At 44.8% G+C, this 57,671-nt stretch carries 50 protein-coding genes, 6 tRNA genes and 4 pseudogenes (2 of these 60 cut by a window edge); 15 read left to right on the forward strand and 45 right to left on the reverse strand.

What is annotated here, in order from left to right:
- A protein-coding gene (tamA, locus tag AR383_RS02775) for an autotransporter assembly complex protein TamA (protein WP_055731751.1) crosses the window boundary here: on the reverse strand, positions 1–440 show its beginning. Its footprint begins 1,255 nt before the window's first position; the window shows 440 of its 1,695 coding nt (coding positions 1–440); it begins with the start codon at positions 438–440; its stop codon lies beyond the left edge, outside the window.
- 119 nt (positions 441–559) lie between these two features.
- On the opposite strand from tamA, the gene mobB reads away from it, so the two are divergent.
- Positions 560–1,075, forward strand: coding sequence for a molybdopterin-guanine dinucleotide biosynthesis protein B (mobB, locus tag AR383_RS02780; protein ID WP_055731752.1), 516 nt, complete (start codon positions 560–562; stop codon positions 1,073–1,075).
- Positions 1,076–1,135: 60 nt separating this feature from the next.
- Positions 1,136–3,277, forward strand: coding sequence for an FAD-dependent oxidoreductase (locus AR383_RS02785; RefSeq protein WP_055731753.1), 2,142 nt, complete (start codon positions 1,136–1,138; stop codon positions 3,275–3,277).
- A gap of 42 nt (positions 3,278–3,319) precedes the next feature.
- On the opposite strand, the gene AR383_RS02790 is transcribed toward AR383_RS02785, so the two are convergent.
- From AR383_RS02790 to bioB, 14 genes are all read right to left on the reverse strand, one after another.
- A complete protein-coding gene (locus tag AR383_RS02790; RefSeq protein WP_157051629.1) occupies positions 3,320–4,459 on the reverse strand; it encodes a hypothetical protein in 1,140 nt (379 codons plus the stop codon).
- Positions 4,460–4,482: 23 nt separating this feature from the next.
- Positions 4,483–6,261, reverse strand: a complete 1,779-nt coding sequence (locus AR383_RS02795) for a P-loop domain-containing protein (RefSeq protein ID WP_055731755.1) — start codon at positions 6,259–6,261, stop codon at positions 4,483–4,485.
- A gap of 513 nt (positions 6,262–6,774) precedes the next feature.
- Positions 6,775–7,134: a group I truncated hemoglobin gene (locus AR383_RS02800; protein WP_055731756.1), complete on the reverse strand. Its 360-nt coding sequence runs from the start codon at positions 7,132–7,134 to the stop codon at positions 6,775–6,777.
- A gap of 206 nt (positions 7,135–7,340) precedes the next feature.
- Positions 7,341–7,823, reverse strand: a complete 483-nt coding sequence (locus AR383_RS02805) for a GNAT family N-acetyltransferase (protein ID WP_055731757.1) — start codon at positions 7,821–7,823, stop codon at positions 7,341–7,343.
- A 55-nt stretch (positions 7,824–7,878) separates the two neighbouring features.
- Positions 7,879–8,244 carry a hypothetical protein gene (locus tag AR383_RS02810; RefSeq protein WP_055731758.1) on the reverse strand — a complete coding sequence of 122 codons (366 nt, stop codon included), beginning with the start codon at positions 8,242–8,244 and terminating at the stop codon, positions 7,879–7,881.
- A gap of 72 nt (positions 8,245–8,316) precedes the next feature.
- Positions 8,317–9,345, reverse strand: a complete 1,029-nt coding sequence (locus tag AR383_RS02815) for a hypothetical protein (protein WP_055731759.1) — start codon at positions 9,343–9,345, stop codon at positions 8,317–8,319.
- 48 nt (positions 9,346–9,393) lie between these two features.
- A complete protein-coding gene (locus tag AR383_RS02820; RefSeq protein WP_055731760.1) occupies positions 9,394–9,975 on the reverse strand; it encodes a DJ-1/PfpI family protein in 582 nt (193 codons plus the stop codon).
- Positions 9,976–10,115: 140 nt separating this feature from the next.
- Positions 10,116–12,602, reverse strand: a complete 2,487-nt coding sequence (locus AR383_RS02825) for a putative bifunctional diguanylate cyclase/phosphodiesterase (RefSeq protein WP_055731761.1) — start codon at positions 12,600–12,602, stop codon at positions 10,116–10,118.
- Positions 12,595–13,572, reverse strand: a complete 978-nt coding sequence (locus AR383_RS02830; RefSeq protein ID WP_055731762.1) for an ABC transporter substrate-binding protein — start codon at positions 13,570–13,572, stop codon at positions 12,595–12,597. The genes AR383_RS02825 and AR383_RS02830 overlap by 8 nt, the downstream gene beginning before the upstream one ends.
- Before the next feature lie 199 nt (positions 13,573–13,771).
- Positions 13,772–14,644, reverse strand: a complete 873-nt coding sequence (gene htpX / locus AR383_RS02835; RefSeq protein WP_055731763.1) for a protease HtpX — start codon at positions 14,642–14,644, stop codon at positions 13,772–13,774.
- A 93-nt stretch (positions 14,645–14,737) separates the two neighbouring features.
- Positions 14,738–15,424: a dethiobiotin synthase gene (gene bioD, locus AR383_RS02840; RefSeq protein WP_055731764.1), complete on the reverse strand. Its 687-nt coding sequence runs from the start codon at positions 15,422–15,424 to the stop codon at positions 14,738–14,740.
- Complete coding sequence (bioC, locus tag AR383_RS02845; RefSeq protein ID WP_055731765.1) at positions 15,417–16,193, reverse strand: malonyl-ACP O-methyltransferase BioC; 777 nt, start codon at positions 16,191–16,193, stop codon at positions 15,417–15,419. The genes bioD and bioC overlap by 8 nt, the downstream gene beginning before the upstream one ends.
- Positions 16,183–17,355 (reverse strand): 8-amino-7-oxononanoate synthase, encoded by a 1,173-nt coding sequence (gene bioF / locus AR383_RS02850; RefSeq protein ID WP_055731766.1) that lies wholly within the window; start codon positions 17,353–17,355, stop codon positions 16,183–16,185. The genes bioC and bioF overlap by 11 nt, the downstream gene beginning before the upstream one ends.
- Positions 17,355–18,407 (reverse strand): biotin synthase BioB, encoded by a 1,053-nt coding sequence (bioB, locus tag AR383_RS02855; RefSeq protein WP_055731767.1) that lies wholly within the window; start codon positions 18,405–18,407, stop codon positions 17,355–17,357. Before bioB ends, bioF begins: the two co-directional genes overlap by 1 nt.
- Before the next feature lie 97 nt (positions 18,408–18,504).
- Between bioB and bioA the strand changes: the two genes are divergently transcribed.
- Positions 18,505–19,776, forward strand: a complete 1,272-nt coding sequence (gene bioA / locus AR383_RS02860) for an adenosylmethionine--8-amino-7-oxononanoate transaminase (RefSeq protein WP_055731768.1) — start codon at positions 18,505–18,507, stop codon at positions 19,774–19,776.
- Between the two features lies 1 nt (position 19,777).
- Here the strand turns inward: bioA and AR383_RS02865 are convergent, their stop codons facing one another.
- A complete protein-coding gene (locus AR383_RS02865) occupies positions 19,778–20,140 on the reverse strand; it encodes a hypothetical protein (protein WP_055731769.1) in 363 nt (120 codons plus the stop codon).
- Positions 20,141–20,293: 153 nt separating this feature from the next.
- On the opposite strand from AR383_RS02865, the gene asnS reads away from it, so the two are divergent.
- Both asnS and AR383_RS02875 read left to right on the forward strand, forming a co-directional pair.
- Positions 20,294–21,694, forward strand: coding sequence for an asparagine--tRNA ligase (gene asnS, locus AR383_RS02870; RefSeq protein WP_055731770.1), 1,401 nt, complete (start codon positions 20,294–20,296; stop codon positions 21,692–21,694).
- A 190-nt stretch (positions 21,695–21,884) separates the two neighbouring features.
- Positions 21,885–22,565, forward strand: coding sequence for a DUF3334 family protein (locus AR383_RS02875; RefSeq protein WP_055731771.1), 681 nt, complete (start codon positions 21,885–21,887; stop codon positions 22,563–22,565).
- Here AR383_RS02875 and AR383_RS02880 read toward each other — a convergent pair.
- Positions 22,562–23,170, reverse strand: coding sequence for a DsbA family protein (locus AR383_RS02880; protein ID WP_055731772.1), 609 nt, complete (start codon positions 23,168–23,170; stop codon positions 22,562–22,564). The two genes, AR383_RS02875 and AR383_RS02880, sit on opposite strands and share 4 nt — an antisense overlap.
- Positions 23,171–23,176: 6 nt before the next feature.
- A complete protein-coding gene (locus AR383_RS02885; RefSeq protein ID WP_055731773.1) occupies positions 23,177–23,716 on the reverse strand; it encodes an NAD(P)H nitroreductase in 540 nt (179 codons plus the stop codon).
- Positions 23,717–23,804: 88 nt separating this feature from the next.
- On the opposite strand from AR383_RS02885, the gene AR383_RS21460 reads away from it, so the two are divergent.
- Complete coding sequence (locus AR383_RS21460; protein WP_157051630.1) at positions 23,805–23,954, forward strand: hypothetical protein; 150 nt, start codon at positions 23,805–23,807, stop codon at positions 23,952–23,954.
- Here AR383_RS21460 and AR383_RS02890 read toward each other — a convergent pair.
- A pseudogene (locus AR383_RS02890) lies at positions 23,937–25,954 on the reverse strand (oxidoreductase). The gene AR383_RS21460 and the pseudogene AR383_RS02890 overlap by 18 nt on opposite strands.
- Before the next feature lie 156 nt (positions 25,955–26,110).
- Between AR383_RS02890 and sppA the strand changes: the two are divergent.
- Positions 26,111–27,937: a signal peptide peptidase SppA gene (gene sppA / locus AR383_RS02895; RefSeq protein ID WP_055731774.1), complete on the forward strand. Its 1,827-nt coding sequence runs from the start codon at positions 26,111–26,113 to the stop codon at positions 27,935–27,937.
- 79 nt (positions 27,938–28,016) lie between these two features.
- Positions 28,017–29,027 (forward strand): asparaginase, encoded by a 1,011-nt coding sequence (gene ansA / locus AR383_RS02900; protein ID WP_055731775.1) that lies wholly within the window; start codon positions 28,017–28,019, stop codon positions 29,025–29,027.
- Here ansA and AR383_RS02905 read toward each other — a convergent pair.
- Positions 29,024–29,308: a YeaC family protein gene (locus AR383_RS02905; RefSeq protein WP_055731776.1), complete on the reverse strand. Its 285-nt coding sequence runs from the start codon at positions 29,306–29,308 to the stop codon at positions 29,024–29,026. The genes ansA and AR383_RS02905 overlap by 4 nt on opposite strands.
- A 169-nt stretch (positions 29,309–29,477) precedes the next feature.
- On the opposite strand from AR383_RS02905, the gene AR383_RS02910 reads away from it, so the two are divergent.
- Positions 29,478–30,305: a DUF2989 domain-containing protein gene (locus AR383_RS02910; protein ID WP_055731777.1), complete on the forward strand. Its 828-nt coding sequence runs from the start codon at positions 29,478–29,480 to the stop codon at positions 30,303–30,305.
- Here AR383_RS02910 and msrB read toward each other — a convergent pair.
- From msrB to malQ, 4 genes are all read right to left on the reverse strand, one after another.
- Entirely contained in the window at positions 30,302–30,700 is a 399-nt protein-coding gene (msrB, locus tag AR383_RS02915) for a peptide-methionine (R)-S-oxide reductase MsrB (protein ID WP_198150231.1), read from the reverse strand. The two genes, AR383_RS02910 and msrB, sit on opposite strands and share 4 nt — an antisense overlap.
- 5 nt (positions 30,701–30,705) lie before the next feature.
- Positions 30,706–32,805 (reverse strand): glycogen debranching protein GlgX, encoded by a 2,100-nt coding sequence (gene glgX / locus AR383_RS02920; protein WP_055731779.1) that lies wholly within the window; start codon positions 32,803–32,805, stop codon positions 30,706–30,708.
- A 46-nt stretch (positions 32,806–32,851) separates the two neighbouring features.
- A complete protein-coding gene (glgB, locus tag AR383_RS02925) occupies positions 32,852–35,062 on the reverse strand; it encodes a 1,4-alpha-glucan branching protein GlgB (RefSeq protein ID WP_055731780.1) in 2,211 nt (736 codons plus the stop codon).
- 168 nt (positions 35,063–35,230) lie between these two features.
- A complete protein-coding gene (gene malQ / locus AR383_RS02930) occupies positions 35,231–37,429 on the reverse strand; it encodes a 4-alpha-glucanotransferase (RefSeq protein WP_055731781.1) in 2,199 nt (732 codons plus the stop codon).
- A gap of 318 nt (positions 37,430–37,747) precedes the next feature.
- Here malQ and gap point away from each other — a divergent pair, with 318 nt between their 5' ends.
- The 3 genes from gap to AR383_RS02945 all read left to right on the forward strand — a co-directional run bounded on the left by gap (position 37,748) and on the right by AR383_RS02945 (position 40,913).
- Complete coding sequence (gap, locus tag AR383_RS02935) at positions 37,748–38,743, forward strand: type I glyceraldehyde-3-phosphate dehydrogenase (protein ID WP_055731782.1); 996 nt, start codon at positions 37,748–37,750, stop codon at positions 38,741–38,743.
- Between the two features lie 64 nt (positions 38,744–38,807).
- On the forward strand, positions 38,808–39,659 hold the full coding sequence (locus tag AR383_RS02940; protein ID WP_055731783.1) for a D-hexose-6-phosphate mutarotase: 852 nt from the start codon (positions 38,808–38,810) through the stop codon (positions 39,657–39,659).
- Between the two features lie 327 nt (positions 39,660–39,986).
- Complete coding sequence (locus AR383_RS02945; RefSeq protein WP_055731784.1) at positions 39,987–40,913, forward strand: AraC family transcriptional regulator; 927 nt, start codon at positions 39,987–39,989, stop codon at positions 40,911–40,913.
- Positions 40,914–41,001: 88 nt separating this feature from the next.
- On the opposite strand, the gene AR383_RS02950 is transcribed toward AR383_RS02945, so the two are convergent.
- From AR383_RS02950 to ruvA, 18 genes and pseudogenes are all read right to left on the reverse strand, one after another.
- Positions 41,002–42,048, reverse strand: a complete 1,047-nt coding sequence (locus tag AR383_RS02950; RefSeq protein ID WP_055731785.1) for an NAD(P)-dependent alcohol dehydrogenase — start codon at positions 42,046–42,048, stop codon at positions 41,002–41,004.
- A gap of 371 nt (positions 42,049–42,419) precedes the next feature.
- Complete coding sequence (locus tag AR383_RS02955; protein WP_055731786.1) at positions 42,420–43,469, reverse strand: GMP reductase; 1,050 nt, start codon at positions 43,467–43,469, stop codon at positions 42,420–42,422.
- 142 nt (positions 43,470–43,611) lie between these two features.
- Positions 43,612–44,670, reverse strand: a complete 1,059-nt coding sequence (gene nadA / locus AR383_RS02960) for a quinolinate synthase NadA (protein ID WP_055731787.1) — start codon at positions 44,668–44,670, stop codon at positions 43,612–43,614.
- A 108-nt stretch (positions 44,671–44,778) separates the two neighbouring features.
- Positions 44,779–44,854 (reverse strand) — tRNA-Lys (locus AR383_RS02965).
- A 20-nt stretch (positions 44,855–44,874) separates the two neighbouring features.
- A tRNA-Lys gene (locus AR383_RS02970) sits at positions 44,875–44,950 on the reverse strand.
- A 32-nt stretch (positions 44,951–44,982) separates the two neighbouring features.
- Positions 44,983–45,058 (reverse strand) — tRNA-Lys (locus tag AR383_RS02975).
- Positions 45,059–45,075: 17 nt separating this feature from the next.
- Positions 45,076–45,151: transfer RNA gene (locus AR383_RS02980), tRNA-Lys, on the reverse strand.
- 19 nt (positions 45,152–45,170) lie between these two features.
- Positions 45,171–45,246: transfer RNA gene (locus AR383_RS02985), tRNA-Lys, on the reverse strand.
- Positions 45,247–45,274: 28 nt separating this feature from the next.
- Positions 45,275–45,350 (reverse strand) — tRNA-Lys (locus AR383_RS02990).
- 194 nt (positions 45,351–45,544) lie between these two features.
- Positions 45,545–46,318, reverse strand: a complete 774-nt coding sequence (gene ybgF / locus AR383_RS02995; RefSeq protein ID WP_055731788.1) for a tol-pal system protein YbgF — start codon at positions 46,316–46,318, stop codon at positions 45,545–45,547.
- Between the two features lie 25 nt (positions 46,319–46,343).
- Positions 46,344–46,901, reverse strand: a complete 558-nt coding sequence (gene pal, locus AR383_RS03000; protein WP_055731789.1) for a peptidoglycan-associated lipoprotein Pal — start codon at positions 46,899–46,901, stop codon at positions 46,344–46,346.
- A 31-nt stretch (positions 46,902–46,932) separates the two neighbouring features.
- Positions 46,933–48,286: pseudogene (tolB, locus tag AR383_RS03005) on the reverse strand (Tol-Pal system beta propeller repeat protein TolB).
- Between the two features lie 8 nt (positions 48,287–48,294).
- The gene (gene tolA, locus AR383_RS03010; RefSeq protein WP_055731790.1) at positions 48,295–49,290 is read right to left on the reverse strand and encodes a cell envelope integrity protein TolA; all 996 of its coding nucleotides are present in this window, start codon (positions 49,288–49,290) and stop codon (positions 48,295–48,297) included.
- Positions 49,291–49,303: 13 nt separating this feature from the next.
- The gene (gene tolR / locus AR383_RS03015; protein ID WP_055731791.1) at positions 49,304–49,741 is read right to left on the reverse strand and encodes a protein TolR; all 438 of its coding nucleotides are present in this window, start codon (positions 49,739–49,741) and stop codon (positions 49,304–49,306) included.
- 8 nt (positions 49,742–49,749) lie between these two features.
- The gene (gene tolQ, locus AR383_RS03020; protein ID WP_055731792.1) at positions 49,750–50,436 is read right to left on the reverse strand and encodes a protein TolQ; all 687 of its coding nucleotides are present in this window, start codon (positions 50,434–50,436) and stop codon (positions 49,750–49,752) included.
- Entirely contained in the window at positions 50,426–50,824 is a 399-nt protein-coding gene (gene ybgC, locus AR383_RS03025) for a tol-pal system-associated acyl-CoA thioesterase (RefSeq protein WP_055731793.1), read from the reverse strand. Before ybgC ends, tolQ begins: the two co-directional genes overlap by 11 nt.
- A gap of 173 nt (positions 50,825–50,997) precedes the next feature.
- Positions 50,998–52,005 (reverse strand): Holliday junction branch migration DNA helicase RuvB, encoded by a 1,008-nt coding sequence (gene ruvB, locus AR383_RS03030; RefSeq protein ID WP_055731794.1) that lies wholly within the window; start codon positions 52,003–52,005, stop codon positions 50,998–51,000.
- 15 nt (positions 52,006–52,020) lie between these two features.
- Complete coding sequence (gene ruvA, locus AR383_RS03035; RefSeq protein ID WP_055731795.1) at positions 52,021–52,641, reverse strand: Holliday junction branch migration protein RuvA; 621 nt, start codon at positions 52,639–52,641, stop codon at positions 52,021–52,023.
- A gap of 202 nt (positions 52,642–52,843) precedes the next feature.
- Between ruvA and rssA the strand changes: the two are divergent.
- The 3 genes and pseudogenes from rssA to AR383_RS03050 all read left to right on the forward strand — a co-directional run bounded on the left by rssA (position 52,844) and on the right by AR383_RS03050 (position 55,970).
- A pseudogene (rssA, locus tag AR383_RS03040) lies at positions 52,844–53,769 on the forward strand (patatin-like phospholipase RssA).
- Between the two features lie 176 nt (positions 53,770–53,945).
- The gene (locus AR383_RS03045; protein ID WP_055731796.1) at positions 53,946–54,887 is read left to right on the forward strand and encodes a YeiH family protein; all 942 of its coding nucleotides are present in this window, start codon (positions 53,946–53,948) and stop codon (positions 54,885–54,887) included.
- A 633-nt stretch (positions 54,888–55,520) separates the two neighbouring features.
- Positions 55,521–55,970 (forward strand): hypothetical protein, encoded by a 450-nt coding sequence (locus tag AR383_RS03050; protein ID WP_055731797.1) that lies wholly within the window; start codon positions 55,521–55,523, stop codon positions 55,968–55,970.
- A gap of 174 nt (positions 55,971–56,144) precedes the next feature.
- Here the strand turns inward: AR383_RS03050 and AR383_RS22625 are convergent.
- From AR383_RS22625 to AR383_RS03065, 3 genes and pseudogenes are all read right to left on the reverse strand, one after another.
- Positions 56,145–56,731, reverse strand: a pseudogene (locus AR383_RS22625) (lipase family protein).
- Positions 56,732–57,045: 314 nt separating this feature from the next.
- Positions 57,046–57,612 carry a hypothetical protein gene (locus AR383_RS03060; RefSeq protein WP_055731798.1) on the reverse strand — a complete coding sequence of 189 codons (567 nt, stop codon included), beginning with the start codon at positions 57,610–57,612 and terminating at the stop codon, positions 57,046–57,048.
- Positions 57,613–57,614: 2 nt separating this feature from the next.
- A protein-coding gene (locus AR383_RS03065) for an alpha/beta fold hydrolase (protein WP_055731799.1) crosses the window boundary here: on the reverse strand, positions 57,615–57,671 show its end. Its footprint extends 753 nt past the window's final position; only the last 57 of its 810 coding nucleotides appear in the window; the start codon falls outside the window, past its right edge; its stop codon occupies positions 57,615–57,617.

A 57,671-nucleotide genomic window follows, 5' to 3' on the forward strand; every position in this document is an offset into this window, starting at 1 on the left:
CGTGAAGCCAAATTATTGAATTCTGATTTGAGCTTGTCGTAAGCCACATGGCTAAATACCGCCCCTTCTGCCAAACCACTTTTATTTACAGCGCTAGTAAAACGGCTATCTTGGGTAGCCTCTCCGTTAAACTGAAAGTTAAACTGGCTAATGGTGAGCGGTCGCCCTTGATCAACCGATACCAGAAAACGTCCTTTTTCCTGTTCGGTGATCTGTATTTTACTTTGGTAATAACCTACAGCACGCAGCGCCAAGTTAGCTTGCTCTAAGCTGGCACTGATTATACGGCGACGACTGGTATGCTCGGGAAAGTTTTGCGCTTCGAGATACACCTTCACATTGTCTTCTGCTTCAGCGGTCAAGCCTTGGTAAGAAAAATCGATTGCTGCCACAGTTGTAGTAAACAGAGCGAGCAATATCGGCCAACAGCGCAAAAACAATCCACTAATCCTTAAGGTATTTCTCTTTTAACGCTAAGTTTAAAGCTTTTTTTACAGTTTAAAACCCATTATGCCGTTAAGCTTAAGTAAATGAGAATATTAGCTTTAGGAAAGCGTCAATGAGACAAACTTGGCCTAAACCAGTAATCGGTTTTGCTGGCTTTAGCGGTAGCGGAAAAACCACCTTAATTAGCCAATTATTGCCCCTGTTAAGCCAACAAGGTTTGGCAGTGAGTGTGCTTAAACATAGCCACCATCAGCTTGAACTGGATAAACCGGGTAAAGATAGCCAGCGCTTTGTTCGCGCAGGTGCCAGCGAAGTGGTATTGGCTTGCCCCAATCGGCGCTATCACTTTAGCCAACAGGATGATCACGACCAGCTTAATCAACAGCTAGATTGGCTCAACTGGCAGCAATGTGACTTAGTCTTGGTAGAAGGCTACCGCCACAGCAACATGGCAAAAATTGAAGTTCACCGCCCGACACTAGGCAAACCTTTACTCTACTCCGAGGATAACAACATTATCGCTATTGCCAGCGACCAGAACATTGATTGCTCGATACCCTATTTGAACTTAAACCAAACCGCGCAGGTGGCCGAATTTATTTTAAGTTATATTCGTGCTAGTAATTAGCGAAATAAAATCATGCTGTTAACGGTCTAGCTAACTAAGTCTTGTACTAAGAGAACCACTATGTCACTGCGCAAACTCGCTCTTTTTGTTCTTATCATCCTCGCCATAGCCGCTTTCTGGTGGTTTGATCTTAACCAATGGCTTAGCTTCGATACGATAAAGCAGCATCAGCAAGCACTACTAGATCACGTTGATCAACGACCACTGCTGGCCGCACTGTTATTTTTTATCATTTATATCGTGGCAACAGCCCTGTCGATCCCCGGCGCAGCCTTGCTGACGCTATTGGCCGGTGCCTTATTTGGCGTGGCTCAGGGTGTACTGATTGTGTCCTTCGCCAGTACTATCGGCGCAAGTCTTGCCTTTATTGCCGCCCGCTATTTATTTCGCTCTAGCATCGAAACACGCTATGCCAACAAACTACACAAGATCAATCAAGGCATAAACCAAGATGGCGCTTTTTACTTATTCAGCCTGAGGTTAATTCCTATCTTTCCATTTTTTCTGATCAACTTAGTGATGGCACTCACCCAATTACGCTTAAAAACCTACTATTGGGTTAGCCAAGTGGGCATGCTGCCCGCCACTATTGTTTACGTGAATGCTGGCACCGAGTTGGCTAAACTCAACAGCCTATCGGGGATCTTATCTCCCTCCTTAATCATTGCCTTTAGTTTATTGGCGCTGCTTCCCTACTTCAGCAAGGGGTTTATTAATCGGCTTAAGCGACAACGCGTCTACGCGGGCTTTAGTAAACCCAAGCAGTTCGATAACAACTTAACCGTGATTGGTGCCGGCGCTGGTGGCTTGGTTAGCGCCTACATAGCCGCCACGGTTAAAGCCAAAGTGAGCTTGATTGAAAAACACCGCATGGGTGGTGACTGCTTAAATACCGGTTGTGTGCCCTCTAAGGCCTTAATTCGCTGTGCCAAGTTTGCTTATCAAGCTAAACACGCAGACGAATTTGGTTATCAGGCAAGTGCCCAACTGCCCGACTTCGGCGAAGTGATGGCAAGAGTAAAACAAGTGATCGCAGAGATTGAACCGCATGACTCGGTAGAGCGTTATCAACAACTTGGGGTTGAGTGTATTCAAGGCGAAGCCTACATTCATAGCCCTTGGGAAATCGAAGTGAACGGCCAGCGCATTACCAGCCAAAACATTGTAATAGCCACCGGCGCTCGCCCTGCGGTGCCACCCATTCCCGGCTTGACCGAAATAGATTACTTAACCTCTGACACTCTATGGCAATTAGAGCAGCGCCCAGAACAGCTTTTAGTATTAGGCGGCGGCCCTATTGGCTGTGAACTTAGCCAGAGTTTTTCCCGCTTAGGCTCGCGCGTCACAATGGTGGAAATGGCCGAGCACTTGTTGGTAAGAGAAGATGATGAAGTGAGCCAGTTAATCGAACAGCAATTTCGCCTAGAAGGCATAGAGCTATTTCTAGGCTGGAAGGCTCAGGCCTTTGAGCGCGAAGATGGACGAAGCAAGGTCATTCTTGACAAAGATGGCCAGCAGCACACTCTGTATTTTGACAAGCTTATTTTAGCACTGGGCCGCGTGGCCAATACCCAAGGCTTTGGCTTGGAACAACTAGGCATAGAAAACAATGACAACGGCACCATTGCGGTAAATGCCCATTTGCAAACCAAATACCCCAATATTTTCGCCGTGGGCGATGTGGCCGGCCCCTACCAGTTTACCCATGTTGCCGCCCACCAAGCTTGGTATGCGGCAGTAAATGCGCTATTTGGCGCAGTAAAAAAGTTTAAAGCCGACTATCGAGTGATCCCCGCCGCCACCTATACCCACCCCGAGGTTGCCCGAGTCGGCTTAAACGAACAGCTAGCTAAAGCTCAGGGAATCGATTATGAAGTCAGCCGTTACCAGCTAGCGGAGTTAGACCGCGCCATCACCGATGGAGCCAAGCAAGGTTTTATCAAGGTTCTCACCGTGCCCGGCAAAGACAAAATACTCGGTGCGACCATTGTCGGCGAACAGGCAGGTGAAATGCTGGCTGAATTTAGCCTAGCCATGAAACACAACCTAGGTTTAAACAAGATCCTCGGCACTATTCACGCCTATCCCACCATGATGGAAGCCAACAAATATGTGGCGGGAGAATGGAAAAGAAACCACGCTCCACAAAAAGTGCTTCACTATTTAAGCCAGTATTTTCGCTGGAGCCGCGGCGCTAGTTAGTGTGAGTGTATCTGCTGATACACACCTGAGGGCCTTGATTTGTTACGTTAATTCTTCAACCAACATTTGGAATTCGCTTGACGGACTACCTTGCTCGATATAGTCAATTACTGTTTTGTAGTTTTCACAAATTCTATATTGCTTCATTGTAGGTTTTTTAGGATCTTTGTAGTTTTTGATAACACCTTTATCTAAAAGCTGTCGCAACAACTTAACAGCAGACAGTTTTTTTCTGACCTCTTCCTGCTTTCGCGGATAGAAATTTCCCCGCTGATAGAAGAGTTTAAAAACTTTTTCTAATTCTGATTTTATAGCTTCTTGCGTACTCTCAGATTCATGTTGTTTTTCTGATAACAAATGCTGTATTGCAGTCAGGTCGCAACTACTACTAAAAACACCCTCTGGTATCCTATAGTTAACCCCTACTCTCGGATCTATGCCTTTAAATATAGAATCATGAAAAACAGTTTTATCATCCATATTGCATTCCCAAAAGTATTCATAGTTATTAAATGTACAACCTACCAACTCCTTTCCCCTAAAATCAAATGTTGGCTTTGACGTGGAAGAACCAAATATGTCGACTAGACAAACCCCGACTAATTTTCCGTCTACACCGAATAGTTTTTCTAACAAATCAGTTCTTGAGCTCAAATTAGATTGCCTTTCGCTTCCCTTTTGAAGAATGGTCAAAAGAAATGAAACAACCGATGAAACAAAAACTTCATAATTCACGCCTTCAATTTTTTCCACTGCCTCAATTATCTCAATGCAAAAAATAATTAGCTCATCATCAAGTATTAGCTTTTCCGCAACAGACTCAGTAAAACTACTATCATACTTTAAATAACCACTTACGATCCTAACCAGCTCCTCATCAACCCCACTCAACTCTTTTTGTTTAAAAAAATAATAGACTAAAAGTCCTTTAAAGTAAGTATCAAAAACATCATACCTAAAATAAATCATATTATTTTCACACTGAACCAGAGGGTGACCTTTTATCTTCTCAATTAGCGAGTTGTCAAAATCCTTTATTATATTTATAAGTTCTTGTTTAATATCATATAAGTTAATTCCATTCTGTTTATTAGCAGATATTCTAATAAATAGCTCTATCTGCTGGTCAATTGACATACTTTCTAATTTTATTATTTCCCGCCGGCAAACCTGAGAAATCAATTGATCAGTATGCTCTTCTGGAATTAAATACTTACTCTGGAAAGGGGTTTGTTCTTTTTGGCTACATCTTTCGAGTTAATTAAGTATCCAATCATATCAAGTAAAAAAGGAATGTAAGTTTTATTACCAATTCCGTTTGATGGTGAAGAAACTTCGATAGCCAAATCATCGGCCATAGCCATAGCCTTTTGAACTTTTTTTACATCACCTTTTAGTTTTTGTTCAAAAAAGTCATTTGCTAAGTTTTCGTTAAATGCTTTGAGTGTTATCTTGGGTAGAAGTATTTTCTTGCCGACTTCATTCCAAAAATGATCTCGACAAGTAATAAGTACTTTTGTTTTATGTAGGCCAGAAGAGTACTCTTCAAATATTGAGGTTATAAATTGCTCTACATCAAATTTATCTCCAAGCTTAGCAATTACTTCATCTATGCCATCAAGAACAACAATTAAGCTCCCATTATCAATAGATAGTTGAAGTGACTCTTTGTCAAATCTAGCCCCCTCAATTTCGTCAGCGTCCATCAATGCTTTATAAAAATCAAAGACATCTGAAACCTTATTATCAATACTGAAGTTTCTAGATAGCTCGCTTATAATTTCTTTTGAATCTATAAATAATATTCCGGCCTCTTGGTTTTCTTCTTTCACCGAATCTAAAAACTGTTTAGCTAACGTAGTCTTACCTATTCCTCCGTGTCCACTAACAACGAAAAGAGGCTCGTTTTCTGAATTAAACCAGTCTTTGAGTCTATCTATTGCAGGCAAATCAAAAGCATCATCTTCATCGTAAAGGCCGTTTACGTAAACAGGCAAATTAAACTTTTCAAATGGTAAAATACAATCCTTGTACAAGTGCTCATAACCAAACTCATCAATAAAGTAAACGTAATCAGAGTTAAATAGCCTTTTAATGTTCATTTTTCTTCGTTCGACATCTTTTATCTTAGGCCGGTCAATTAGTACAATTGCGACTGAAAAGTTACTAATCAAGTTTTTCTTTTTTATTTCACCCTTAGTTCTCCCTTGATTTGAAGAGTCGTGTATGTAAATAAACTCTCTCAAACCAGAAAACCCATCCTCTAGTCTATATACCTCATATATTATATTTTCTTTCCAGTTTCTCTCTTTAACAGGAAACTTTTCAGCCAACGAAAAACTTGAGTTTTTATCAATAAACAATTGAATTGTTTTTTCAATTGACTTCTCTGATGTAGACAATTCATCATCTGGATTTAGCTTTTTAAAAAGTGTGGAGTCTTTATATTTAGAAAATTCACTTTTCAGATTTTCAATTTCATAGGGCGTTGCTGTACGAACCTCATCTGTTTTCTGACCTTTTCTTATTAAAACAGCCCCTTCGTCTAGGTGACGGGTCTTAGTCTTGAGTTGTCTTTTTAATTCAATTAAATTAACAGGACTCGGAATTTCGAAAACTAACAACGTGTTTGATTCAATCGATATTTGGTGAACATAAACATCTACAAGTGCTGGCCTTGTGAAATTTTCTAGCTTTTGCAAGAGCATTTTTTTGAAGGCACTCAGGTTTTTCAACTGCTTTATTTTATCTATGGCGATGCTGTATAAATTTTCCTCTTCTTCTGAAAACCCAAAAATTAGATAGCGATGCTCACCAACCTTATTGAGATACCCATTCGCTAAAGAAACCAGATCTTTGATCAGTTCCCCCCACTTATCTGCCATCTCTTCACTGGGCGTAGAGTCATCCCAATACCACTGCCTTTTAAACTCTAACGTTGGGGACTCTTCTCTTTTCAGAAGAACAGAAATATCCTCTTTCATTCTTTGCATTCCTTGCTAATTTTTCACCATATAAATGATGTTTAATACTTATACAGCCGCATAACATTTGTATAATGCTCATGCGCATTTAATAAATGCTATTAACTCAGCCTCGCCTCAGCGAAGCCCTTGATTAATAACAACTCTATCAGAATGGTATGATATAAACGAGCAGCAAAACCGGAAACGTGTATATTGTGAGAGCTGGGTAGCTAAGGCCTACACACTGCGTGCGTTTATCTTGCAATAACAACAGTGTATGACTTGCTTGGCCAACTTAGCTGAAGGGTTTGAGCGAAGCCAAAGGCAGGAGCAACAATAACAGCCTGCATTAAGTTTTTTGCTGCCAAGAGTTGGCGTAAATCGGCGTGAATAATCATTATCAGGGAAGCGATTGAACAGTTGAACATTGGCGAGAATAAGGCTTGGCAAAGCAAACATCGCCTCCCCTCAACAAAGCGTAGCTAAAGGGAGAGAGATATTAGCTTTGCAGCAAGCATTTTAGGTATCGCCTCATAGGCTGACTATTTCCGGCTTCATACTATAAAGAACGAACAATACCTCTTCTTTCTCTCGCTGGCCTACATCGTTTTTATTAAGCGCCTCTAAGGCATCGTCTAATACAGCAAGAAACTCTTCACCGCTAATATTCATACCTTTATGTGTCGCCACCATATCCTTACCTTGGTAAACGTTGGGGCCTCCGGTACCGGCAATAAAAAACGTAGCTGCGCCATTTTTTAAAGCCGCTACATTGCTGTTTGCATACCTTGGCGAGATTTTGGGGTTTGCCAGATGAATATCTACCAAATCACCGGCTAACTTGGTGATTCCTTCTGTGCCACCTAAACGAACATACAATGAATCAGACATATCTTCCTCCTTTAAAGAAGTACTCTATGAGGATAGTTCACCCCGCTTAAATGCCATACAAATGTACTTGGCGAGAAGCCTAGTTGTGATTTGGTGAGGTATACAAATGAATACAGCTAGCCATTAGCCTGCTGCAAACTCGCCTACAGTGGGGCTTAAGGCTGTGGTAATACGAGATAGAGACTACAGATTTCTATTTGTCTCACTTATACGACAAGGGGTTTAATCATTAGCTGGGCTGCTTCGCCATAACTTGGGTCAACCGGCTGATTCACTGTTGTGAATCCTTGCTTCTGCCAAAACGGGAATGAGTCTTGTACCGCTACCAACATAATTTGCTGGTAGCCTTTAGCCAGGGCCGTCTTAAGGAGGTGAGTAAACAAACTTTTGCCAATACCTCTACCCGCTGCTGCTTTCGCCACGGCAAGGTCATGTAAAAACAGTACCGAAGCTTGGCTGTTGGTTGTTAAGGGCTTAAATAGTTTAGGCGGGGTTTGCCCATGCCAAGCATGAGCCAGCAAGTAGCCGATAACTTCGCCCTGCTCTTGATATATGAAGCAGCTGTCTGGTGAATTTAACCACTTACTCTTCAACACTTGCAGCGTTTCTGGCTCTACAGACAAATACACTTGCCCTTGTAATTCAACTATCTGCGGCCAGTTAACATCCACAATCTTTTGTATTGGCATTTACATCTATTACCTTCATTTAAAAAAAACGAGCATGGCTAAGCTTGCTACGTTACTAATTATTTTCAGTCGTGGCCGCTTGCATTGGCTTCACATATTCACAGCGGCCATCTTCTAGGTAATGACCACAGACAAAATACTGATCCTTCCACAGGATCTTCTCAGGATTCCACATGTTCGTATTATTAAAAACGCATGCACACGGTTGTTCGCTCATAATTTCACTGATTTTTCGACTGGTTTTTTTTGGTTTTTTGGCTTCATCTCGCTGCTTTATAGCTTCCATAAGCCTAGCCTTGGCTCGCTCAGTCTCAGTTCTTAGTGCTGGCGATTGGTTTAGCTCTGTATCCTGCTGTGAGTAAGCAGCAGGGCTGGTGATTAAAGGAAGCAACAGCAGAACAAGACAAATAACATTTTTCATTTTTTACCTCTTAAACTGAAAAACACTTAACGGCATGACCAGCAGCTATAAAAATAGACATTAGCTAAAGCACTATGCTTTTGCTTCTAATAACTCGCGTAAAGCAGTAGGCAATATGGCGCGAGTTTTTTGAGTAATGGCTTGTTCGTGCTTTTGCCATAACACCCCAAGATAAACGATGGCTAAGCCAATGGCGCTTAAGACCACCGGAAATAACCAGCTGTCTTTAAATACGCTAAAGGCTAAATAACCCAGGTAGCTGCAAGCACCCAGTGCGCCACATACCACAAAAATTCGCCGCACTAATAATACACCTATACCTATCATGCTGAGGTTAATGCACAAATAGAAGAACTTTGACAGCTCACTGTTGGAGTGCATCGAAGACAAACTGCCCCAAAACGCCAATACCCCAAACAGGTAGATCCAAAAAGCATAATCGGCTTGTTTACGAGTGCGAATGTCCACCCAAAAGGCTAAACCAATCATTAATAGTCCTGAATATAGCGAGACCAGTTTTCGTAATTCCCAGGAATAATCGCCGCCCGAGAGCATGGCACTGATATCCATACTCATATACCAAAGCGTGGCAGCGATAGGCATAAACAAGAAGGGATATTTATATTTCCAAGCAATCACCGCCCCCACTGCTAGGGTGGCCAGTTCCATATATAACCAATGCCATTGAATGTAACGATGATAGTCTTGATAAACGCTATTATCGGGCCACAGCCCTAAGTAAACTTGCAAACCATATACAGCCAAAGGCGTTAAACACACCACAAAGGTGGCGCAAATACCGGCGGGAATATTGAGCTGCTTAGCTGCAAAAACGCTGCTAAGTTTCAAACCCAAGGCCGCATAAATGCAGCAAATAACCAAGATCCCGCCGCCGCCAAAGGCCTCCCAGCCCAGCGTCATAAATATGCTCATTGCGCCAATGGCGATCAACCCGCCAAAATAATAAAGCACATGGGTAAAGTTGAATCTGGGTGTGTCTTTGGCTTGTTCGCTTAAGTACTGGTACAGCGCTTCTGCCTGTTCAGCTGAAATGATATTTTCGGCCGCAGCGGCGGCTAAGTGCTTTTTGCTTACATCCATGTATTGTCTCTCTACTAGCAGCGCCTTAATGATTAGCCGAAGCGCGTATTATTCAATACGTTTTTGCCAATCGTATTCCATTTGGCGAGCCACTTGTTCTGCCAGAGCATAACTTTCAAGTTGCGCCACCAAGAATAAACTCATATCAATGCCGGCAGAAATGCCCGCCGAGCTAATGTATTTGCCCGCATCCAGCCAACGTTTATCACTGAGCACCGTTAATTGCGGGAAATCCGCCGCCAAATCGGCAATATCTTCCCAATGGGTGGTCACCTCTAGGCCATCTAACAAGCCAGCGTTGGCCAACAAAAATGCCCCGGTACACACCGATGCTACTTTACTCGCTTGTTGGTCGACTTGAGCTATCCAAGCCAGTACATTGGGTTTGAGCATTTCATCGGTATGCACTCCGCCAACAACAATCAATAGATCGATAGGAGGGTGAGCATCTATCGAATAGTCGGGTAATACACGAAAGCCCCCTCGAGCCACCACAGGGTCTTGAGTTTCGGCGACTAAAAAGACCTTCCAGTTGCTAGCCTGTAACCTTTTTGCTGTGCTAAACACTTCAAAAGGCCCGGAAAAATCCAATACCTCTGCATCTTGATAGATATAGATCCCAATATTCACTCTGCCTCCATCTGCTAGGCGTCTTGAAGATTAACCAGCAAATGCTGCCAAATAAGAGAGTAACAATAAGGCTAACTTACATGGCAACAAAGGCAGTTTCTGTGATTTGACTTCAGCTAATTCGAATGACTTATTTGGCTTTAAACCATAGCGCTTTGGCCAACAAACAGGCGTTCTTCAAAGATTTCTGGCTCCAAAGCTTCACTAAAATAGAAACCCTGATATACCGTACAGCGGCGATATTTAAGAAACTCTAGTTGATACTCGGTTTCTACCCCTTCGGCAATCACTTCTAAGTCTAAGTTTTCCGCCATCGAGATAATGGTGGTGATAATGGCACATTCACTGCCACCGCTTTGTAACTCACTCACAAAAGACTTATCAATCTTCAAACAGTTAATTGGTAGTTTATTCAGGTAGGCCAAAGAGGAGTAGCCAGTACCAAAGTCATCCACCGAGAAGCGTACGCCAATGTCACGTAGCGCCTGAATTTTTTGCACCGTATCTTGTACGTTATCTACCAAGACGCCTTCGGTGATTTCTAATTCAATTAAACGCGGGTCACAACCAGAAGCCTTGATAATATCCAAGGTTTCCTGCACAAAAGTATCGCGGTGGAACTGATTAGGGCTGACGTTTATCGACAAAGTTTTAAAGTTTTCAGGTAGTCCGCGGTCTTGCCACGTTTTTAAGGTTTCACAGGCACTGCGCATCACCCATTGCCCTAGCATTAAAATCAGCCCGTTTTCTTCCGCAAGAGGAATAAAGCGCCCTGGTGAGATCCAACCCAACTTGGTATCAAACCAACGTAATAGGGTTTCCGCCCCCACCATTTCAAAATTGGCGTTATAACGCGGCTGGAAGTACGCCACCATATCTTCGCTTTCTAAGGCGTGACGCATCAGCTTAGTGAGTTGATGACGTTCTTGAATTTCATCGGCCATTTTCTCAGAAAAAACATGCACACTAGAGCGCTCATGATCTTTACCATGATAGAGCGCGATGTCGGCTTGTCTGAGGATTTCAGTGGCATTGCTGTCTTGGTTGGGGAACAGTGCCACACCGGTGGTGAGGTTAAGCGAAATCTGGTTACCCTTAATCACAAACTCTTTGTGAATCACTCGACCAAGCTGCTCGGCGATTTGACTGGCTAAGTACTGCGCTTCTTCTCGGTCGTTAGACAGATTCGGCACCAATAGTGCAAATTCATCGCCACCTAAACGCGCCACCGTTTCGGCACTGCTACGCCCTTCTCTTAAGCGATGTGCAATCAAGCGTAATAACAAATCGCCCGCAGCATGGCCCAGCATGTCGTTTACGTTTTTAAAATGGTCGATATCTAAATAAATCAGTGCGCCAATTTTGTTGTTTTTACGGCCACGTTCAATCTCTAAATCTAAATTTTCCAGCAGCTTACGCCGATTTGACAAGCGAGTAATGTCATCATGCGAGGATTGAAAACGGACTAACTCTTGGGCCGAGCGGACCTCAGAGATATTGGTTTGGGTACTAATCACCCGTGACGGCAAGCCCCGCTCACTACGTTCTACTACCATGCCGCGCGATAATACCCACAGGTAATGGCCGTCACGGTGGCGAACGCGGTGCATGGCTTCGTACACTTTGGTTTTCTTTTTCAAGTGTTTACGTAGTTCGTTCAGAGTTTTATCAAGATCTTCGGGGTGAATGCGCGATTCCCATTCCTCGATTTTTTCGCCAATTTCGTGCTCTTGGAAACCGAGCATCGCTTTCCATTGTGGCGAGTAATACACCGTATTGGTGATCAGGTTCCAATCCCAAATACCGTCACCAGAGCCGCTTAAGGCAAACTGCCAGCGCTGCTCACTGCGTTGCAACTGGGCGAAGCTACTATGAATACCATCGGCCATTTTGCCAATGGCATGTTCCAGCGCGCCAATTTCACCCTGACTTTTGGCTACAATTTGCGCATTACTTTGGGTTTGGATCTGTCGGGTGCGGCCTACTAAGCGGTTAATCGGCTGTACCAATAAGCGGTTTAGCATTAATACCAATAACGACATCGCAATCGACATATAGATGAAGCTTTTCACCGCTTCATCAAAAATGGCTCGCCGCTTGACCAACCAACTGTTCTCTAAGTTATAACTAACAAATATCGCCCCTTGCTCGGGGCGGCGTAAGCTGTCTTCCCGCGGCCCCATGTCTAGAGGTAAATACAAATTCACCTGCCATTGCTTGGCTAAAATTTGCTTGATGGGTGAACGCGTCTCCCTCACCTGTTGGAATAGGTCACTATTAAAGAAGTTAGCGTTGTCGGCAGCAAATAAACTCTTTTCAGCACGTTTATTGGATAACTGCACCAAACCTTGTGGATCAATAATTTGTAATGAATCTAATTGATGGTTTAGTGCAAACAAAGTGAGCTGACGCTCGGCAATGTTCCATTGGTGGCGAGACAGACTGTCTGACAGAGTTTGTTGTAATTGGTAAGCCGAATTAAGCAAACTAACGCTGGTATCATTGGCTAACTGCTGCTTTTGCTCGTTTAAGGTGCCCACCAACAATAAGCCTTGGGCAATCAACAACAACACCAAAGCTAAGATAGGAATAACTACACTTAGGGAAATGCGCTTTAAGCTAAACACCAGTAAACTCCGTCAACCACTCGCTAGTAAAATTTCTCCTTAAATCAGGAGAGCGATGAATGAGTTCCAATTCGGCCATACGTTGCGCTTTTTGTTGCGCATGACCAATCATCACCTCACCGGAAAGCAAGGCAATACTTTGTTGTTTGTTTAGCATCTGTATTTTTGAATAGGCTTGGCGCACTTCTTTGCTATACAGTTGATTACGTTTGGCAATCAGCTTGTAGCCTTCGCGTGAGTGCTCTTCTAACCAACTCTGTGCGGCAAAAAAGTTACTTAACAGTTGAGCGACTTGGCGGCCTTTGTGGTTCAGCACTTCTGTTCTGACCACCATCACTCGATAATACGCCTCGCCTTGACTACCACTTTGATATAACACATTGGCCGATAAATTATCGACCAAGCGGCTTTGAATGGGGCCAGATGTCATTACCGCGCTGATTTCACCCTTGCGGAATAAGGCCAGTTGTTCATCTAATTTGGCTTCAACTAAAACGAATTTATCGGCATTTACATCTTCATTGTTTAACCAATCATCCATAACCAAAGATGCCACCGATTTACTTTCGTAGCCAATTCGCTTGCCAGTCAATTGGCTCACTTGCGAAATATCGGCCTGGCTCACTAAGGCGTCTCCGCCAACGCTGCGGTCCACCACCGCGACAATGGTTAAGTCGACGCTTTCGGCAAGTAAATTAATGGCTTCGGTTAAACTTAAAAAGGCAGCATCTACTTGGCCACTTTTTAAGGCGTGCATCACGTGGCTAGGTGTGGTTAATTCGCTAACGGTATATTGCTCAGCCCCTGTATAGGCTAATTGTTTGGAAAGAAATATTGGCTCAAAACCCAACCAAGGGGACAAGGCGACACGAAGTGGCTGCTGCTGAATTTGGCAAGCTAACAACAAGCTACAGACTAAACCAACCAGGCTAATTCGCCAGGTTTTATCATACAAAATACTTAACTTCATATCCTTGAGCAGCTCACTCTTCCTGAGTAGACGACTGGGTAAAAAAACTTATTCTGCTTGGCTTAGCGGGAAAAAGAAAGTAAACACCACAAAAAACAAAGCCAATATTACAAACTTAAAATTTTAGGCCTGAAAATCACGCGTTGGATCAAAAAAGTGCCAATAGATTGGCACTTTATATTTACAAAAAAAACTGGGCTTAGCGAGCTCTAAGTGCAGCTATGCGTTTCTCTAAAGGTGGGTGACTAAGGAAGAGTTCACTCATTGAACGCTTACCGTTAATCCCAAAGGCCATTAATGAGCCTTCCATTTCAGGTTCACGACTTCCGCCTAAACGCTGCAAGGCATTAATCATTTTTTCTTTACCAACTAATTTGGCAGAGCCTTCATCGGCACGATATTCGCGCTGACGAGAGAACCACATCACAATGATGCTGGCCAAAATACCAAACACCATTTCTAGCACAAACACCGTAGCCATATAGGCTAAAGTCCCCATGCCTTGGCCATTTTCATTGTTATTGCTCATGCTTGAGCTAATCACGTTGGCAATAATACGGGCGAGGAACATCACAAAGGTATTCACCACACCTTGAATTAAGGTCAGGGTGACCATGTCGCCATTGGCAATGTGGCTAACCTCATGGGCCAATACCGCTTCCACTTCATCACGAGTCATGTTGTCTAACAGGCCTGTGCTTACGGCCACCAGAGCGTCATCTTTTTTGGCACCGGTAGCGAAGGCATTCATATCTGGGGCGTGATAAATCGCCACTTCAGGCATGCCAATACCCGCTGCTTTGGCTTGACGCGCTACGGTATCCACTAACCAAGCTTCCGTTTGGTTGCGAGGAGTAGTAATCACCTGCGCATTGGTTGAACGTTTGGCCATCCACTTGGAAATGAGCAAGGAAATAATCGACCCGCCAAAACCAAATATGGCACAAAACACCAATAGGCCGCCCACGCTTCGAGTAGAAATACCCAAAACAGAGAACACAATATTCATCACTATACCCAGCACTAATACAACGGCTAGGTTAGTCGCTAAAAACAACAATATACGCTTCATCGTTTTCCTCAATAGGGGTGAAGTTGTTCAACACCTATAATATATTGGGTATGGCTCACATTTTTCAATGCTTTAACATAGTCTTTTTTATCTTTACATTTGATCAATAAATTTATTGATATTAAAACAGTCTTTTAGTGAGAATTCGTTGATATTAGTAAGGTAAGGAATTTCGCCAATACAAGGCGCAGCAATAGCCTGCTTGAGGTAACTGACGTTTTGCGCAGACACTTCGCTTTCTTCTGCCAGATTGTTCGCCACCCAGCCAATCAGTTTGGCCCCACTTGCGGCAATCGCCTCAACACTTAATAAGGCATGGTTAAGGCAACCCAGTTTCACGCCTACCACCAAAATCACCGGCAGCCCTTGTTCGGCCACCCACTGTGATAAAGTTTGCTGCTCAGTTAAAGGAACGTGCCAGCCTCCTGCCCCTTCAACTAAAACACAGTTAGACGTTGCTCGTAACTCGGCTAAACCTTGGCTCATTAAGCCAATGTCGATAGTTTGTCTGGCGTAATGCGCTGCAATATGCGGAGCGATGGGCGGTTCAAATACCACCGGATTCACTTGTTGATAATTTAAATCTAAACTGCTCGCCTGCATTAGCGCCAAGGCATCATCGTTGACTAAACCATGCTGCTGAAAACTCGCCCCTGCGGCTATCGGCTTGTAGCCATTCACCACCGAGTAATGGGCTTGTAAGGCGCCAATCAAGCCGCAACTGACCAAAGTTTTACCCACTTCGGTATCCGTACCAGTAACAAAAACCGCTTTACTCATTAATTAATACTCCGTAGCCAAGCTGATAAGTCGCACTCACCGCTGCAGGCTGATTCGCTAAGCTATAATCTCGCTGATAAATTTGGATCATTTTGTTCAATTGTGCTGGAGTGCTAGCTCGACGTTTCGCCCCCACCACATAGTTTGCCCCAATGCCTTTTAGATCTTTAAGTAAGGCCAAGGGATGCTGATAAGTCATCACCACCGTTTCCATGCTTAAGCCTTGAGGATTAAAACCTGCTCGTTTAATGGCATCTGCCACCTGCGCTTGAGTTAAAAAGCGGTTAACGTGGGGCCGTTGGTCAACTGCCTGCCAAGCCTGCTTTAACTCATGAAGCGAGCCGTCTAATAAGGTAGAAAACAGCGCAACACCACCGGGTTTAAGTACTCGTTTAATTTCAGACAAAGCGCCCGATAGGCTATTACACCACTGCAAAGCGAGGCTGGAAAAAACCAAATCAACGCTGTTACTGGCCAGAGCGAGTTCTTCGGCGTCACTGACTAAGGCGCCAATCGAGGCATGTTCACTTCTCGCTTGGCTGGCCATGGCATGGGATAAGTCTACCGCTATGAGGGACTGCGCTTTGCTCAACAAGGGTCGCGCAAAATAGCCGGTGCCGCAGCCTAAATCCAGCGCCGTTTGATACGCCCTTTGGGGGGCCAAATTTAGTAAATACTGACCTACTTGCTGCTGCAATTGCGCCGACTGATTATAAGTGAGTGCAGCTTTTGAAAAGGCCTGCGCCACTACACGCTTATCAATGTTCATCTTGCTCATTTAAAATGTCTGCCAGTGCTGCCAATAAAGCGTGAATATCCTCTCGGCGGTGATGACTACTTAAGGTAATTCGTAAACGCGCGGTATTGGGTGGAACCGTAGGTGGGCGAATAGCGGTTACCCAAAAACCCTGTCGTTTTAATTGCTGACTCACGGCCACTGCCCGTTCACTACTGCCAATCAGTATTGGCTGAATAGCGGTAGTAGATTGGCTAAGCGGGAGCTTCAACTCGCCCGCTAAGCGCTTAAACAAGGTAATATTGGCTTGTAGTTGCTGCTGATAACTATGATCAGCACGCACCAGCTTTATCGCAGCGCTAATGGCCATAGCTTGCGCTGCAGGCATTGCAGTGGAGTAAACATAACTCCTGTCGAAATTGATCAGGTAATCATGTAGGTCTTGATCACATAGCAGGGTGGCACCCGCAACACCTAAAGCTTTACCAAAGGTGAGCATCTGTATTTGCACCTCGGAAGCTGCCACTTGCTGTTGACTCAAGCTGCCACGGCCCTGCTCTCCTAAGCAACCTACACCATGAGCGTCATCTACCATTAGCCAACTGTTATGCTGTTGGCAAAGCTGCGCCATAGCCCTGAGCGGTGCTTGATCACCGTCCATGCTGAATACCCCTTCGGTGATCACTAAACAGTTTTGTTGCTCGCGTTGGCCAAGCCGCCGAGCTAATTGTTCAAGCTGATTGTGGGCAAAGCGTTTTGACTGGCAGCCGCTTAACACGCCCGCTTCAATTAAGGAGGCGTGATTCAATTTGTCTTGTAATAGCAAATCGTTTTTACCGAGCAGCGTTTTAATAAGCCCTTGGTTGGCCGAGAAGCCACTATTAAATAATAAGGCGGCGCTTCTGCCTTGCCATTCACACAGCTCTTGCTCCAATTGGTAGTGAGCACTTTGAAAGCCGGTGACTAAAGGCGAACCACCACAGCCTACGCCAAAGCGCTTAGCCCCTTCGCGCCAAGCTTCGACGATTTTTGGATGACAAGCTAAGCCTAGGTAGTCGTTGCTAGAAAAATTAAGGTATTGCCTGCCTTCACTAACAAATACTCGACCTTGCGCTGAATCTTGAGTACAACGTTGACGAAATAACTGCTGCTGACGGCGTTGCTGCAGCGCATCTTGGATAAATTCAAAAGCCATTAAGATGCGTCGTAAAACTGCGAGTTGCTAAGTTTTTGCTGTTGTTTCACTAGGCTTTTATATAAATCTTGCTCTTGTTCTTCGGTGCCGTTTTTTAAGCTAGCCGGCTCTGGACGGATCCCCAATTTTTTGAACAGTTGCATATCGTGATTTTCATCGGGGTTGGCGGTGGTGAGCAACTTGCAGCCGTAGAAAATGGAGTTAGCGCCGGCCATAAAACACAAGGCTTGAACCTGCTGGTTCATCTCTTCCCGCCCCGCAGAAAGGCGTACATGCGAGCGTGGCATCATGATCCGCGCTACAGCAATACAGCGAATGAACTCGAAGTGGTCCATATCTTCCACGTTTTCTAACAAGGTGCCCTTTACTTTTACCAACATATTAATCGGTACGCTTTCGGGATGACGCGGTAAGTTAGCTAATTGCACCAATAAACCACTGCGGTCGGTGGCCGTTTCACCCATGCCCATGATCCCACCAGAACAAACTTTCATGCCGGCAGAACGCACATGCTCTAAGGTGTCTAAGCGTTGATCGTAACTGCGGGTGGTGATGATTTCTTGGTAAAACTCGCGTGAGGTGTCTAGGTTATGGTTGTAATAATCAAGTCCGGCTTCAGCTAGTTGCTCTGCTTGCTGTTTTTCTAACATGCCTAGGGTCATGCAAGTTTCCATGCCCATTTGCTTAACCCCTTCCACCATTTGGATTAAATAAGGCATGTCACGCTGTTTCGGATTTTTCCAAGCCGCTCCCATACAAAAGCGCGTTGAGCCATTTTCCTTGGCTTTTTTAGCTTCTTTTAGCACGTGTTCCACTTCTAAAAGCCGCTCAGTTTTTAAATCAGTTTTATGGTGAGCGCTCTGCGGACAATACTTACAGTCCTCGGGACAGGCACCGGTTTTTATTGATAACAAGGTAGACACCTGCACTTGATTGGGGTCGAAGTTGGCGCGGTGCACGCACTGAGCTTGAAACAACAAATCGTTAAAAGGCAAAGCAAACAAGTCATTTACTTCCGATACGGTCCAATCGTGGCGGAGTGTCTGGGTCATTATCAGGACTTCCTTTAGAAATAATAATCCGCTAGTCTAGCCGCAGTTAAGCCGCTGTCAACTTTAAAAAAACAACAACTTTACTAACGGTTAATTTATGAGCATTGATTTACAATTCGACCAGCAACACCTTTGGCACCCCTATACTTCATCTTTGAAGCCACTGCCCTGTTATCCGGTGGCCTCCGCTGAAGGTTGTGAGTTGATCTTAGAAGATGGGCGCCGTTTGGTTGATGGTATGGCGTCATGGTGGGCCTGTATTCATGGTTATCAAGTTGCCCAATTGGATCAGGCGGTTCAGCAACAGCTCAGTAAAATGTCGCATGTGATGTTTGGTGGCTTAACCCACCAACCTGCCATCGACTTATGTAAAAAGTTGGTCGCCCTGACTCCAGAAAATCTACAGCAAGTGTTTATCAGTGACTCGGGCTCTGTGGCGGTGGAAGTGGCCTTAAAAATGGCGCTGCAATATTGGCAAGCCAAAGGAGAGCCCCGCGCCAAGTTTGCCACGGTGCGTAATGGTTACCATGGCGATACCTTTGCCGCCATGTCGGTTTCCGATCCCCAAGGAGGCATGCACCAACTTTATCAGGGTTTTTTAGCCGAGCACTTTTTTTGTGACGCACCCCAGACGCGTTTCGATGAGCCTTGGAACAATGCCGATATAAGCCCTATGAAGACGCTGTTAGCCGAACATCACCGTTCTATAGCCGCAGTGATTATTGAGCCAATTGTGCAAGGCGCTGGGGGCATGCGCATCTACCATCCAGAATATCTAAAAGCGCTGCGCGCCCTGTGTGATGAATACGGTTTATTGTTGATAGCCGATGAAATCGCCACCGGCTTTGGTCGCACCGGTAAGCTATTTGCCTGCGAACATGCGCAAATTCAACCCGACATTCTGTGTTTGGGCAAGGGCCTTACCGGCGGCTATATGAGCTTAGCCGCTACGCTTACCAGTAAACACATCGCCCACACCATTTGCAGTGGCGATGCGGGAGTGTTTATGCACGGCCCTACCTTTATGGGCAACCCCTTAGCCTGCGCCGTAGCCAATGCCAGCATCGAATTGTTGCTCAACAGCCCATGGCAGCAGCGAGTTGAGCATATTCAAGCGCAGCTGAACCAAGGTTTAGCCACCTGTTTAAGTTTGGACTCCATAGCCGACGTGCGGGTTCTGGGTGCGATCGGGGTGGTTGAGGCCAAGCGTCCGGTAGACTTAGCCCAAATTCAGGCAAAATTTGTAGAATTAGGGGTGTGGATCAGGCCCTTTGGCAAACTGATTTACCTAATGCCGCCATACACCATTAGCGACGCTCAACTGGAGCGACTTTGCTCGGCGATTTATCGAGTAATGGCAGAGCTTTAAGCTACGGCAGATAGTAAAATAGCAGAATAGCGATGACGATGGCCGCCAGCAAACCGGTATTCATTTTGAAATAATCGGTGCGCCGGCGTGAACGGCTCCAGTTAATCAGCATGCCGCCTAAGGTGATGCCGCAACAAGTCCATAGCAATAGTAAAAATAACTGCCGTAAGTTTTCCACCCAGTGGTCTCTATACACTTCTGTTCCACTGGATTGAAAAGCGCTGTAGGCAATTTCTGGCCGAGCATAGTGATAAACCACTAAAGCGCTAATGAAGATGACCCACGCTAATAAAGAAACCAATACAATCAGTCTTTGCAAGGTATCTGGCCCCTTTCTTCTTTCTTTACGATTTGTTTTGGGCATTTAGCCCCCTATTACTATTTGTTTTCGAGGTTTCCTTACAATAACTTAGCGATTTGCCGAGTTTTAGCAATTTTTACTTGAGTCTTTAGCCTCAAGAAGTAACATTGGTTGCCTTATAATATTAGCACTATCAGATTGGAGCAGTTGTTTGCTATGACGCATTCTTCAGTGACAGACGTTTTGAGTGGAAAATTCAGCGTTGGTCAACAAGTTACTATCAAGGGATGGATCCGTACTCGACGTGATTCTAAAGCAGGCCTTTCATTCTTGGCGATTCACGATGGTTCGTGCTTCGACGCGGTTCAAGCCGTCGCCCCCAACAGCCTACCCAATTATGAGAATGACGTATTAAAGCTCACTGCAGGCTGCTCAGTTAAAGTGACTGGCGAAATCGTCGAGTCTCCTGGACAAGGCCAATCTTTTGAAATTCAAGCCGCTGATGTTGAAGTACTAGGTTGGGTAGAAAACCCTGACAGCTACCCAATGTCGGCGAAACGCCACAGCATTGAGTACTTACGTGAGCATGCTCACCTACGCCCTCGCACCAATGTGATTGGCGCAGTTACTCGGGTACGTAACTGTTTATCTCAGGCCATTCACCGTTTCTATCATGAACAAGGTTATGTTTGGGTAAGCACACCGATTATTACCGGCAGCGATACTGAAGGTGCCGGCGAGATGTTCCGCGTGTCGACACTAGATATGAATAACTTGCCGTTAGGTGATAAAGGCGAAGTCGATTACCAGCAAGACTTTTTTGGTAAAGAAACCTTCTTAACCGTATCTGGCCAGCTAAACGCCGAAACCTATGCTTGTGCCCTGTCTAAAGTGTATACCTTTGGCCCAACCTTCCGTGCTGAAAACTCAAATACTAGCCGCCATCTAGCCGAGTTTTGGATGGTTGAACCAGAAGTGGCTTTTGCCGATCTAGAAGACGTAGCCAAGCTAGCTGAAGACATGCTGAAGTATGTATTTAAAGCAGTATTAGAAGAGCGCATGGATGACATGAATTTCTTCGCCCAACGCATCAACAAAGAAGCAATTAGCCGTTTAGAAAACTTCGTTAGCGCCGATTTTGCACAAGTTGATTACACCGATGCCATTCAAATCCTACAAGACTCTGGCCGAAAATTTGAGTACGACGTGGAATGGGGCATCGATATGTCTTCAGAACATGAACGTTACCTAGCCGAAGAGCACTTTAAAGCGCCAGTGGTAGTGAAAAACTACCCGAAAGACATTAAAGCCTTCTACATGCGCCAAAATGACGATGGCAAAACTGTAGCCGCAATGGACGTATTAGCGCCCGGCATCGGCGAAATCATCGGTGGTAGCCAACGTGAAGAACGTTTAGACGTACTCGATGCACGCCTAGAAGAGCTGAACTTAGATAAAGACGATTACGGCTGGTACCGCGATTTACGTCGCTACGGCACCGTACCTCACTCCGGTTTCGGTTTGGGCTTTGAACGTTTAGTGTCTTACGTTACTGGTATGAGCAACATTCGCGACGTAATTCCCTTCCCTCGTTCACCGAAAAATGCTGAATACTAAACCCTAGTTAGCATTAACCACTACTAACAAAAGCCTCAATATTTGAGGCTTTTTTATTTGTCGATCGCCTTCACACTCACACCTATAAGCCGCGTAGCCACTGCAATCAACGCTATACAGCTCACCATACTTCATACATACTTAAGCCCATAACTTGGTGAAAAGCACCAAAGCAATAAAAAGGATTTTCATGAGAAAGTTAAAAGTGATTACCACCGAAGATGTGTTGCTAACACTGTGTAATTCGGTCACCAACGTCTTAAGTAAAGCCACCACTAGCGAAATTAAATATTCCGCCATGGTCCAGAAGATTAACAAGACCTGCTTAAAACCGGACATTGGCTGTTTTGTGCTGTTTGATGGCGGATTTTCAGGCTTGGTAGTGATCAACTTTACTGCCGATGCGGCGATGGAAATTTACCGTAACTACATGTTGCACATGGGCATTCCAGAATCTGAACTAGCTCAAGCTCATACTGCCGATGAAGTGGGCAATGTAATGGGTGAATTAATGAACCAAATGGTGGGTTATTTTACCGGTGTTATTGGTAAAGAGTTACAAACATCACTCACCCAGAACCAACCCAAAATGTTGGCTTTAAATAAACAGGTATTGATTTCCATCGATACAAATTTGGATCGCCCACAAGCGCGCCGCGTGACCTTCACCACCGAAAAGAACAACATTTTCTATCTAGAACTCGCCATGGATAAAACCGAGTTTATCAAACTGCATGAGTTTGAAACCGAAGATGACGTTGATCCAGATGATCTTATCGAGCAAGCCGCATCACAAAAGAAAGCAGCGCAGGAAACCAAAGACCTAGCGCAAACTATTGATCAAGACTTATTAGATGAGTTAGGCATTTAAGCCATTAAGCGTGCTAGATGCTCAAGGGTAACTTGAGCATCTAGGTAATCCAGCGGTAAAGCTTGCTGTTGGCCATGTTGAGACAATACCAACGATGGAAAACCTTGAATAGGCAGACTACGAGCAAACTCAATTTGCTCCATTAGCTGTTGGTTTAAGGCCTCACTTTGCATATCTGCGATAAACTGCTGTTTGTCTAAGTTCAACTGCTCGGCCAAAGCCACTAGTACCTCAAACTCTGACGGGTTTTTCGCCTGTAAATAATAAGCCTGTTGAATAGCACTTATCATCGCCTTACCGGCCGCTTGTTTCTCGGCAGCCAATACCGCCCGGTTGGCGGGATAAGTCGAGCGCTTAGGGCTATTTAAATGCCAAAAATCATGGTTAAACTGTGTGCCTAATTGCAGAGCAATTTTGCGCCAAGTTTGCTGTAAGAATTGCTGCATCTCTTGCGGCATCGGCTGCTCGGTATCGGCAGCTAAGCCACCGAGTAAGTAGACCAAGTCCACTCCCGGAGGCAGCGCTTGTTCTAATTCTGCTAAGCGCGGCTTATAGCCCCAACACCAAGAGCACATAGGGTCGTGAACATAGTATACAAGGGCCATGGCTACTTATAACCAGCTAACGTAGTCTTCAAAGGCAAGCTCACGCACTTTGCTGGCTTTTGTTTGCGGGCTACCCAAATAGAGAAAGCCTACTATTGATTCATGTTCGGCTAAACCTAACTGTTGCTTAACTGTAGCGCTGTAAGCCATTGGGCCGGTGCGCCAAATACCGTTATAGCCTTGAGCAAAGGCGGCCATTTGCATGGCATGAACGGCGCAGCCCGCCGAGATGACTTGTTCAATCTCGGGCACTTTGGCATGCTCTTTTGGACTAGCAATGACGATGGTGATAAGCGGAGCACGAAACGGCATGGTTTTGGCCTTTTCACTATCACCTGCTTCGGCCAGTGCGGCTTGTTCAAAAATATCTGCTAGTTTTCCGAGACCTTCACCGCTCACGTGAATAAAACGCCAAGGTGTTAAACCACCATGGTCGGGGGTTCTTAGTCCGGCTTTCCAAATCGTTTCTAACTCTGCACCTTCTGGGGCGGGCGCGGTTAAACGTGGGCAGGATTGACGATTAAGTAATAAATCTAAGGCCTTCATTGTTATCCTTAACGAGGGAGTTTGTTAGGCCATTGTGCGTAAATTGTGTTAAAAGTAAAGTTAAGGCTTAATCATGTGGCGCAGTAACATGAAGTATAAACAAGCAAGTACTCAGTTTGAGCAGCAACAGCGGCTACGCCGTGAACAAATCATGCAGCTACAAGCTTGGGTAAAACAACATCCCAAACCCACCGCCGCATTAATTCAACAGTGGCTGAAACTAGAGCGCCGCCGCTAACTCAGCACCTTGACGTATTGCACGTTTGGCATCCAACTCGGCCGCAACGTCGGCTCCACCAATCAGATGAGAAACGATCCCTAAGGCGCTTAAGTCATCATGCAAGCTACGTAGTGGTTCCTGCCCGGCACAAATCACGACTTGATCCACCGCTAACAGCTGCTCTTTTTCGCCGCAACGAATGTGCAGACCTTGGTCGTCTATTTTGAGGTATTCAACACCAGCTAACATTTCCACCTGGTTTTTCTTCAAGGTTTCGCGATGGATCCAGCCGGTAGTTTTACCTAAGTCCTTACCCACTTTGCTCGATTTTCGCTGACACAAATATACCTTACGAGCAGCCTCATGGGATTGCTGCGGTTTTAAACCGCCAGGCTCAGCAATCTCCCTGTCGATACCCCAGCTATCTAACCAGCGATTTACATTGGTCGATAACGAAGGCTTTTGTTCAACCAAATACTCCGCCACATCAAAGCCAATACCGCCGGCGCCAATAATCGCCACTTGTTGGCCAATCGGTTTATGGTCGCGCAATACATCTAAATAACTACACACTTTTTCGTGACTAATACCTTCAATGGGTGGGGTGCGTGGCAAAATACCAGTGGCTATCACCACCTCGTCAGCAGCTAAATCACTGAGCATCGGCGCGTCTACTTTAGTTTCTAAATGCAGTTCAACACCTAATTGCTTAATGCGGTTGGCGAAGTAGCGCAGGGTTTCATAAAACTCTTCTTTTCCGGGAATTTGTTTGGCGTAGTTAAACTGCCCGCCAATTTGTTCCGCTTGGTCATACAAGCTAACTCGATGGCCTCGTTCGGCCGCATAACAGGAAAATGCCAAACCAGCAGGCCCGGCGCCTACCACAACAATATGTTTAGCCTTAGTTACTGGAGGGAAGCTCAACTCGGTTTCATAACAGGCCTGAGGATTCACCAAACAGCTGGCACGTTGCTGTTTAAATACATGGTCTAAACAAGCTTGATTACAGGCAATACAGGTATTGATTAGAGCCGCTTGATTATTGCGGGCTTTTTCCACAAACAGTGGATCGGCCAACAGCGGACGCGCCATCGACACCATGTCGGCTTGCCCAGAGCGCAAAATATTTTCGGCCACATCGGGGGTATTAATGCGGTTAACGGCGACCATTGGTATGTTGATGTGTTGCTTCACTTTTTCGGTAACCCAAGCAAAGGCTCCCCGCGGCACACTGGTGGCGATGGTAGGAATCCGCGCCTCATGCCAGCCAATACCAGTATTGAGTATGCTAACGCCGGCTTGCTCCAAGGCTTTGGCTAACAGTAACACTTCTTCAAAGGTACTACCTTGCTCGACTAAGTCCAGCATGGATAAACGAAACACAATGATGAAGTCTTTACCCACCGCCGCTCGCGTTTGCTTCACCACCTCTATGGGGAATTTAATGCGATTTAGATAGCTACCTCCCCAACTATCGCTGCGACGGTTGGTTCGCGAACAAATAAACTGATTAATCAGGTAGCCTTCTGAGCCCATGATCTCTACCCCATCATAACCAGCGCGTTGGGCCAGCTTGGCACTGTTGGCAAAATCTTTAATGGTGCCGCGAATTTGTCGCTCGCTCATGGCTTTTGGCTTGAAGGGGTTAATCGGCGCTTTAATTTTACTGGCACCAACACTAAAGGGATGATAGGCATACCGACCGGCATGCAGTAATTGTAAGGCAATCTTTCCGCCTTCTTTATGTACCGCTTCGGTGATAATACGGTGCTTTTTAACCTGCCAAGGAAAACTCAACTGACAGCCATTGGGAGCAAGACGGCCTCGAAAATTGGGCGCAATTCCCCCAGTCACAATTAAGCCCACTCCCCTTTAGCTCGCAATGCGTAGAATGCCGCTAGTTTTTCAAATCCACCTTTTTCTTCTAAGCCGGTGTGCATAGAGCCCATTAAAACGCGACTAGGTAACTGAGTGAATCCTAAATCCAAGGGAGCGCTTAAATGTGGGTACTTGGTCATCCGTGTAGCCTCTAATTGGTAGCCATGTTATGAAAGTGTTAACAGCATATACAAAGCAAACTACAGTTTCAAACATTTGTTTGAATATTTGCAGGTGCCTGTTTTTTATGACTATGGTAACGTTTAAGACACCATTAACTATTTAAGTAGAGCACCGTGTTTAAATTTATTAAAAACATCTTTCGCTTTTTCTGGCGTACCCTTAATTTTATCCGGGCACTGATCGTTAATTTATTTTTGTTAGTGATGGTTATCCTGGTGATAGTGGCCTTAGGTAACATCGACAGTGAGCCCCAGATAACTCCTCCAGCAGGTGCACTCGTTCTTAACTTAAACGGTCAAATTGTTGAGCAAACCCAACGAATTAATCCCATTGCAGAATTTAGCAATGAGGTCTTAGGCAATAGCGTTGAAAAGGAAATAGACCTTTACAGCGTAGTACAAGCCATTGATGCAGCACGTGTCGATAGCAACATCACCGGCATAGTATTAGGCCTAGACGCATTACCGCGCACCAGCCAAACCAAGTTAAGCATTATTGGCGAAGCCCTAGAGCGTTTTAAAGACAGTGGCAAACCGATTATTTCTTACGCCGACTACTATGATCAGCACCAATATTACTTAGCCAGCTTTGCCGACACCGTGCTACTCAACCCTAAGGGTGCAGTATTAATGCGTGGCATGAACTCGCGGCAACTGTTCTTTAAAGATGCCATCGACAAACTAGAATTAAACACTCATATATTCCGCGTAGGTACTCATAAATCGTTTGTAGAGCCTTACATTCGCAACGATATGTCTATTGAGGCCAAACAAGACTTAGCACACTGGATGGATCAACTCTGGCAAACTTATTTAGACACAGTGTCAGCTAATCGAGGTATTGCTCAGCAGCAATTAATGCCCAAAGCCAAACAACTCATTGCTGCCCTTAAAACCGTTGACGGCGACGGTGCTCGCTACGCTGAAAAATACGGTTTGGTGGACCAACTCACTACCCGCTCACAAGCTAAACAACTATTAATCGACACCTTTGGTGAAAGCGAAGACGGCGGCTATCAATCCCAAGACTTTAGCGAATACTTGAGTAATCTTCCCGGTCCCTCAAATGCTCCCGACAAGGTTGCCCTGTTGATCGCTCAAGGCGCGATTGTAGGCGGCCGTGGTCAAGACCAGGTGATTGCCGCTGACACGGTGTTAGAACAACTAAATCAAGCCTTAGAAGACGAAGACGTAAAAGCCTTAGTGGTACGTGTAGACAGCCCAGGCGGCAGTGCTTTCGCTTCAGAGTTGATTCGTGAAAAGCTAGGGCAGTTCCAAGATAAAGGCATTCCTGTTGTCGTGTCCATGGGTAGCGTGGCAGCCAGTGGTGGTTATTGGATATCGTCTACCGCTGATCAGATCTTTGCCAGTCCCACCACTATCACCGGCTCAATAGGCATCTTCGGCATGTTTGCCACCATAGAAAATGCCTTAGCCAAATTGGGCATTAGTAGTGACGGTTATGCCACTGGCCCACTAGCGGAAATTAGCCCTTTTCAAGCTCTACCCGATGAAGTGGCAGAAATCATTCAGCTGAATATTGAACACGGCTACCACGACTTCGTTTCCTTAGTATCAAACGGTCGAGCCATTCCAATGGCGGATATGGATGACATTGCCGAAGGACGTATTTGGACTGGCCAAGACGCCCTAGAAAACGGCTTAGTTGACCAGCTGGGCGACCTTAATGCTGCCATTGATTACGCCGTAAGCTTGGCTGAATTAAACGCTTACCAGCTAGATAAGCTAGAAGTGCCGATGTCTCCGCGGGAACGTTTTATCGCCGAACTATTCGACAGCAAATTCAGCCAAGCCTTGGCAAGCCATCTGCCACAGTGGACTTTGTTGCAACAAATCAAACAACAAGCCCCCTCTTTAGAGCAATTTAATGATCCAATGGGTCAATATAGCTTCTGCGCGGTGTGTGAAGGGCTACAATAGCCTTAATTAATCCGCGTTAGCTACTTACATTCAGCGTCCATCAGACTATAATTTCAAAAATTTTTGGAATGGTTGTCTGATGAGTCGAAAATCTATTTATATCGCCTATACCGGCGGTACGATTGGCATGCAACGTAGTGAAAGAGGCTATGTTCCAGTAGCTGGATTCATGCGTGATTGCTTAGAAGGCATGCCTGAATTTCAGCGCGAAGAAATGCCTGAATTTACCGTTCACGAATTTTCCCCTTTAATCGATTCTGCCGATATGGATCCTCAGCACTGGCAACTGATTGCCGAGGATATTCAAGCCAATTATGAGCAATACGATGGATTTGTCGTGCTCCATGGCACTGACACCATGGCCTATACCGCGTCTGCGCTATCCTTCATGCTAGAGAATCTCAGCAAACCGGTGATTGTAACCGGCTCGCAAATTCCACTTAGCGAGCTGCGCTCTGATGGCCAAACCAACCTGCTAAATGCCCTGTATCTGGCCGCCTATTACCCCGTACATGAAGTCTGTTTATTTTTTAACAATAAGCTGTTTCGCGGCAATAGAAGTACTAAAGCCCATGCCGACGGCTTCGATGCCTTCATGTCTCCCAACTACCCCGCTTTACTAAAAGCCGGCATTGATATAGAAGTTATCGCCGGTGAAATCAGACCCACTGGGATCAGTGCCCTGCAAATTAGCCCTATTGTGCCGCAACCGATTGGGGTGGTCAGTTTATATCCTGGCATTTCTACGGAAGTCATCGCCAATTTGCTGTTACAACCGGTTAAAGCTCTGATACTACTCAGTTATGGCGTAGGCAATGCGCCACAAAACGAGAGTATGTTGGAATTACTAAGCCAAGCCTGTGAGCGCGGCATCATCGTATTAAACTTAAGCCAATGTTTAACTGGGAAAGTGAATATGGGGGGCTATGCCACCGGAAATGCTTTAGCTAAAGCCGGCGTGGTTAGCGGTGGAGACATGACCACTGAAGCAGCCTTAGCCAAACTGCATTACTTGCTCAGTAAGCCACTGCCCAGCGAACGGATCCGTGAATTACTTAAGCAAGATTTGCGCGGAGAGATAAGCCTTTAGTTGTTATCGTTTTGCGGCACGCTAACAATAGTTTGCTCGTCGCGATATTGACGTTTTAGCTCTTGCTTCGACTTCATCACCAGCTCACCATCGGTTCCTACAGTAAAATGTTGTGGCTGATGGTTATGCTTGGTTTGGTATAAAATGACTAATTGCTGAGTGTGATCACGCTGCGCCTCAGTCAGTAAATTACCATCTGGCCAACGTCCTGTTTCTACTGCGCTGAGCATATTTTGATAAATCTCTGGCGTAATTGCCGCCAACAACTTTTCTACATCCATTTATCACTCCTATAATATTAGCAAAACACTAACAAAGCTTTTTCCGGCTGCCAAGCTATAAACTGAGCAATCAAGCTAAGCAGGTGAATTAATTGCAGCTCAAGTCAAATAAATTATGCTAATCTCTCGAATTAATTATTTACTCTCGAATTTTGTTAAAGGAAGAAAATTGTCTTCGTTAACTCGCTATAGCCGCTGCCTAGTTTTAGTTCTGCCACTAACTATCGTAGCTTGCGATTCAGCCTTAAACTTCTTGGGCTTTGGCAACCGCACCGTTAAAAGCATTTGTAATAGCAACCCAGAACTATGCGAAGATCTAAATCAAGATGGTTGGTGCCGCTCTGAACGCGCAGACGTAATTATTTCGCGCTTTGATGAGCTAAATCACGATAGCGACGAAAACAAATATCATCTGATAAAAAACTATCGAGCTTATAACCAGTGTATTGAGTTAGCCGCGTCCATTGAACCGAAATACGATAAATCCAGAAAAACCCAGCGCGTAGTAGGAATGCTCACCTCCTTGGAGGAATTAGCTCGTTTAGAAGCCGAGACAGAGGATTCCAACAACCCCTATTTAGCGATGTATCATTGGACTCAACACCGCGACCAAGCAGCCAAAGAACGCTTTTTAGCCTTAGAAGGCACCGGTAAACTCGATAGCCCAGAATTATTATGGACTTTAGCGATTTACTACAGTGGTAATAACCCTCAAAAAACCATCGATATATTGCAAAGTAGCTTTAAGTATTTTGGCGAAGACCAAGTGATTCCAGCCAAATACCCAGAAGCCATTACTTCGCAATATATGGCCTTACGGAACTTCCGCCAAGCTTACATTTGGGCGCAAGTGTCGGCCTTATTTGATGACCACAGCACTCAAGATTACTCTTCACTGAAGCACTTATTGCAGCTAGATGAAGAGCAACTAGAGAACTTACAAGACGAAGCAAAACTTATCTTTAAACAAATAAAAGAACGTCAATACCAGCGCTAGAGCTCATCTTCGTTTTCAGCGCTAAAATCGAGAGCGGCTGAATTAATACAGAAGCGTTCTTTGGTATCGGTGGGACCATCGTTAAACACGTGGCCGAGGTGGGCATCACAGCGGCTACAACGAACTTCAACACGCTCCATATTATGGCTGGTATCGCGCAAAAACTTTACCGCTTTATTTTCTGCAGTTCTATCAAAACTCGGCCAGCCACAACCTGCATCAAACTTTGCCTGAGAGCTAAACAAGGTTTGATTACAGCAAATACAATGATAAGTACCCTGTTGATTATTATGTAATAAGGTTCCGCTGAAGGGGCGCTCGGTAGCGCCTTCTCGAGTAACGGCAAAGGCTAAATCAGAAAGCAGCTCGCGCCACTCTTGTTCACTTTTTACTATTTTATTCACAACTCTGTTTGTTCTAACAAGACCATGGATTTGGCTTGCAGTTTAACATGTTTAAGCTGAGCTCGGGGCTTTTCAAAGACCGCTTTTTCACAGTGGGTATCCATTTGTTGGGTCCATTGATAGCCGGTTTCGGGACCAGCAATAGTGAACTCCACTTCATGAGAACAAGCATTAATCATCCATAACCAACGAGCTTTGTTCTTACCTAAACTTCGCAATTCTACGGCAACCGCCCAAGCATGAGATTGATGCCAATCACTTTGGCGCATGTGTGAGCCGTCGGTACGATACCAACGTACGCCATGCAATTGAGAATGGCACTTCTCATAACTGTCGTTCTCTAACTGCAAATAGTTAAATACGCTGGAGCGTTTGCGTAAAGCAATCACTTGCTGACAAAATTGTAGGAACTGTTGTTGCTCAGGATTGAGTTTCCAGTTAACCCAGCTCATCTTATTGTTTTGGCAATAAGCATTATTATTACCCTGCTGGGTTCTGCTTAACTCATCCCCGCCTAAGAAGTGCGGAATACCTTGCGATAACATCAGGGTGGCAAGTAAATTTCGTTTTTGCTTACGTCGTAAACGCATAATCGCCGGATCGTCGGTCTCCCCTTCTACTCCATAGTTAGCTGAAAGGTTGTGCCCATGACCGTCACGGTTTTCTTCACCGTTGGCATGATTGTGGCGTTGCTCATAGCTCACCAAATCGTCCAAGGTAAAACCATCGTGATAACAGATGTAATTAACACTGGTATGAATGCTTCTGCGACTGGCAAAAAATAGATCTCGAGACCCCATGATGCGGGTAGCCAGCTCACCTAATAAGCCGTGGTCTCCCTTCCAAAACGCTCTACTGGTATCTCGAAAACGATCGTTACATTCCATCCAGCGCTCTGGGAAATGCCCTAATTGATAACCAAAGGGGCCAATATCCCAAGGCTCTGCGATCATCTTGGCGCGAGATAAAATAGGATCTTGGGCAATCGCTTTAAAGAAGGCGGCGTGTTGGCTGTATTGGTTTTTCTCGCGGCCTAAGCTCACCGCCAAATCGAAGCGGAAGCCGTCGACTTGCATCACATCTACCCAATAGCGCAAGCTATCTAAGACCAAACGCAAACTCGTGGGGCTATCCAAGCTGACGCTATTACCGCAACCGGTGTTGTTAGCATACCGCTGGTAATCGGGGCTATCGCCAATCTTTTCAAATAAGTAATAAGAGCGGTTATCTAAGCCTCGATAACACAGGGTTGGCCCATCGGCTCCGGCCTCAGCAGTATGATTAAATACCACATCCAAAATCACTTCAATACCATTGCGGTGGAACTCCCGCACCATGGTTTTAAATTCAATCAAGGCATTCTGTTTAGCGTAACGCGGCTCCGGCGCCATAAACAAAATGGGGTTGTAACCCCAATAATTGCTCAAGCCTAAGCCCTTTAGACGCGGTTCAGACATAAATGCCGCAGTGGGCATCAACTGTACCGAGGTAATCCCTAAGCTTTTTAGATGTTGAATACTCGCTGGCTCCACCATGCCTAAGTAACTGCCCCTATTGGCTGCCGATACTTTTTCATTTAGTTGGCTAAAGCCGCGAACATGCGTTTCGTATAACACCATGTCTTTACGAGCAATATTGGGTTTGGCAACGCCCTGCCAATCAAACGTATCATCTGTGACAACACATTTGGGAATAAGGCTGGCATCGTCTTCTTGGTAGGCTTTAGCATCCCAAATTAAGGGACGGGATAAAGCTTTAGCATAGGGGTCTAAAATCAGCTTTCTAGGATCATACCAATAACCATGCTCCGGCTGAAAAGCGCCAAATACGCGGTAAGCATAAAGTTGCTTGGCAGTAATACCGTGTACATAGCCATAGCGAATACCGCCCTGTTTACCGGGCAAGACTAAACGGGCAATCTCGTTCTCTTGTTCATCAAACAAGCACAATTCGATGTATTTGGCATCGCCCGCATGAATGGCGAAGTTACATCCTTTGGCATCAAGTGTGGCCCCTAGTGGATAGTCCTTCCCAGGGGAGATTTGAAATTTACCAAGACTGAAGGGTAAAGGTGTTAATTGACTTTTTATAGACATGGATACCCTATCTCCCCTGCCGAAGCAGGGGCTTATCAACTTATTACTAATCTACCTTGATTAAATACAAAGTTGAAAGGGGTGGCAAGTTTAATATCACCGAGTTTTCTCGCCCTTGGCTAGCAATAGCTTCAGATTGAAACTCGATACCTGCATCATAGTTACTGCCCCAATACATCTCTGAATCGGTATTTAGGATGACCCGGTAACGCCCTGCCTCTGGTACGGCCAAGCGATATTGGTCGCGAGGAACCGGAGTGAAGTTACAGACAACAATCATCTTTTGCTGACTATTTAAGGCATTTCGTTGGAAAACCAAAATGCTTTTTTCCCAATCATTGTGGTCTATCCATTCAAAACCGGCAGTATCGTAGTCTCCCTCAAACATTGCAGGATGGCTTCTATATACCTTGTTTAACTGCTTAACTAACTCTTGTTGCCCTTTGTGTTTTGGATACTGCAATACGTCCCACTCTAGGCTGGAATCATGGTTCCACTCGCTAGCTTGTGCAATTTCGTTGCCCATGAAGTTTAGTTTTTTGCCTGGATGAGCATACATGAAGGCGGTATAAGCGCGCAGATTAGCGGCTTGCTGCCATTCATCACCCGGCATTTTGCCTAATAACGAGCCCTTGCCGTGGACCACTTCATCATGAGAAATGGGTAATACAAAATTCTCATCGTAGTTGTATACCATGGCAAAGGTGATTTCGTTGTGGTGGTACTTACGGAAGGCTGGATCTTTTTGCATGTAAGTTAAGGAGTCGTGCATCCATCCCATATTCCACTTAAAACCAAAGCCCAAACCGCCAGTATAAGTAGGACGAGAAACGCCCGCAAAAGCAGTAGATTCTTCGGCGATGGTCATCGCGTGGGGGTATTGGCGGTAGACTTCCTCGTTAAACCACTTCAATAGGCTAATCGCTTCATAGTTTTGGTTACCGCCATCGACATTCGGGATCCATTCACCTTCATTACGTGAGTAGTCCCAGTACAGCATCGAGGCCACCGCATCCACACGTAAACCATCAACATGAAACTTATCTAACCAGATTAAAGCACTGGCGACTAAAAATTGTCTAACGGTATCGCGACCGAAATCGTAAATGTAGGAGTTCCAATCGTTGTGCCAGCCACGACGAGGATCTTCATATTCGTAGAGGTGAGTACCGTCGAAACGGGCTAAACCATGTGAATCACTAGGGAAGTGAGCCGGTACCCAGTCTACGATTACACCGATGCCATTCTGGTGACATTGGTCAACCAAGAATTTAAAGTCGTCTGGGTTACCAAAACGGCTGGTTGGCGCAAACAAACCAATCGGTTGATAGCCCCATGAGCCGTCAAAGGGATATTCAGAAATCGGTAGTACTTCAATATGGGTATAACCCATTTCTTTCACGTAATCGACCAACTCAATGGCCAAATCGCGATAGCTTAAATAACGGGCTTTATTGGTTTCTAATTTGCGACGCCACGAGCCTAAATGCACCTCATAGATACTCATTGGCTGTAAACGTTTATCGGTTTTTTGTGACTCGATCCAATCTTGGTCATGCCACTGATATTGCTGATGATCCCATACCACAGAGGCAAATGAAGGATACTGCTCGGCGCTAAAACCAACAGGGTCTGTTTTGTGCGGCAAGCTGTGACCTTGACTATCTTTAAGCTCGTATTTGTATTTAGTACCCGCCTCAAGACCTGGAACAAATAATACCCAATGACCGTCTAATGAGCGCTGCATGGGTAAACGACGTCCATCCCAGTAGTTAAACTCACCAATCAAGCTGACGCTCATGGCGCTAGGCGCATACACGGCGAAGCGTACACCACTCACACTGTGGCCATTTAACTCAATAGTTTTAACTTGCGCCCCCAACACTTGGTATAGATTCTGCGGCGCATGAGACATGGTAGCCAAGCCATCATAGGCTTGTTCGTGGAATTGGTAAGGGTCAATAACCGTGTGTTTTGCATCACCGTAATCGACTTCTAACTGGTAGTAAAATCGCTGGTCGCTATCTATTGATAATTCAAATAAACCTTGCGGCGATACCTGCCCCATTTCCCCGATTAACTCGCCACTTAATGATAATACCGAGACCGCTTTGGCGTCTGGTTTCCAAGTACGCAAAACCAAGCCTTTTTTGTTGGTCTTGCTAATTAAACCTAATACATTGAAGGGTTCACTGAGGCGTACACTGGACAACTTTTGAACGAGTGTAGAAACCGGTGAAGACAGAGATCGTTTCATTATGTACTTACCTTAACGTCCTGAGAATAAGAGGGTTTGGTCAATACTGCTTAGGTTAGCGCAACTGCGATCGCTTTTCTCAACAAATACGAATTAAAGTGAGATAGAAAACATTTTCATAAACAAAAAAAAGCGCTCCGAAGAGCGCTTGTTTAGATTTCGAACAAATTACTTGCTTACTTTAGCTCGCGCATCAGTTAGCGAGTACATCAAATGCTGAACATCGTGGTTATTAAATAAGTCACTGAGGTTCCACGCCAACTTACGGCGCCAGTTAGGATATTCGCTAGAAGTACCAGGTACGTTAACTGGTTTATCCATTTCCATCCAGTCTTCTAACTGAACAGACAATAGATTACAGCTACCCTTGGCCATGTGTACTTGAATACCGTAGTTTAGGCCTTTATCCATACCCACCCAATTTACATCGTGAGAAATGTAATCAGGAATGCTTTGGTGACCATGTAGGCTATCTAGTATCTTTTGTTTGCTTTCGTGGCGATCACGGTACAAGCCTTGTAACACTTCTTCGTCTGGGTAAATACCAAGTTCGCGACCTAGCGCTAAGTCATCACAATGCCAGAACCCGCGTAAGGTTGGCATATCGTGAGTGGTAACCGCAGACATGGCTTGCTCTGGGTAATGCGCAGGAGAAATAAAGCCACCGTCTTCCGCTTGTTCAAAGAAGAAAATACGGTAAGAGTGAACACCGTTTTCTTGCAGAACTTCGAAGATGCCGTCAGGAACAGTACCTAAATCTTCACCGATAATCAGACATTTATTACGATGACTTTCTAGCGCCAAAATACCGAGTAAGTCTTGAATTGGGTAGTAAAGGTAAGCACCTTTGTCAGCCGAATCTTCAACAGGTACTAACCACAAACGTAACAAGGCCATCGCGTGGTCGATACGTAGTGAACCACAAGAACGCATGTTAGAACGGAACAGATCAATCATAGGTTGATATTGCTGCTGCTCTAATACTGCAGGATCCATTGGAGGCAGGCCCCATTTTTGACCTAGTGGACCAAGTACGTCAGGCGGAGCACCTACGCTTGCATCAAGAGAGTACAAGTCACCATTTGCCCAAATCTCTACGCTGCCTTCACTCACACCTACAGCCAAGTCACGGTACAAGCCCATAACCATGCCAGACTCTTTAGCCACTGCGTCAACAGCAGCCAATTGCTCATCGGCAATCCATTGTAGCCATAGGTAGAAATCGACCGCGTCTTTATTCTCTTTTACCCACTCAGCTACCGCAGGAAGATGGTACTCTTTGTACTCATCGGGCCATGCAGGCCAACCCCAGGCGTTACCAATTGTGTCATAAAGATGCGCTTGTAATGCATCGTAAGTAGCTTGTGCCGCTAAGCTTTCGCCACCTTCTTTAACAAAAGAGCGGAAAGCATTTGCACGCTTGCTACGGCCTGTTTGAATGGTTTGGAATTGCTTAAATACTAATTGCAGCGCTTCTAGCTTGGCATTAGTTACACCGGTGTAGTCTACCCACTCGCTAGCACGTAATTGCTCTAAACGATTTTGGAAGGCTGGGCTTGCCACTAAAGCAGCCGCTTCTGATTCTTGGAACTCAGCAATCGCTTCTACATCGATATAAACAATGTTTAACCAACGACGAGAAGACGGGCTATATGGGCTAGCCGCTTCTGGGTTAGCTGGGTAAAGTGAGTGAATAGGGTTTAGACCAACGAAATCACCACCCTTCTCTGCAATATTCTTAACCAACACTTGTAAGTCAGAGAAATCACCGATACCCCAGTTGGTTTCACTGCGTAGGCAGTATAACTGAACACTAGGTCCCCACACTTTTTTGCCATTAGCAATTTGTGGTTGGATATAAGCGGCTTTAGGCGCCACGATGTAACGAGTTTCGGCTAGAACCTTACGACCGCCTTTAAGCTTAAGAGTTAACTCATGATAACCAATTGGTAGGTCAATGCTTAGATTAACGATATAAGCTTGGTATTCAGTTTCGTTAATCGCATGCGCTTCGATTAGTTCACCATCAACCGGCGTAATTTGTCCTTTAAAGGTTTCACCTTGCTCGGTTTGTAGCGTCCAAGTAAATTCTTTATTGGCTAACTCGATTGGAACACGGATCTCTAATGGATATTCAGAAGCTACACGTACCACTTTCACTACTGGCATGACCGATTGCCAATAGTTTAATACGTCTTCTTCATAACGCTTGGCTAATTGCTCTGCATCATCTACAGGGTAACCTAGCGCTTTTAATAATTTCGCTTTGCTTTCAGGTACGACTTGCGCCGGATTTCCCCAAGCATCTACGTAACTGGTTTCGATGCCGCGAAGCTTCACCAGCTGTTCAATGATTTGATCTGACATAACATTTCCCGAGTTATTGCTTTTATATAACTAATTATTGTTTTTTTAGCGCGTGTATTGTACTCATCCTAACGTTCGATTTATCGATCTAGCACAAATTTCACTAAAATAATTTTATCTGAGATTGCGTGATATTGATTGTTTTTTTTCATATTCACGCTAATACTTCTCACTGCAATTTGTGAGCTTGTTCGTTTTTAAACCATTAATTGATGTCGCGCAAATTAATTGCCGATTGAACTTGAACTATTTTAAAAATGTTGTAAGTTTACAACCAAATTCTACATCTGTTAACACTTGGAAACATTAGGTATCACTATGACAATTAAAGTTGGTATTAACGGTTTTGGCCGTATTGGACGTTTCGTATTCCGTGCTTCTGTTGAGCGCAGCGACATCGAAGTTGTGGGCATCAACGATTTAATCGACGTTGAGTACATGGCTTACATGCTTAAGTACGATTCAACTCACGGTCGTTTCAACGGTAGCGTAGAAGTTGTTGACGGTAACTTAGTAGTAAACGGCAAAACTGTTCGTGTAACTGCTGTACGTAACCCTGAAGAACTAAAATGGGACGAAATTGGTGTTGATGTAGTTGCTGAAGCAACTGGTATCTTCCTAACCGACGAAACTGCTCGTCAACACATCACTGCTGGTGCGAAAAAAGTAGTTCTAACTGGTCCTTCTAAAGACGCTACTCCTATGTTCGTTATGGGCGTTAACCACGACACTTACGCTGGCCAAGAAATCGTTTCTAACGCTTCTTGTACTACTAACTGTCTTGCTCCTATCGCTAAAGTACTAAACGACAAGTGGGGCATCGAATCTGGTCTTATGACTACTGTTCACGCAACTACTGCTACTCAAAAAACTGTTGACGGTCCTTCAATGAAAGACTGGCGTGGTGGCCGTGGTGCTGGTCAAAACATCATCCCTTCTTCTACTGGTGCAGCTAAAGCTGTAGGCGTTGTTCTTCCAGAACTTAACGGCAAACTAACTGGTATGGCTTTCCGCGTACCTACTCCAGACGTATCTGTAGTTGACCTAACAGTTAACCTAAAAGAAGCCGCTACTTACGAAGAAATTTGTGCAGCAATGAAAGCCGCTTCTGAAGGCGAAATGGCTGGCGTTCTTGGCTACACTGAAGACCAAGTTGTTTCTAACGACTTCGTTGGCGAAGTTAACACTTCTGTGTTCGACGCTAAAGCTGGTGTTGCTCTAACTGACAAATTCGTTAAAGTTGTATCTTGGTACGACAACGAAATCGGTTACTCAAATAAAGTTCTAGACCTAATCGCTCACATCTCTAAATAAGACATGTAGCTTAGGCTAAACTAATAAGGCGACCTTCGGGTCGCTTTTTTTATAGGTGAAATTCATGATTTTGGAAAAACTCCAGTTAACAGTAGTTAAGCAATTAGACAACGCGGTGTTTGAAGCCCAAAACCAGCAAGGAATGGTATTTTATTGGATAGACCACCCCAAAGTTAAAGCCCTGATTGCACAGCAAGGAGCCCACCTTATAAGCTACCGCCCCAACAATGGACAGGAATTATTGTGGCTAAGTGAAAACAGCGAGTTCAGCCCTTCTAAGGCCATTCGCGGAGGTGTGCCTGTTTGCTGGCCACGCTTTGCCAACGCAGGAACCAGCCCCTTCCCTAAACACGGCATAGCAAGAACAGCTATTTGGCAACTAAACACCCTCAGTACTAGCGCGAATGAATGCAGCTTAAGCTTAGGCCTCACTCATCCCTCTACGCCTAACATTGAACTAGAATGCCGGTTTACTCTCAGTCAACAAGCGAAAATTGAGTTAATCACTCATAACCACTCTAAGCAGCCTTTTAGCTATACTGGCGCACTGCACTCATATTTCATAACGGATGTAAAAAAATTACACATCCGATCTCTTGGGCCACAATATTTTGATGCCGTTACCGCTCAACTTCAGCAGCTAGACGAGGATTTCCAACTCTCACCTGAAACCGACCGCATCTATTTACAAGCAGAAGATACCAGCATAATGAGCTATGCTAATCAACAAGTTGAAATACATCATCAAGGACATGATAGTGTGGTAGTGTGGAATCCAGGTAGCGCTTTAGCCGCACAAATGCCTGACCTTAGTAGCGCCGATGACTTTATTTGCATTGAGACAGCGATTACCCAACAAGCGCAGAGTGTCGCTGCTGGCGAAAGCCATCGCCTATGCCAAACCATCAAAGCTTAAGGCCTTAATTAAACTTTATCCTACTAGGGCGAATATCACCGTTAAAGCCGCTACTGCGCGCCCTAGCCTATTTATTAGCATTGCCTAAAGAACAAATTAACCACAGAAAGTTAAAGTTAGCTGTTCATTTTTCAGTTTTCAACTCTCTCATTTTTGGCAAAGAAGAACCCATAACAATTTGTATTTAAACGATAATTAGACAATAAAGCCAAATCAATAAATCGCCGAAACGAAACCACAAAACAATTAATACATATGTTCGGACGAATGTACTTTAAACTGATTTCATTTGAGAAACAGTTAATGCCTAATTGAATAGGAGATGTAATGAGCAATCATTCCCAGGAAATGAACCTTTCCAGAACCAAAATGGCAGAGCAACTTATTGAGTTAACTGGAGATTCAAATTACCTTGAAACAGATATTTCGGGATTACATTTTAGCCGCTGGAGCCACCCGACCGCCCCTACCAGCTATACACACCAACCGAGTATTTGCCTAATTGCACAAGGGAAAAAGCGAGTTACACTTGGCGAAGACAGCTTTCTTTATGATGCCAATCACTTCCTCATATCATCTGTAGAACTACCGATTATCGCCAACATCGTGGAAGCCAGTGAAGATAAACCCTACTTAGGGGTGATCCTTAGGTTAGATTTACCGGAAATCTCGCAATTAATTGTCGATAGCGAGCTTTCATTTACTCCGAGTAAAGAGGCTCATAAAGGGATTGCCACTAGCGAGCTCACACCGAGCTTAGTTGATGCTTTTAGCCGCTTAATTGCATTACAAAGCGAACCAGACAGTATAAAAATTATGGCGCCCATCATTAAGCGGGAAATTTTCTACCGCTTATTAAATGGCGAACAAGGCCCTAGGCTTTATCAAATCGTCACCTCTGGGAATCATAGCCAACAAATATCCAAGGCGATTAATTGGTTAAAACATAACTTTATTAAGCCTTTAAGTGTAGGCGAACTCGCTTCAAACTGTGGTATGAGTAAATCAGCCTTTTACTCCCACTTTCGCTCAGTAACTTCAATGACACCGCTGCAATTTCAAAAGAAACTACGTTTAAATGAAGCTCGACGTTTAATGCTTACCGAGAACTTAGATGCCATGTCCACTACTTTCAAAGTAGGTTATGAAAGTCCTTCTCAGTTTAGTCGCGAATACAGCCGCTTATTTGGTGCTCCACCGTTAAAAGACATCAAAGCCCTGCGCCAATCAAAGGAAGCAGCTATTACCGGATAGTTAAACCAAACCCCAAAGTTAACTAAAAAACAGAAAAGCAGCCCAAGGCTGCTTTTGCTCTTCATTAATCACTAAATCCAAAAACCCATTAAGCTTCGAAAGCGGTCATATCAATCACAAAGCGGTGGGCTAAATCACCTGTGGCTAACTGCTTAAATGCATCGTTAATTTGTTCCATCTTAATGGTTTCGCACTCTGGGTATAGTTGATGTTCGGCACAAAACTCCAGTAGCTCCTGCGTTTCAGTAATGCCTCCGATTAAAGACCCCGCAACACGACGGCGACCTAATACCAAGGGTAAAGTCATTGGTTCTTCTAGTGGACCGATTTGACCCACAATTGTTAAAGTACCGTCTAAATCAAGTAGTGGTACATAGATGTTAATGTCGTGCTTAACCGGAACAGTATCTATGATTAAGTCAAGCGAAGAGGCCGCCTGCAGCATTGCTTGTTGGTCACTCGAGACCAAAATGCCCTTAGCGCCAATTTCTTTAGCTTGCGTCTCTTTATTATTCGAACGGCTAATAACTGTAACTTCGGCTCCCATAGCAACGGCAAGTTTAACCGCCATGTGGCCTAAACCACCTAGACCAATCACCCCTACTCGTGAGCCTTTCGTCACTTTCCAAGTACGCAGTGGTGAATAGGTAGTAATACCTGCACACAAAATAGGTGCCGCACGAGACATATCAAGATTCTCAGGAATGCGTAATACAAACTCTTCGCGAACCACAATGTGCTTAGAGTAGCCACCTTGAGTAATGTCACCAGTTTGTCTGTCTGGTACTCCGTAGGTTGGTGTCATACCGTTGCGACAATATTGTTCTTCACCGTCATGGCAGTGGTCACACTCTTGACAACTGTCAACCATACAGCCAACTGCTACTTTATCACCCACTTTATATTTGCTAGCTTCACTACCTACGGCACTAACAATACCGACGATTTCATGACCAGGCACTAAAGGGTAAGGCTGTGGCCCCCAATCTCCATTTACCGTATGTAGATCTGAGTGACATACGCCACAGTAAGTAATGTCGATGGCAACATCGTTAGGGCGTAACTCGCGACGTTCAAAATGGTAAGGAGCCAGTTCTGTATTTTCTGAATGTGCTGCATAGCCAACTGTTTTCATGAAAGTCTACCTTTCTCTAATGTTATATGTTTCGAATTGGGATTTGCATCCTAGTGATACCAGTATAGGCAGGAGCGCCGTTTAACTCTTGCCAAATAGCCTCTGATTATTGCTCGATTCTACTCGGTGAAAACAAAGCGAAACTAGAAGGCTAAAGATTTAAGCTTTATGAGTCATTTAAAATCAGCAAGATAGCTAGCGTGAGCACAGAAACGAAAGTAGTCATAGATACTAAGAACAAATAGGCCACAGCAATAAAAGCTATGGCCTAGAATTTAAATAGTGAGTGAGCAAGCAAAGATAAACTTACAGGCGGTGCAAGTCGTAGAGCTGAAATGGGCCTTGCCGGCTATTTCAGCTCTACTGCCGAACTACACTTTGGTAATACCAAATACTTGGTTTTCTTGTTCTTGAACACGAATAAACGTAGTGCGTTTAGTCAGTTCTTTAAGCTCAGAGGCCCCAACATAAGTACAGGCTGAACGAACTCCACCAAGAATATCTTGAACGGTTAGTTGCACGCTGCCTTTGTATGGTAGTAGCACAGTTTTACCTTCTGAAGCGCGGTATTCCGCTACGCCACCGGTATGCTTATCCATAGCGGTTTGTGAACTCATGCCGTAGAACTTCATAAACTTCTGGCCATCTTGTTCAACAATTTCGCCACCGTTTTCTTGGTGAGCAGCAAACATGCCACCCAACATAACGAAGTCAGCGCCGCCACCAAAGGCTTTAGCTACATCACCTGCTTGGGTACAACCACCGTCACCCACAATCTGACCACCTAAACCGTGGGCGGCATCGGCACACTCGATAATCGCAGAAAGTTGAGGATAACCGACACCGGTTTTAACTCGAGTAGTACATACACTACCTGGGCCAATGCCAACTTTAACAATATCAGCACCGCTTAAGATCAGCTCTTCTACCATCTCACCGGTTACCACGTTACCGGCAACTATGACTTTGTCAGCAAAGGTTTCACGCATTTTACGCACGTAGCCAACAAAGTGCTCTGAGTAACCGTTGGCAACGTCAACACAGATGAACTGTAGGTTTTCGTTTAGCGCTAAAATTTGTTTAGTTTTTTCAAAATCAGCGTCAGAAGTACCGCAGCTTACCATTAGATATTTAATTTTCTCTGGCGCCATTTTGCTAAGAAACTCAGCCCACTGCTCAATAGAGTAGTGTTTGTGAATAGCAGTAATCATGCGGTGTTCAGCTAGAGCTTTGGCTAAACCAAACGTTCCCACTGTATCCATATTTGCCGCAATAACAGGAACACCTTCCCATTGACTTCCGGTATGCTTAAAGGTAAACTTCCGATCAAGTACAACCTGAGAACGGCTCTTCAAGGTTGAGCGCTTAGGTTTGATTAATACGTCTTTAAAACCCAACTTTATATCAGTTTCAACTCTCATTTATCTCTCTACTGTTTATTTGGCACAAAACCCGAAGATTATAGCAAAGACTTGAATTTGATAAAAGAGTTAAGGCTTAATTATCTGCATAAACAAAAAAGCCAGTAACAATGTACTGGCTTGATAGACTAATTTAGTGGATCTAGGCGTTGCCCTTCACCTTAATCTGATTATTTTTTGCAAAACCTAACATTCGATTTAACGGCACCAAGGCTTTGTCGATGAGGGCTTCATCAACAAACACTTCTTTACCAGTAGCATCAATCAAGGCTTCTTCTATCGCCTTCAAGCCATTCATCGCCATCCACGGGCAATGGGCGCAGGAGCGACATGTTGCGCCGTTGCCACCAGTAGGTGCTTCAATCATTTCTTTATCTGGGCAAGCTTGCTGCATTTTATAGAAAATGCCTTTATCGGTAGCCACGATGAGTTTCTTGTTCGGCAAGGTTTGCGCCGCTGCAATCAGTTGGCTAGTTGAGCCCACCGCATCAGCCATAGCAACAACACTTTCAGGGGACTCTGGATGCACCAAAATCGCTGCATCAGGATATTGTTGTTTAAGTTGACGCAAAGCCTTCGCCTTAAACTCGTCGTGTACGATACACGCCCCCTGCCATAACAGCATCTCTGCACCGGTTTGCTTAGCAACGTAACTGCCTAAGTGCCTGTCTGGCGCCCAAATAATCTTATGCCCTTGCGCATCCAAATGCTCCACCACATCTACCGCAATACTAGACGTCACAACCCAATCGGCACGCGCTTTAACCGCGGCAGAGGTATTGGCGTAAACCACTACTGTATGCTCTGGATGTTGGTCGCAAAACTCTGCAAACTCTTGCTCTGGACAGCCCAAATCTAAAGAACAAGTCGCTTCCAAGGTAGGCATAATCACTTTCTTCTCGGGCGTTAATATTTTCGCGGTTTCACCCATAAAGCGCACCCCTGCTACCAACAAGGTTTTAGCCGGGTGATTATTACCAAAGCGAGCCATTTCTAAAGAATCAGCCACACAGCCACCAGTTTCTTCGGCTAAAGCTTGGATCTCCGGATCGGTATAGTAATGCGCTACCAACACAGCATCTTTTTCTACAAGTAACTGTTTGATGCGTTGCTTGTAAGCAGCCCGCTGCTGTTCATCCAGTGGCGCAGGTTTAGCCGGAAATGGGTAGATTGATTCGTTAAAGTATTCGTGCTGTTGCATAACTGAGTCTGGGAAAAAAGTCGTTCGAGCATTATACACCGCCAAATCGTCTAATGGCAGTTATTGAACTAAAGAATTAGCCGAAGCGATGAAGGTAATACAGAGAATTGGTGGGTTGTGAAGGATTTGAACCTTCGACCAATTGATTAAAAGTCAACTGCTCTACCAACTGAGCTAACAACCCAAAACAGGCAGCGATTACAGTGGTGGGTTGTGAAGGATTTGAACCTTCGACCAATTGATTAAAAGTCAACTGCTCTACCAACTGAGCTAACAACCCGCTGCTGAAATGCTTATTTTAAAACGAAGGAATGGTGGGTTGTGAAGGATTTGAACCTTCGACCAATTGATTAAAAGTCAACTGCTCTACCAACTGAGCTAACAACCCAAAGCGTTTCAAAATAGTGGTGGGTCGTGAAGGATTTGAACCTTCGACCAATTGATTAAAAGTCAACTGCTCTACCAACTGAGCTAACGACCCACTAAAGTTTGGTGATGATTGGTGGGTTGTGAAGGATTTGAACCTTCGACCAATTGATTAAAAGTCAACTGCTCTACCAACTGAGCTAACAACCCATTAAAAATCACACTGAAGAAACAAAATTGGTGGGTTGTGAAGGATTTGAACCTTCGACCAATTGATTAAAAGTCAACTGCTCTACCAACTGAGCTAACAACCCATTTTGCACTTCTGCTAAACCGTACTATTTGCTGTTGCAATTAGCCCGACTCAACGGCGGCCTATGATACGGATTTAAGGCTGTTGTGCAATAGTAATTTGAATCTTTTTTTTCAAGCGTTCAGCAAATAAGCAACCCGCTTCTTGTTTGTACAGAATTTTGAATTTACTGCACTTTATTTAACTTCTATTGGCTTAAAGCTGAGCCAAACGCGTCTTCGCCAAGCCAGCTGCCGCACTCGTTGGATACTGTTCAAGTACCCGATTAAATAAGGCTTTAGCCTCGGCATTGTTATTTTTAAACTGGGCAATGATACCTAATTTTAACAATGACTCAGCCACCTTATTAGATTGCGGATAATCATTAACAACTTTGTTGAATTGCTGCGAGGCTTGTTCACGTTGTCCACGAGTATATTGTAGTTGACCTAACCAATAATGGGCATTAGGTGCATAACTGGATTGAGGGTATTGCTGAATGAAGCTTTCAAAGGCGGGAATAGCCGCGTCATAGTCTTTTTGCTCCATCACTAAAGCAACCGCAGCATCATAAGCTTGGTCTTCACTTACCGTAGCTGCTGTGGCCACCTCTGGCGTATTCACTGTGCCGCTAGCATTAGCCGTTTGCAGCTGAGTAAAACGTCTATCCATTTCCTGATAAAGCTCGCGTTGACGCTCGATCATTTGTTGGATTTGGTAATTACTTTGCTCTAGTTGGCCCAGCATCGTGGATACGCTATCAGACATATCGTCTACCTGATTTTGTAGATCCAACTGTACTTGATTACGCGCTTGCAGCATTCGCTCTAAACGCTCTATCCGTTGCTCTAGGCTTAAGCCACTACTCGACAAGCCAGAGGCGGTTGCTGGAGCACTGGCCACCGACGCATCTTCAACCGGTGCAGCCGCGTTTACATTAAACGAAAATAAAACGGCTACCATAGTAGCCGTAATCATATTTAGTTTCATAAATGACTCTATGTGATTTAGCGTATTAATAAACTAACACAGCACGACGATTTTTAGCCATAGCTGCATCGGTATGAGCGCTATCTACTGGCTTCTCTTCACCGTAACTAACAATTGAAATTTGCGATGCTAATACACCCAAGCTTTGCAAATATTTAGCCACAGCCTTACCACGGCGCTCACCTAAAGCAATGTTGTACTCTGGCGTGCCTTTTTCATCGGTGTGACCTTCAATTAATACCGAAACCGATGGATTATCTCTTAGGTAACTAGCATGGGCTTCTAGAATTTCAGCAAACTCATCTCGAATGTCGGCGCGGTCAAATTCGAAATAAACTACTTGGCTTTGACGCAGCTCCGCCGCTTTTTGACGCTCTTGTTCTTCAATGCTTAGCACTGGGTCAACACCGCCTACTTCAACACCACCGGCATTTTGTTGGTTACCAGTGCCACCTACTACTTCCGTTCCAGTTTGACCCGCTTCGGTTACTTCACTATCACTTGCACTGTTAGAGCTACAAGCTGCCAAGCCAGTTAATGCTAAACCTAGAAAAAGTGTCTTTATTAGTCGTTCAAATTGCATTATGGATTCCTTATGATCACATAGTGTTTATTTAATTTAAAAAGGGTGACCACGCTGGGGCTCTAACACTGCCCTCTTTGGCGGGTAATGTAGCTTTAAATCGGCCATCCATGGAGACTAAAGCCAATACTTTACGCCCACCTGCTACCGTGCTGTACATAATCATACTGCCATTAGGTGCAACTGTGGGTGATTCATCAAGCTGAGTTCGAGTTAACACTTGCACATAACCACTATCAAAGTCCTGACGAGCAATTCGATATTGGCCATTAACTCGACTCACCATAACCAAGGCTGAACCATCGGGAGTCACAGCCCTCCTAAATTCATTTCACCTTCCCAGGTCACTCGATTAATTTTATTAGTGTCTAAATTAACTTTGTAAATTTGCGGTTTACCGCCACGCTCCGACGAGAACAACAGTTCATTGCCACTGGGCAACCAAGTTGGCTCGGTATCAATGCGTCGGCTTTTAGTAATGCGAGTCAGTTTTTTGCTTTCGATGTCAATAACATAAATATCTGGTTGTCCATCCTTAGATAAAACAATAGCTAAACGCTTACCATCAGGAGACCAGTCAGGCGCGCCATTAATACCAGAGAACGAGCTCAGTACCACGCGCTTACCCGCATCAGCGCCACGGATAGTATGTACAATAATCTCTGACTTATTATTTTCAAAACTAACGTAAGCTAATTGGCTGCCATCGGGAGACCAAGACGGCGACATTATCGGTTGCGATGAACGTAAAACGGTTTGCTCACTGTAGCCGTCGTAATCTGCCACTCTAAGTTGATAGCTTAGCTCTGCATTTTCATCCACCACAACATAGGCGATACGGGTTAAGAAAGCGCCGCGCTCGCCGGTTAAGGATTGATAAACGCGGTCTGAAATAAGGTGAGCCATTTGACGAAGCTGTACCTTAGCCACACTTTTAAAACGATCCAACAAAATATGGTCATTGCTTACCACTAATTGTCCGTCTTTAAGCTCTTGTTTGTTACCAGCGGTAACTTGACCTCTTAGTACATCCACAAGGGTGTAACTCACTCGGTATTGGCCACCTTCTAAGGCGTCAACCTTGCCTAGTAATACCGCTTCTACTCCTAAGGCTGCCCAAGCTTCGTAATCAACTTGCTCAAGCTCTTGCGGAGTTTGTGGCATTTCGCTGATCGCCACCGGATTAAATTTACCAGAACGGCGTAGATCGTTGGCAACCACTTTAGCTAAATCCAGCGGAACCTCACCGTGGCCATCCCATTGAAATGGCACCACCCCAACGGGCCGGGCGCTATCCACCCTTCTGTGATTACAATTTCGAGGTTAGCTTGAGCAACATTAATAAATGTAAACAACAGGCTGACACTTATTAGGAATTTTTTCATCATCACAGCTATTCCGGTTTAAGAGTTAAAGTAATATTTTTTAGTTTGGCGAACACATCCGGATCATCCGATACCGGCAGGCTCACCGCCTTTCTAATGGCTCGGCGGGCTGATTCACACACCGCGGCGTCACCTTTACCATCGCCAATACGAGTAACAAATCCATTCGATGCCAAGGTCAATTGAATTTGACATTGCTTGCCCATCATACTCGGCTCCGTCAACCAATGCCGCTGGATCGTCGACATAATTAGGGCTCGGTATTTTTCTAACTCGCCCAATACTTGACGTTGATGGCGCGCATTCGCTTCAGCTGCCATTTCCGCTTGAAGTTGACGTTCAAACTCAGCTTCTTGGCGCGCTATTTCAGCTTGACGCTGACGTTCGGCTTCTTCTTTAGCCGCCCGCTCGGCTGCCGCTCGCGCCTCTCGCTCTTTACGAATACGCTCTTGTTCAGCTTTACGCGCCGCCTCTTCGGCCTTTCTGGCTGCTTCCTCGGCTTGTTTTTGCTGCTCTAGCTTACGTAAGCGCTCAGCCTCTGCTGCTGCGGCGGCTTCTTCTGCTGCTTTACGCTGTTGTTCTTTCTGCAACCGGGCCGCTTCGGCACGCGCTGCCTTTTCTTGCTCTAGCTTTTGCTTTTCTCTTGCTCGTCTTGCCTGCTCATCGGCTTTACGTTTAGCTTCTTCTTGCTGACGTTTTTCCAACTCTAATTGTTTAATTCTACGTTCTTCGGCTAAACGTTTTTTACGTGCTTGCTCGGCTTCTTTTTCGGCCTGTTCAATACGTTTTCGTTCTTGCTCTGCCTTTTGCTGCTGTTGCTGTTTTATCCGCTCAACTTGCTGGCTTACCTGATCAATGTCCACCGCTGTGGCTTGAATGATAGGCGCACTGGGCGTCGCCTCTAGCTTGACCCGTTCAAAATCAACCGACCAGACCAAGGCAACAAACAACACTGCATGCAGCAGTATAGAGATGATTATGGATAGGCTAAATGGCGACTTCAATGCAATTCCTAAACTAATTATCGTCTGGCTGTGTCATTAAACCAACAGAAGGTACACCTGCGCTTTGCAGCAATACCATTAAGTTAATCACTTGTTCATAACGCACATTTTTATCGCCACGAACCACCACTGGCAGTTGCGGATCTAATTGCAGGTGCGCCATCACAATCGCTTGTAGGTCATCCCCCGATAGCGCCTGATCTGCAGAGCTACCGTCCTCCCCTGTGTCTAGGTAATACTGGCCACTTTCAGTTACCGTAGCAACCAAGGGTGGCTTGCTGTCTTCTGGCATCGGCTCAGCTGAAGCCTGCGGAAGATCCACCTTAACCCCTTGAGTTATCAATGGTGCGGTTACCATAAAAATAATCAGCAACACCAACATCACGTCGATGTAGGGCACTACATTAATTTCTGCGACTAAACGCCGCTTGGGACGCTGATAATAGTTCACCTTAAAACCTATGCGTTGCTATTACTGTGGGTTTGACGATGTAAAATACTGGAGAACTCTTCCATGAAGTTGGCATAGTCGTGTTCCAGTTTGGCGACTTTAGTTGAGAAACGGTTAAATGCGATCACCGCAGGAATCGCTGCAAATAAGCCCATCGCGGTAGCAATCAAGGCCTCTGCAATACCCGGTGCAACCATGTTTAAGCTGGCCTGCTGAACTTCACCTAAGGCGATAAAGGCGTTCATAATCCCCCATACAGTACCAAATAGGCCAATATAGGGACTAATAGAACCGATAGTTGCCAGCATGGGCAGCTGGTTTTCTAAACCTTCAACCTGACGAGACAAAGAAACTCGCATGCTGCGATAAGTTCCATCCATAACCGCTTCAGCGCTACGCCCACTCGACTTATGTAAGCGCACATATTCTTTAAAGCCGGAATGGAAAATTTGCTCCATGCCCTGCAAGTGATCGGCTCGTGCATTGCTTTCTTGATACAACTTATTGAGATCAACGCCTGACCAAAATTTCTGTTCAAAATTCTCACTGGCCGTTTTGGCTTTTTTTAAGATTTGATTACGATTAATGATCATTGCCCATGAATAAACAGACATGCTCACCAGCAACAACATTACACACTTAACCAATAGGCTAGCCTGCCAAAACAAGCCGATAAATGACATATCAGAATGCACCGAGTAAATCCTCTTTTAGATTTGTAGGAATGGCCGTGGCCTTCATTGAAGATAACGTGACACAAGCAACGGTAACCTGTCCTTGGGCGATCAGCTGTTGGTCCGCATCCCTAATGGCTTGATCAAACACAATACTTGCTCGTTTTAGCGTATTGATAGTGGTTTCTACGCTGAGTAGCTGGTTAAACAAGGCCGGACGTTTATAGTCGATGTTGAGGCTGCGAACCACAAAACAGATATCTTGCTGCATAAGCTGATCTTGCTGGTAGCCTAGATCTCTGAGCAATTCGGTTCGGCCTCTTTCAAAGTACTTAATGTGGTTGGCATGATACACCACGCCCCCCGCATCAGTATCTTCGTAATAAACCCGAACTGTAATAACTGCCATCTAACCTACCCTTGTATTTCGTTGACAAATAACTATACACAGGCAAGTGCTTAAGGTTAAGACTCTAAAGGATTAATTTAGATAATTGACCGAGAAAATTTTGATAACGGCTTAAAATTAAACATATTAAGCCGATTTTTTAGGCTGACTGTCGCCACCTAGCGACAGTATTTTTAGGCTTTGGGAAGGTCTAAACCAAGGTGAAGATAGGCCTTATCACTGGCAATTCGGCCTCGAGGTGTTCGTTGCAAATAACCTTGCTGAATTAAAAACGGTTCCAGTACATCCTCAATGGTTTCTTTATCTTCGCCAATCGCCGCAGCTAGGTTATCTAAACCCACTGGCCCACCGGAAAAAGTCTCGGTAATGGCTTTTAATAACTTGCTGTCCATATAATCGAAACCCGCGCTATCGACATTCAGCAAATCAAGAGCTTGCGCCGCCACTTGTTGAGTGACTTTGCCATCGAACTTAACGTCAGCGTAATCACGCACCCGACGTAATAGACGATTGGCAATTCGCGGCGTGCCGCGAGAGCGTCGAGCCACTTCCCAAGCACCCTGTTCATCTAGTTGCAAATTTAGGTAATGCGCGCTGCGGGCAACGATGTCAGCGAGATCCTTGGTATTATAAAACTCTAAGCGTTGCACTATTCCAAAACGGTCACGCAAGGGAGAGGTTAACATCCCAGCGCGAGTGGTTGCTCCAATTAAAGTAAAGGGTGGCAAATCTAATTTGATTGAACGAGCCGCCGGCCCTTCGCCTATCATAATATCCAGCTGGTAATCTTCCATTGCTGGGTAGAGCACTTCTTCAACCACCGCACTAAGACGATGGATTTCATCAATAAACAATACGTCGCCGGGTTCTAAGTTGGTTAGCAAAGCGGCTAAATCTCCGGCTTTTTCTAATACTGGCCCAGAGGTCGTTTTAATATTTACGTTTAATTCGTTAGCCACAATATTGGCTAAGGTAGTTTTACCCAAACCTGGTGGGCCAAAAATGAGTAAATGGTCCAGTGCATCGTCACGGCGGCGTGCCGCTTCAATAAAAATATCTAACTGTTCTACCACTGCCTGCTGGCCGGTATAGTCGGATAATTTTTTTGGCCTAATAGCACGATCAACGGATTCTTCTTCGCTAATCGCTGTAGCGGCGACCAAGCGGTCTGCTTCTATCATTATTTCTAACCTTTATTACAGAGCTGCCTTGAGTGCTTCTCGAATTAATTCTTCACTGCTCATTCCGTTTGTCCAGACTTGTTTAACTAGCTTGTCTGCTTGAATCGCTTTATAGCCCAAAGATTCCAATGCAGCAATTGCTTCTTCTTTAGGATCAACACTAGGCTGTAGCGGCAAATCACCGTGTGTAGATAGGCTATCACTTATTGGGGTTTGAGGCAGTTCCATATTCCAGTTTTTCAAGCGGTCTTTCATTTCAACTAACAAACGCTCGGCGGTTTTTTTACCTATACCCGGTACTTTCACCAAGCTAGAAAGGTCTTCGTGACTAACCGCCGCTACAAATTGTGCACAGCTCAGGCCTGACAATATCGCCAAAGCGACTTTCGGCCCGATGCCGTTAACTTTAATCAATTCACGAAACAAAGAGCGTGATGCATGATCATGAAAGCCATAGAGTAACTGAGCATCTTCTCGCACAATAAAATGAGTAAGTAAACGGACCGACTCTCCTAACTCGGGTAACTGATAGAAACAGTTCATTGGCAATTGGATCTCATAACCCACTCCTGCCACGTCAATCAGCACATAGGGCGGGGTCTTCTCTTCCAAAATACCTTTAATGCTCGCTATCACAACTCTCACTCCTTCAATAAACTGTGCCTAGCTTACCTTAAAGACTGGATATATATCCAGTCTTTAAACAGCGATTAGTCTCAGCAGTTAAAGCCACCAATGGCACCGAAATAAGCCAAGCTTAGGCTCGTAAAGCCATTGAAACTCAAAAGCTAATCAGCAACACTAAGTTACACAAATAAATAACTTGGCAGGAAGCAAAGTGGCAAAAAACCGTGAACCATTCGTTGGAATCGCCCTAGGAAGTGGTGCTGCAAGAGGTTGGGCACATATTGGCGTAATCAACGCGCTTAAAGATATGGGGATCCAGCCTCACGTAGTAGCAGGTTGCTCAATTGGCTCCTTAGTAGGGGCAGCCTATGCCTGCCAACGCTTGGATAAGCTCAGTGAATGGGCCACTAGCTTAAGCAGTTGGCAAGTATTTAATCTTATGGATTTCTCCTTAAACCGCGGTGGCTTATTAACTGGAGAAAAAGTCTTTAATGCCGCTGAAACCTATATTGGAAATGAGCGTATCGAACAGTTACCCATTCCCTTTGCTGCAGTCGCAACCGAATTGGAGTCAGGAAAAGAAATTTGGCTACAACGAGGCCAGATCCGTGATGCCGTTCGCTCCTCCTGTGCCATGCCCGGCTTAATGGCCCCTTACCGACTAAATGACCAATGGTTAGTGGACGGTGCGGTGGTCAACCCGGTCCCTGTATCATTATGCCGGGCAATGGGCGCCGATGTGGTGATTGCCGTTAATTTAAATAGTGACAAAACCCGCATCGACCTTTCTGAAAACCAATTGTTAGACGGTGCGGCCAGCAGTGAACCCAGTCAACCGTTTTGGCGCTTATTAGGGGGTGGCAAAGACTTTTTAAATTCGATGTTAGCCAATTTAAAACAACCCGCCGCTAACCGCTCTCCGGGCATGATTGGGTTATGTCGACCTCGATTAATATTATGCAAGAACGCTTAACCCGTACACGCATGGCGGGCGATCCGCCGGATATTTTGCTCTCACCTAAGTTAGGCGATATCGGTATTATGGACTTTCACCGTGCCGAAGAAGCCATTGCAGAAGGCAAACGCGTGACCGAGCTGATGCGCCATCAAATTGAGGAAGAGATACTCTACCGCTAAGCAGCTTCCAGCTTACTGAATAATATTAATTTAAATAATCAATAATATTGATATGCATTAATATAGCCATTAAAAAACAACATCTTAAAAATATTATATTGATTTTTATCACCTGAAATTAGCAGTTCCTCGTGGCTCTCGAAGTTCTATAATGGAGTAACAATTTGAGGGCTGCTATGTTAGTTAAAATTAGACATTTTCAACCATCTGACTGGGCATGTATCGGTATCGCTTTGCTGATACTGACGCCGCTAATAAACGGACCAGCGGCTTTATTGATAGGAGCCTGTTTGGCGAATTTAGGCTATAGCCCTAAAAATCTCCAGCTGGCTAAGATAACCAAACGTTTATTATCTTTTTCCATTGTTGGTCTTGGTTTCGGTATTTCCATTGAACAAGCCATTGAATATAGCCAAAAAGGCTTCGGCTTAATCGTCGGCTCTATTGCTCTAACCCTAAGCCTTGGTTATCTTCTGGGAAAATATCTACGCGTAGAAAGAAAAACTGGCTATCTCATTTCAAGCGGTACCGCTATTTGTGGAGGCAGTGCAATCGCGGCGGTGTCACCTGCAATTGGCGCGAACAGTAAACAAACATCTTTAGCACTTGCCACAGTGTTCATCTTAAACGCCTGTGGTTTATTTATTTTTCCACTTATTGGTCATTTATTCAGTTTAAGCCAAGTACAATTTGGCTATTGGGCCGCCATTGCTATTCACGATACCTCGTCGGTGGTAGGGGCTGCTGCAGCTTATGGAGATAAAGCCTTAAGCGTTGCCACTACTGTAAAACTGGCTAGAGCCTTATGGATTATTCCGGTAGCCTTAGTGAGTGCCTTAGTGTTTAAAGAAAAGGACAGTAAATTTAAGCTTCCTTACTTTATTCTATTCTACGTCTTGGCCATCGTTATCAGCAATTACCTGCCCTACTTTAGCTCTCTGTATAACGGTATTTTTGATGCCTCAAAGCAAGTACTAAAAGTGTGTTTGTTTTTTATCGGCTACGAATTAACAGCCAGTAGCTTGCGCTCTGCCGGCATTAAGCCGCTGCTACTGGGGGTATTGTTATGGATGTTTATAGCGAGCCTATCACTACTAGTGATTTATTGTTTCTATTAGCTTGTGCCAACAGCCTGCTAGGTCTTTAGCAGGCTACAAAAGTGATTCAATAGCGTCGCGTTATTGGTGTAATTAGCAATACAGTGTGTGGTAATGGCTCTTACTTACCAAGTGCCTTAAAACGTTTTTTGTATGTTTTATAAGCCAATGCCACTAACAGCATTATGAAAGCCAAGGCTTGCAGTGTTGCACTGGTAAGCCCTTGGTAAAACCAAGATGAAATCAAACTTATCAAAACTAAAGATAGAAATACTATGTGCAATGCGCTGTCCTCCACAATGCTATCTTAGCTTCGGAGCAAACACCGACAAATTCAGTTTACGCATAAGCTAGCACCAGCAATTATATGGCACTAAGCACTAAGACAAGCACCAAGGCTTGGTGGTTTACCCAATCCCCTAACAATGCCACGTAAAGCTCGGCCATCAACGGCCAACTCCCATCAGTAACAACTAGGCTGAATCATTGACAAAACTAGCCCAAACACCGATACGCACACTTAACTTTTGGCTTATCCGCCACAGCGCGGGCAAGCGAGCACGCCTAATTGGCCTAAATAAGGACAATAATAATTAGACATACATCACGTTTTTGTTAGAATCGTCGCCAATTGACTAAACTACGGCAGGCCCAATGTTTCAAACTTTGCTTTATCGAATAATGTTTCCTTTTATCATTGCCTTATTGCTCATCATCTTAGCAATATTGGAAATGCAAAAGGTCACTTTGGCAAAGTTCTATGATAAACAATTGAGTGTTTCAGACTACTTAAATTGGTTTGCCACCCACCCGTCTAATACCATTGATGCACTACAAGTATTAAAAGCACAGCAGCCCGATCATCATGGTGGAACCACCCAAGATTGGTGCCCTGCCGTCCATTCCGACAATGGCTTCGTGAGTATTAGCTATTTAGACGAGCAACCTGTCTGCTGTAACTTAGGAAAGGGTCAACGTTATGTTTACTATAAAGAAAGTGAACAAGACATTACCTTGCTATGTGGTCGTTGGCCAAGAACAGAAATTGTCAGTGTTGATAAAACCGGCATGCGCGCTGCTCAGTCCTATCGCAATACTTATTAGAACCAGTTGGCCTTTCACGGTTAATTTTTCCGCCCTATTCGAGCAGCGTTAGTAGAAGCTTTCTACTACGTTATAAGTTGCTCAAGCAGAGTCACGATATTTCAAAGGCTCTGCCTTGTACAAGGCCCCTGCAAGCCGCTGTAATAAACACCTCGAAAGATCAACAGAGCCTAATTAGTGCTCATCAAAAAAGTCTTTATTACGAATGTATTTTCGCATGTAGTGAAAGGTGAAAGGTAATAACAGCCAGCTAATTAAAGATTTACTCAATCGATACCAAGTAGGAATATTTTCATACACTTTTTCATCGTGTAACCACAGCATTCGGCCGACATGCCAATACAAAAATGGCAGTGGTGGTAAAAAAGTTACGATGTCTAAATCGCAGCAAATTCGGTAAGTCTTATGATGTAATTTATAGTGCTGTTTGAAGTTCCATATCCCCGTAGCGGGCTGACCAAAAGTCACCACTCGTTTCACCTTTTTCGGAAAGCGATGCTCCAACCTATCCGCAGCCAATACCGCCATACACCCCCAGAGGAATGACCGGTCAGGCTTATCCGCTTGCCCTGATCGATTAGTGGTTGCAACACCGATTCTAAACGCTGGTAAACCGTAAGCTGCCGTTTACTGCGATTAGGCGGACAGCTGGTTTGCTCAAGTAATTGCAAGTAGCCCCAATGAACATGGTAATAATGGTGACCAAGCCAGTACTTTCTAGGAATACAGGCCAAATTGACCAGCCAATCAAATAGGTTCATAGAACCCCGAAACACCACTATCACCTCTTCTTTATTATCCTTCCATAATACCCGAGTCGTAGAACGTCCCCAGCGGTCGAATACATCTTGATATTGGTATTTATCTCGAGCCAACTGAGTGTCTTGCAAGGCAGAAGGGTAAGCTAAGCGACACAGCACTGCATAACGTTCATATTGATAACGTTTTAGCTTCTTGAGTTTTGCCGCTGGCTCTTGGGTAAAAGAAGAAAAAAACAACTTGGCACACCAATATTACAAGGTAACCTATTGAAACACACTCGTCATAAATTAATATGACAGTTTTATGAAGAGCGTTACTGTTGATAGTAATTCAACCAATACTGCTGCGCTCGATTGTTGTCAGGGCTTACTGGTGTAAAGATGAGACCTTCGCCAACTTGCTGCATCACCACAAAGCCATGGGCCTCCATTGCTCCTTGTGAGGACAAACTTAAACGCCCCCACCCTTGGCTAAAGTGTCTAAGAGAGGGAAACATCAAGCGTAGGCTTTGTTTACTACAACTCTCATTAGTGCTGATGATATCTATGTACAGAGCACTATCCGACCAGGTTTGCGCTTTAACTTTTTCTAGTTGCTGTTGAATACTGCTCGACCAAGCCAATTCCACCACTTGCAAGCGACCGCGTAAGGGCGCCAACTGCTCAGCGACACAGGCTTTATTGGACGGTAAGCTCATGCCTACAGCTGTTTGCTGATGTCCAGCCAGCAACAGCGAACTCGCCTCAATCATCTCCACATTGTTAACTTGCTCTAAACGCAACGTTAACTTGGGATAAGCAGCATCGATAACTTCAATAGCCAACTGATTGGCTTGACTGAACAGGGGCAGTAAACAGCCAATGTAGATCCACCACTTCATTATTATCCATCCCTCTGGGTTACTTCATGCTTATTAGCTTGCTCTTCAAGACTAGCAAA

The sequence above is a fragment of the Agarivorans gilvus genome (genome assembly GCF_001420915.1).
Taxonomy (GTDB): Bacteria; Pseudomonadota; Gammaproteobacteria; order Enterobacterales; family Celerinatantimonadaceae; genus Agarivorans; species Agarivorans gilvus.

Coding starts and splice junctions, on each gene's coding strand:
- AR383_RS02795 (WP_055731755.1), bottom strand. CDS start 6,261: ATGAAAGAGGATATTTCTGTTCTTCTGAAAAGAGAAGAGTCCCCAACG.
- AR383_RS02875 (WP_055731771.1), top strand. CDS start 21,885: ATGAGAAAGTTAAAAGTGATTACCACCGAAGATGTGTTGCTAACACTG.
- AR383_RS02880 (WP_055731772.1), bottom strand. CDS start 23,170: ATGGCCCTTGTATACTATGTTCACGACCCTATGTGCTCTTGGTGTTGG.
- AR383_RS02955 (WP_055731786.1), bottom strand. CDS start 43,469: ATGAGAGTTGAAACTGATATAAAGTTGGGTTTTAAAGACGTATTAATC.
- AR383_RS02950 (WP_055731785.1), bottom strand. CDS start 42,048: ATGAAAACAGTTGGCTATGCAGCACATTCAGAAAATACAGAACTGGCT.
- AR383_RS02800 (WP_055731756.1), bottom strand. CDS start 7,134: ATGTCTGATTCATTGTATGTTCGTTTAGGTGGCACAGAAGGAATCACC.
- AR383_RS02805 (WP_055731757.1), bottom strand. CDS start 7,823: ATGCCAATACAAAAGATTGTGGATGTTAACTGGCCGCAGATAGTTGAA.
- mobB (WP_055731752.1), top strand. CDS start 560: ATGAGACAAACTTGGCCTAAACCAGTAATCGGTTTTGCTGGCTTTAGC.
- AR383_RS21460 (WP_157051630.1), top strand. CDS start 23,805: ATGAAGTATAAACAAGCAAGTACTCAGTTTGAGCAGCAACAGCGGCTA.
- AR383_RS03060 (WP_055731798.1), bottom strand. CDS start 57,612: ATGAAGTGGTGGATCTACATTGGCTGTTTACTGCCCCTGTTCAGTCAA.
- AR383_RS02940 (WP_055731783.1), top strand. CDS start 38,808: ATGATTTTGGAAAAACTCCAGTTAACAGTAGTTAAGCAATTAGACAAC.
- bioD (WP_055731764.1), bottom strand. CDS start 15,424: ATGAGTAAAGCGGTTTTTGTTACTGGTACGGATACCGAAGTGGGTAAA.
- glgX (WP_055731779.1), bottom strand. CDS start 32,805: ATGTCTATAAAAAGTCAATTAACACCTTTACCCTTCAGTCTTGGTAAA.
- ybgC (WP_055731793.1), bottom strand. CDS start 50,824: ATGGCAGTTATTACAGTTCGGGTTTATTACGAAGATACTGATGCGGGG.
- AR383_RS02810 (WP_055731758.1), bottom strand. CDS start 8,244: ATGAAAAATGTTATTTGTCTTGTTCTGCTGTTGCTTCCTTTAATCACC.
- glgB (WP_055731780.1), bottom strand. CDS start 35,062: ATGAAACGATCTCTGTCTTCACCGGTTTCTACACTCGTTCAAAAGTTG.
- ruvB (WP_055731794.1), bottom strand. CDS start 52,005: ATGATAGAAGCAGACCGCTTGGTCGCCGCTACAGCGATTAGCGAAGAA.
- pal (WP_055731789.1), bottom strand. CDS start 46,901: ATGCAATTTGAACGACTAATAAAGACACTTTTTCTAGGTTTAGCATTA.
- ansA (WP_055731775.1), top strand. CDS start 28,017: ATGAGTCGAAAATCTATTTATATCGCCTATACCGGCGGTACGATTGGC.
- AR383_RS02785 (WP_055731753.1), top strand. CDS start 1,136: ATGTCACTGCGCAAACTCGCTCTTTTTGTTCTTATCATCCTCGCCATA.
- AR383_RS02830 (WP_055731762.1), bottom strand. CDS start 13,572: ATGAAGTTAAGTATTTTGTATGATAAAACCTGGCGAATTAGCCTGGTT.
- nadA (WP_055731787.1), bottom strand. CDS start 44,670: ATGCAACAGCACGAATACTTTAACGAATCAATCTACCCATTTCCGGCT.
- malQ (WP_055731781.1), bottom strand. CDS start 37,429: ATGTCAGATCAAATCATTGAACAGCTGGTGAAGCTTCGCGGCATCGAA.
- AR383_RS02905 (WP_055731776.1), bottom strand. CDS start 29,308: ATGGATGTAGAAAAGTTGTTGGCGGCAATTACGCCAGAGATTTATCAA.
- htpX (WP_055731763.1), bottom strand. CDS start 14,644: ATGAAGCGTATATTGTTGTTTTTAGCGACTAACCTAGCCGTTGTATTA.
- gap (WP_055731782.1), top strand. CDS start 37,748: ATGACAATTAAAGTTGGTATTAACGGTTTTGGCCGTATTGGACGTTTC.
- bioC (WP_055731765.1), bottom strand. CDS start 16,193: ATGAACATTGATAAGCGTGTAGTGGCGCAGGCCTTTTCAAAAGCTGCA.
- bioB (WP_055731767.1), bottom strand. CDS start 18,407: ATGACCCAGACACTCCGCCACGATTGGACCGTATCGGAAGTAAATGAC.
- AR383_RS03045 (WP_055731796.1), top strand. CDS start 53,946: ATGTTAGTTAAAATTAGACATTTTCAACCATCTGACTGGGCATGTATC.
- bioA (WP_055731768.1), top strand. CDS start 18,505: ATGAGCATTGATTTACAATTCGACCAGCAACACCTTTGGCACCCCTAT.
- AR383_RS02815 (WP_055731759.1), bottom strand. CDS start 9,345: ATGGATGTAAGCAAAAAGCACTTAGCCGCCGCTGCGGCCGAAAATATC.
- ybgF (WP_055731788.1), bottom strand. CDS start 46,318: ATGAAACTAAATATGATTACGGCTACTATGGTAGCCGTTTTATTTTCG.
- AR383_RS02945 (WP_055731784.1), top strand. CDS start 39,987: ATGAGCAATCATTCCCAGGAAATGAACCTTTCCAGAACCAAAATGGCA.
- AR383_RS03050 (WP_055731797.1), top strand. CDS start 55,521: ATGTTTCAAACTTTGCTTTATCGAATAATGTTTCCTTTTATCATTGCC.
- asnS (WP_055731770.1), top strand. CDS start 20,294: ATGACGCATTCTTCAGTGACAGACGTTTTGAGTGGAAAATTCAGCGTT.
- AR383_RS02885 (WP_055731773.1), bottom strand. CDS start 23,716: ATGAAGGCCTTAGATTTATTACTTAATCGTCAATCCTGCCCACGTTTA.
- AR383_RS02865 (WP_055731769.1), bottom strand. CDS start 20,140: ATGCCCAAAACAAATCGTAAAGAAAGAAGAAAGGGGCCAGATACCTTG.
- bioF (WP_055731766.1), bottom strand. CDS start 17,355: ATGGCTTTTGAATTTATCCAAGATGCGCTGCAGCAACGCCGTCAGCAG.